This window comes from Providencia sp. UF-224, from assembly GCF_058245955.1.
In genome coordinates, this window is the sequence record NZ_JBSICC010000004.1 from 115,344 (window position 1) to 173,014 (window position 57,671).

Annotated in this window: 58 protein-coding genes and 1 pseudogene (2 of these 59 cut by a window edge); 29 read left to right on the plus strand and 30 right to left on the minus strand. The window is 38.8% G+C overall.

Annotated features, from left to right (window positions below):
* The 3 genes from AC4IFO_RS05860 to yajD all read left to right on the plus strand — a co-directional run.
* Positions 1–185: the final stretch of a DUF1852 domain-containing protein gene (locus AC4IFO_RS05860; RefSeq protein ID WP_490732600.1), read on the plus strand. 793 nt of this gene lie to the left of the window's left edge; the window shows 185 of its 978 coding nt (coding positions 794–978); its start codon lies off the left edge, out of view; the stop codon is at positions 183–185.
* Between the two features lie 29 nt (positions 186–214).
* The gene (locus tag AC4IFO_RS05865; protein ID WP_490732602.1) at positions 215–1,246 is read left to right on the plus strand and encodes a methionine synthase; all 1,032 of its coding nucleotides are present in this window, start codon (positions 215–217) and stop codon (positions 1,244–1,246) included.
* 142 nt (positions 1,247–1,388) lie between these two features.
* The gene (gene yajD / locus AC4IFO_RS05870) at positions 1,389–1,736 is read left to right on the plus strand and encodes an HNH nuclease YajD (RefSeq protein WP_219248137.1); all 348 of its coding nucleotides are present in this window, start codon (positions 1,389–1,391) and stop codon (positions 1,734–1,736) included.
* A gap of 79 nt (positions 1,737–1,815) precedes the next feature.
* Here yajD and AC4IFO_RS05875 read toward each other — a convergent pair whose 3' ends face one another.
* Both AC4IFO_RS05875 and pdxR read right to left on the minus strand, forming a co-directional pair.
* Positions 1,816–2,394, minus strand: coding sequence for a YebB family permuted papain-like enzyme (locus AC4IFO_RS05875; RefSeq protein ID WP_490732843.1), 579 nt, complete (start codon positions 2,392–2,394; stop codon positions 1,816–1,818).
* Between the two features lie 101 nt (positions 2,395–2,495).
* Positions 2,496–3,983, minus strand: coding sequence for a MocR-like pyridoxine biosynthesis transcription factor PdxR (gene pdxR / locus AC4IFO_RS05880; protein WP_490732604.1), 1,488 nt, complete (start codon positions 3,981–3,983; stop codon positions 2,496–2,498).
* A gap of 102 nt (positions 3,984–4,085) precedes the next feature.
* Here pdxR and AC4IFO_RS05885 point away from each other — a divergent pair, with 102 nt between their 5' ends.
* Positions 4,086–4,544 carry a GNAT family N-acetyltransferase gene (locus AC4IFO_RS05885; RefSeq protein WP_490732606.1) on the plus strand — a complete coding sequence of 153 codons (459 nt, stop codon included), beginning with the start codon at positions 4,086–4,088 and terminating at the stop codon, positions 4,542–4,544.
* 102 nt (positions 4,545–4,646) lie between these two features.
* Here AC4IFO_RS05885 and ybiA read toward each other — a convergent pair whose 3' ends face one another.
* The 4 genes from ybiA to AC4IFO_RS05905 form a co-directional block, all read right to left on the minus strand.
* Positions 4,647–5,186, minus strand: a complete 540-nt coding sequence (gene ybiA / locus AC4IFO_RS05890; protein ID WP_490732608.1) for a riboflavin biosynthesis intermediates N-glycosidase — start codon at positions 5,184–5,186, stop codon at positions 4,647–4,649.
* A 98-nt stretch (positions 5,187–5,284) separates the two neighbouring features.
* Positions 5,285–6,007 (minus strand): amino acid ABC transporter ATP-binding protein, encoded by a 723-nt coding sequence (locus AC4IFO_RS05895; RefSeq protein ID WP_490732610.1) that lies wholly within the window; start codon positions 6,005–6,007, stop codon positions 5,285–5,287.
* Positions 5,994–6,758 (minus strand): amino acid ABC transporter permease, encoded by a 765-nt coding sequence (locus tag AC4IFO_RS05900; RefSeq protein ID WP_219248123.1) that lies wholly within the window; start codon positions 6,756–6,758, stop codon positions 5,994–5,996. The genes AC4IFO_RS05895 and AC4IFO_RS05900 overlap by 14 nt, the downstream gene beginning before the upstream one ends.
* Positions 6,759–6,822: 64 nt before the next feature.
* Positions 6,823–7,590: a basic amino acid ABC transporter substrate-binding protein gene (locus tag AC4IFO_RS05905; RefSeq protein WP_490732613.1), complete on the minus strand. Its 768-nt coding sequence runs from the start codon at positions 7,588–7,590 to the stop codon at positions 6,823–6,825.
* A 315-nt stretch (positions 7,591–7,905) separates the two neighbouring features.
* Between AC4IFO_RS05905 and AC4IFO_RS05910 the strand changes: the two genes are divergently transcribed.
* From AC4IFO_RS05910 to AC4IFO_RS05935, 6 genes are all read left to right on the plus strand, one after another.
* Positions 7,906–8,814 (plus strand): AEC family transporter, encoded by a 909-nt coding sequence (locus tag AC4IFO_RS05910; RefSeq protein ID WP_490732615.1) that lies wholly within the window; start codon positions 7,906–7,908, stop codon positions 8,812–8,814.
* Positions 8,815–8,896: 82 nt separating this feature from the next.
* The gene (locus AC4IFO_RS05915) at positions 8,897–10,357 is read left to right on the plus strand and encodes an AMP nucleosidase (RefSeq protein WP_490732844.1); all 1,461 of its coding nucleotides are present in this window, start codon (positions 8,897–8,899) and stop codon (positions 10,355–10,357) included.
* Positions 10,338–10,910: a GNAT family N-acetyltransferase gene (locus tag AC4IFO_RS05920; protein ID WP_490732617.1), complete on the plus strand. Its 573-nt coding sequence runs from the start codon at positions 10,338–10,340 to the stop codon at positions 10,908–10,910. Before AC4IFO_RS05915 ends, AC4IFO_RS05920 begins: the two co-directional genes overlap by 20 nt.
* 23 nt (positions 10,911–10,933) lie before the next feature.
* Entirely contained in the window at positions 10,934–11,350 is a 417-nt protein-coding gene (locus AC4IFO_RS05925; protein ID WP_490732619.1) for a helix-turn-helix domain-containing protein, read from the plus strand.
* 109 nt (positions 11,351–11,459) lie between these two features.
* Positions 11,460–12,419, plus strand: a complete 960-nt coding sequence (gene accA, locus AC4IFO_RS05930) for an acetyl-CoA carboxylase carboxyl transferase subunit alpha (protein ID WP_490732621.1) — start codon at positions 11,460–11,462, stop codon at positions 12,417–12,419.
* 48 nt (positions 12,420–12,467) lie between these two features.
* Entirely contained in the window at positions 12,468–13,355 is an 888-nt protein-coding gene (locus AC4IFO_RS05935; protein WP_490732624.1) for a LysR family transcriptional regulator, read from the plus strand.
* A gap of 114 nt (positions 13,356–13,469) precedes the next feature.
* Here AC4IFO_RS05935 and AC4IFO_RS05940 read toward each other — a convergent pair whose 3' ends face one another.
* The 4 genes from AC4IFO_RS05940 to AC4IFO_RS05955 form a co-directional block, all read right to left on the minus strand.
* Positions 13,470–13,937, minus strand: a complete 468-nt coding sequence (locus AC4IFO_RS05940; RefSeq protein WP_490732626.1) for a YehS family protein — start codon at positions 13,935–13,937, stop codon at positions 13,470–13,472.
* A 181-nt stretch (positions 13,938–14,118) separates the two neighbouring features.
* Entirely contained in the window at positions 14,119–14,433 is a 315-nt protein-coding gene (locus tag AC4IFO_RS05945; protein ID WP_490732628.1) for an AzlD domain-containing protein, read from the minus strand.
* On the minus strand, positions 14,430–15,131 hold the full coding sequence (locus tag AC4IFO_RS05950; protein WP_490732630.1) for an AzlC family ABC transporter permease: 702 nt from the start codon (positions 15,129–15,131) through the stop codon (positions 14,430–14,432). The genes AC4IFO_RS05945 and AC4IFO_RS05950 overlap by 4 nt, the downstream gene beginning before the upstream one ends.
* Before the next feature lie 91 nt (positions 15,132–15,222).
* A complete protein-coding gene (locus AC4IFO_RS05955) occupies positions 15,223–16,044 on the minus strand; it encodes an AraC family ligand binding domain-containing protein (RefSeq protein WP_490732632.1) in 822 nt (273 codons plus the stop codon).
* 503 nt (positions 16,045–16,547) lie between these two features.
* Between AC4IFO_RS05955 and leuE the strand changes: the two genes are divergently transcribed.
* A complete protein-coding gene (leuE, locus tag AC4IFO_RS05960; RefSeq protein ID WP_490732634.1) occupies positions 16,548–17,189 on the plus strand; it encodes a leucine efflux protein LeuE in 642 nt (213 codons plus the stop codon).
* Between the two features lie 84 nt (positions 17,190–17,273).
* Here the strand turns inward: leuE and AC4IFO_RS05965 are convergent, their stop codons facing one another.
* From AC4IFO_RS05965 to AC4IFO_RS05975, 3 genes are all read right to left on the minus strand, one after another.
* On the minus strand, positions 17,274–17,732 hold the full coding sequence (locus AC4IFO_RS05965) for a GNAT family N-acetyltransferase (RefSeq protein ID WP_490732636.1): 459 nt from the start codon (positions 17,730–17,732) through the stop codon (positions 17,274–17,276).
* Positions 17,733–17,736: 4 nt separating this feature from the next.
* On the minus strand, positions 17,737–18,366 hold the full coding sequence (locus tag AC4IFO_RS05970) for a GrpB family protein (protein ID WP_490732638.1): 630 nt from the start codon (positions 18,364–18,366) through the stop codon (positions 17,737–17,739).
* A gap of 92 nt (positions 18,367–18,458) precedes the next feature.
* Positions 18,459–19,343: a DMT family transporter gene (locus tag AC4IFO_RS05975; RefSeq protein WP_490732640.1), complete on the minus strand. Its 885-nt coding sequence runs from the start codon at positions 19,341–19,343 to the stop codon at positions 18,459–18,461.
* Positions 19,344–19,437: 94 nt separating this feature from the next.
* Here AC4IFO_RS05975 and AC4IFO_RS05980 point away from each other — a divergent pair, with 94 nt between their 5' ends.
* The 3 genes from AC4IFO_RS05980 (at position 19,438) to AC4IFO_RS05990 (ending at position 21,741) form a co-directional block, all read left to right on the plus strand.
* On the plus strand, positions 19,438–20,778 hold the full coding sequence (locus tag AC4IFO_RS05980) for an aminotransferase-like domain-containing protein (RefSeq protein WP_490732642.1): 1,341 nt from the start codon (positions 19,438–19,440) through the stop codon (positions 20,776–20,778).
* A 76-nt stretch (positions 20,779–20,854) separates the two neighbouring features.
* Positions 20,855–21,241, plus strand: coding sequence for a cytidine deaminase family protein (locus AC4IFO_RS05985; RefSeq protein WP_490732644.1), 387 nt, complete (start codon positions 20,855–20,857; stop codon positions 21,239–21,241).
* A gap of 23 nt (positions 21,242–21,264) precedes the next feature.
* Positions 21,265–21,741, plus strand: coding sequence for an NUDIX hydrolase (locus AC4IFO_RS05990; RefSeq protein WP_490732646.1), 477 nt, complete (start codon positions 21,265–21,267; stop codon positions 21,739–21,741).
* On the opposite strand, the pseudogene AC4IFO_RS05995 reads toward AC4IFO_RS05990, so the two are convergent.
* Positions 21,738–22,353 (minus strand): annotated as a pseudogene (locus tag AC4IFO_RS05995) (LysE family translocator). The gene AC4IFO_RS05990 and the pseudogene AC4IFO_RS05995 overlap by 4 nt on opposite strands.
* A gap of 147 nt (positions 22,354–22,500) precedes the next feature.
* Between AC4IFO_RS05995 and AC4IFO_RS06000 the strand changes: the two are divergent.
* Entirely contained in the window at positions 22,501–23,370 is an 870-nt protein-coding gene (locus AC4IFO_RS06000; protein ID WP_490732648.1) for a LysR family transcriptional regulator, read from the plus strand.
* 134 nt (positions 23,371–23,504) lie between these two features.
* Positions 23,505–24,608: a D-alanine--D-alanine ligase gene (gene ddlA / locus AC4IFO_RS06005; protein WP_490732650.1), complete on the plus strand. Its 1,104-nt coding sequence runs from the start codon at positions 23,505–23,507 to the stop codon at positions 24,606–24,608.
* Between the two features lie 68 nt (positions 24,609–24,676).
* On the opposite strand, the gene AC4IFO_RS06010 is transcribed toward ddlA, so the two are convergent.
* Genes AC4IFO_RS06010 through AC4IFO_RS06025 form a run of 4 tightly spaced genes read right to left on the minus strand, consistent with a single transcriptional unit; the run spans position 24,677 to position 27,576 of the window.
* Positions 24,677–25,231, minus strand: coding sequence for a P-loop NTPase family protein (locus tag AC4IFO_RS06010; protein ID WP_490732652.1), 555 nt, complete (start codon positions 25,229–25,231; stop codon positions 24,677–24,679).
* A 10-nt stretch (positions 25,232–25,241) separates the two neighbouring features.
* Complete coding sequence (locus AC4IFO_RS06015) at positions 25,242–25,715, minus strand: GNAT family N-acetyltransferase (RefSeq protein ID WP_490732654.1); 474 nt, start codon at positions 25,713–25,715, stop codon at positions 25,242–25,244.
* Positions 25,699–26,472, minus strand: a complete 774-nt coding sequence (locus AC4IFO_RS06020; protein ID WP_490732656.1) for a GNAT family N-acetyltransferase — start codon at positions 26,470–26,472, stop codon at positions 25,699–25,701. Before AC4IFO_RS06020 ends, AC4IFO_RS06015 begins: the two co-directional genes overlap by 17 nt.
* 3 nt (positions 26,473–26,475) lie before the next feature.
* Positions 26,476–27,576, minus strand: a complete 1,101-nt coding sequence (locus tag AC4IFO_RS06025) for an NAD(P)/FAD-dependent oxidoreductase (RefSeq protein ID WP_490732658.1) — start codon at positions 27,574–27,576, stop codon at positions 26,476–26,478.
* A gap of 132 nt (positions 27,577–27,708) precedes the next feature.
* Here AC4IFO_RS06025 and AC4IFO_RS06030 point away from each other — a divergent pair, with 132 nt between their 5' ends.
* On the plus strand, positions 27,709–28,536 hold the full coding sequence (locus tag AC4IFO_RS06030) for a PhzF family phenazine biosynthesis protein (protein WP_490732660.1): 828 nt from the start codon (positions 27,709–27,711) through the stop codon (positions 28,534–28,536).
* Between the two features lie 55 nt (positions 28,537–28,591).
* Here the strand turns inward: AC4IFO_RS06030 and AC4IFO_RS06035 are convergent, their stop codons facing one another.
* Together AC4IFO_RS06035 and AC4IFO_RS06040 are read right to left on the minus strand one after the other, a co-directional pair.
* Positions 28,592–29,752: an MFS transporter gene (locus AC4IFO_RS06035; RefSeq protein WP_490732662.1), complete on the minus strand. Its 1,161-nt coding sequence runs from the start codon at positions 29,750–29,752 to the stop codon at positions 28,592–28,594.
* 28 nt (positions 29,753–29,780) lie between these two features.
* Positions 29,781–30,581: an inositol monophosphatase family protein gene (locus tag AC4IFO_RS06040; protein ID WP_490732664.1), complete on the minus strand. Its 801-nt coding sequence runs from the start codon at positions 30,579–30,581 to the stop codon at positions 29,781–29,783.
* An 87-nt stretch (positions 30,582–30,668) separates the two neighbouring features.
* Between AC4IFO_RS06040 and AC4IFO_RS06045 the strand changes: the two genes are divergently transcribed.
* The 3 genes from AC4IFO_RS06045 to AC4IFO_RS06055 all read left to right on the plus strand — a co-directional run bounded on the left by AC4IFO_RS06045 (position 30,669) and on the right by AC4IFO_RS06055 (position 33,066).
* Entirely contained in the window at positions 30,669–31,442 is a 774-nt protein-coding gene (locus tag AC4IFO_RS06045; protein ID WP_490732666.1) for a DeoR/GlpR family DNA-binding transcription regulator, read from the plus strand.
* A gap of 78 nt (positions 31,443–31,520) precedes the next feature.
* Complete coding sequence (locus AC4IFO_RS06050; RefSeq protein ID WP_490732668.1) at positions 31,521–32,444, plus strand: alpha/beta hydrolase family protein; 924 nt, start codon at positions 31,521–31,523, stop codon at positions 32,442–32,444.
* 25 nt (positions 32,445–32,469) lie between these two features.
* Positions 32,470–33,066, plus strand: coding sequence for a LysE family translocator (locus tag AC4IFO_RS06055; RefSeq protein ID WP_490732670.1), 597 nt, complete (start codon positions 32,470–32,472; stop codon positions 33,064–33,066).
* A gap of 38 nt (positions 33,067–33,104) precedes the next feature.
* Here AC4IFO_RS06055 and AC4IFO_RS06060 read toward each other — a convergent pair whose 3' ends face one another.
* Positions 33,105–33,887 (minus strand): GNAT family N-acetyltransferase, encoded by a 783-nt coding sequence (locus AC4IFO_RS06060; RefSeq protein WP_490732672.1) that lies wholly within the window; start codon positions 33,885–33,887, stop codon positions 33,105–33,107.
* Positions 33,888–34,062: 175 nt separating this feature from the next.
* Between AC4IFO_RS06060 and yqfB the strand changes: the two genes are divergently transcribed.
* A complete protein-coding gene (yqfB, locus tag AC4IFO_RS06065; RefSeq protein ID WP_490732674.1) occupies positions 34,063–34,383 on the plus strand; it encodes a N(4)-acetylcytidine aminohydrolase in 321 nt (106 codons plus the stop codon).
* Here the strand turns inward: yqfB and AC4IFO_RS06070 are convergent.
* On the minus strand, positions 34,380–35,246 hold the full coding sequence (locus AC4IFO_RS06070; RefSeq protein WP_490732676.1) for a LysR family transcriptional regulator: 867 nt from the start codon (positions 35,244–35,246) through the stop codon (positions 34,380–34,382). The two genes, yqfB and AC4IFO_RS06070, sit on opposite strands and share 4 nt — an antisense overlap.
* Before the next feature lie 97 nt (positions 35,247–35,343).
* On the opposite strand from AC4IFO_RS06070, the gene AC4IFO_RS06075 reads away from it, so the two are divergent.
* Positions 35,344–36,276 carry a DMT family transporter gene (locus tag AC4IFO_RS06075; RefSeq protein WP_490732678.1) on the plus strand — a complete coding sequence of 311 codons (933 nt, stop codon included), beginning with the start codon at positions 35,344–35,346 and terminating at the stop codon, positions 36,274–36,276.
* Positions 36,277–36,300: 24 nt separating this feature from the next.
* Here AC4IFO_RS06075 and AC4IFO_RS06080 read toward each other — a convergent pair whose 3' ends face one another.
* The 4 genes from AC4IFO_RS06080 to AC4IFO_RS06095 form a co-directional block, all read right to left on the minus strand.
* Positions 36,301–36,822 (minus strand): GNAT family N-acetyltransferase, encoded by a 522-nt coding sequence (locus tag AC4IFO_RS06080; protein ID WP_490732680.1) that lies wholly within the window; start codon positions 36,820–36,822, stop codon positions 36,301–36,303.
* A gap of 157 nt (positions 36,823–36,979) precedes the next feature.
* Entirely contained in the window at positions 36,980–37,966 is a 987-nt protein-coding gene (locus tag AC4IFO_RS06085; protein ID WP_490732682.1) for a D-cysteine desulfhydrase, read from the minus strand.
* 16 nt (positions 37,967–37,982) lie between these two features.
* Positions 37,983–39,410: a Na+/H+ antiporter NhaC family protein gene (locus AC4IFO_RS06090; RefSeq protein WP_490732684.1), complete on the minus strand. Its 1,428-nt coding sequence runs from the start codon at positions 39,408–39,410 to the stop codon at positions 37,983–37,985.
* A gap of 169 nt (positions 39,411–39,579) precedes the next feature.
* A complete protein-coding gene (locus AC4IFO_RS06095) occupies positions 39,580–40,122 on the minus strand; it encodes a GNAT family N-acetyltransferase (protein WP_490732686.1) in 543 nt (180 codons plus the stop codon).
* A 143-nt stretch (positions 40,123–40,265) separates the two neighbouring features.
* On the opposite strand from AC4IFO_RS06095, the gene AC4IFO_RS06100 reads away from it, so the two are divergent.
* The gene (locus AC4IFO_RS06100; protein WP_490732688.1) at positions 40,266–41,117 is read left to right on the plus strand and encodes an AraC family transcriptional regulator; all 852 of its coding nucleotides are present in this window, start codon (positions 40,266–40,268) and stop codon (positions 41,115–41,117) included.
* Here AC4IFO_RS06100 and AC4IFO_RS06105 read toward each other — a convergent pair.
* A complete protein-coding gene (locus AC4IFO_RS06105; protein WP_490732690.1) occupies positions 41,114–42,013 on the minus strand; it encodes a LysR substrate-binding domain-containing protein in 900 nt (299 codons plus the stop codon). The genes AC4IFO_RS06100 and AC4IFO_RS06105 overlap by 4 nt on opposite strands.
* A 116-nt stretch (positions 42,014–42,129) precedes the next feature.
* On the opposite strand from AC4IFO_RS06105, the gene AC4IFO_RS06110 reads away from it, so the two are divergent.
* The 4 genes from AC4IFO_RS06110 (at position 42,130) to AC4IFO_RS06125 (ending at position 47,718) form a co-directional block, all read left to right on the plus strand.
* The gene (locus tag AC4IFO_RS06110) at positions 42,130–43,308 is read left to right on the plus strand and encodes an MFS transporter (RefSeq protein ID WP_490732692.1); all 1,179 of its coding nucleotides are present in this window, start codon (positions 42,130–42,132) and stop codon (positions 43,306–43,308) included.
* Positions 43,309–43,392: 84 nt separating this feature from the next.
* Positions 43,393–44,607, plus strand: a complete 1,215-nt coding sequence (locus AC4IFO_RS06115; RefSeq protein ID WP_490732694.1) for an MFS transporter — start codon at positions 43,393–43,395, stop codon at positions 44,605–44,607.
* 86 nt (positions 44,608–44,693) lie between these two features.
* Positions 44,694–45,776, plus strand: coding sequence for a bifunctional DNA-binding transcriptional regulator/O6-methylguanine-DNA methyltransferase Ada (gene ada, locus AC4IFO_RS06120; protein ID WP_490732696.1), 1,083 nt, complete (start codon positions 44,694–44,696; stop codon positions 45,774–45,776).
* A gap of 535 nt (positions 45,777–46,311) precedes the next feature.
* A complete protein-coding gene (locus AC4IFO_RS06125; protein WP_490732698.1) occupies positions 46,312–47,718 on the plus strand; it encodes an aminotransferase-like domain-containing protein in 1,407 nt (468 codons plus the stop codon).
* Positions 47,719–47,776: 58 nt separating this feature from the next.
* Here AC4IFO_RS06125 and AC4IFO_RS06130 read toward each other — a convergent pair whose 3' ends face one another.
* Positions 47,777–49,018 (minus strand): MFS transporter, encoded by a 1,242-nt coding sequence (locus AC4IFO_RS06130; RefSeq protein ID WP_490732700.1) that lies wholly within the window; start codon positions 49,016–49,018, stop codon positions 47,777–47,779.
* A gap of 534 nt (positions 49,019–49,552) precedes the next feature.
* On the opposite strand from AC4IFO_RS06130, the gene AC4IFO_RS06135 reads away from it, so the two are divergent.
* On the plus strand, positions 49,553–50,686 hold the full coding sequence (locus tag AC4IFO_RS06135) for an MFS transporter (RefSeq protein WP_490732702.1): 1,134 nt from the start codon (positions 49,553–49,555) through the stop codon (positions 50,684–50,686).
* 51 nt (positions 50,687–50,737) lie between these two features.
* Here AC4IFO_RS06135 and ydeE read toward each other — a convergent pair whose 3' ends face one another.
* Positions 50,738–51,928, minus strand: coding sequence for an efflux MFS transporter YdeE (gene ydeE / locus AC4IFO_RS06140; protein WP_490732704.1), 1,191 nt, complete (start codon positions 51,926–51,928; stop codon positions 50,738–50,740).
* Between the two features lie 310 nt (positions 51,929–52,238).
* The gene (locus AC4IFO_RS06145) at positions 52,239–53,396 is read right to left on the minus strand and encodes an iron-containing alcohol dehydrogenase (protein ID WP_490732706.1); all 1,158 of its coding nucleotides are present in this window, start codon (positions 53,394–53,396) and stop codon (positions 52,239–52,241) included.
* A 282-nt stretch (positions 53,397–53,678) separates the two neighbouring features.
* On the opposite strand from AC4IFO_RS06145, the gene AC4IFO_RS06150 reads away from it, so the two are divergent.
* Positions 53,679–57,671 carry the 5' portion of a C80 family cysteine peptidase gene (locus tag AC4IFO_RS06150; RefSeq protein WP_490732708.1) on the plus strand. 3,312 nt of this gene lie beyond the right edge of the window, so 3,993 of the gene's 7,305 nt are visible here — the first part of the coding sequence; its start codon is at positions 53,679–53,681; its stop codon lies off the right edge, out of view.

Genomic DNA, 57,671 nt, shown 5'->3' on the forward strand with positions numbered 1-57,671 from the left:
ATTCTGTTGCAGGACAATGTTATCAACCAAGCTTAACGAATCAAGATTATTCGTTAACCAAAATTGTTTATGACCGCGAAGAACGTAGCCGATTGGCTATTGAGCAGGGGAAATATACAGAAGAGCATTTTATTGAGCCCTATAAACATATTCTAGAGCAATGGTCTGCTAGCTACGCACTCTAATTAATTATAAAAATTTAAGGTCAATTATTATGAAAACATTATTACCAACATCTACCGCTGGCAGTTTACCAAAGCCTTCTTGGCTGGCTCAGCCTGAGACCCTTTGGTCTCCTTGGAAGCTGCAAAATGAAGAATTAATTGAGGGAAAGCAAGATGCACTGCGTTTATCCCTCGAAGATCAGCTACGTGCTGGGATTGATATCGTGAGTGATGGCGAGCAAACCCGTCAACATTTTGTGACTACATTTATTGAACACCTCAGTGGTGTTGATTTTGAAAAACGTGAAGTGGTTAAAATCCGTGACCGTTATGATGCGAGCGTACCAACCGTCGTTGGAGCCGTTGAACGCCAACGACCTGTTTTTGTTGAAGATGCTAAATTTTTACGCAAGTTAACGAAACAGCCGATTAAATGGGCATTACCTGGCCCAATGACAATGATTGATACGCTGTATGATAACCATTATAAAAGCCGTGAAAAATTGGCATGGGAATTTGCGAAGATTTTGAATCAAGAAGCAAAAGAACTTGAAGCTGCCGGTGTTGATATCATTCAGTTTGATGAGCCGGCGTTTAATGTGTTTTTTGATGAAGTGAACGATTGGGGTGTGGCGGCTCTGGAAAGAGCGATTGAAGGCCTGAAATGTGAAACGGCAGTGCATATCTGTTATGGATACGGCATTAAAGCCAATACAGACTGGAAGAAGACGCTGGGTTCTGAGTGGCGCCAATATGAAGAAGCGTTCCCGAAACTGCAAACGTCGAATATCGATATTATTTCACTGGAATGTCATAATTCCCATGTTCCAATGGATTTGATTGAGCTTATCCGTGGCAAAAAAGTGATGGTTGGGGCGATTGATGTGGCAAGCAATATCATCGAAACGCCAGAAGAGGTCGCTAATACGTTACGTAAAGCACTACAATTTGTGGATGCAGATAAGCTGTACCCATCGACAAACTGTGGTATGGCACCATTGTCGCGCCAAGTTGCGACGGGCAAACTTAATGCCTTAAGTGCAGGGGCTGAGATTATTCGCAGAGAGTTGTTAAATAGGTAATATATCCAAATATTGGTAACCAAGAGAAACCCAGAATCAATATCTGGGTTTTTTATTGCCTTGAATTTCTTATTTCGTTCTAATGTGAGGTATATTAGGTGAATTATTATTAAATTACTTTTTTGAAATAGGAATGTCGGCAATGGCTCTGATCCCTAAAAACTATGCGCGCTTAGAAAGCGGCTATCGTGAAAAAGCCCTCAAAATTTATCCGTGGGTGTGTGGACGTTGCACTCGCGAGTTTGTGTATTCAAATTTACGCGAATTAACCGTTCACCATATCGACCATGATCATACCAATAACCCCGAAGATGGCAGCAATTGGGAACTATTATGTTTATTTTGCCATGACCATGAGCATTCAAAATACACAGAAGCAGACATGTATGGTACCAATGTAGTGGCAGGGGAAGATGCACAAGATGACATTGAAGCGGCAACGTATAACCCGTTTGCTGATTTGAAATCGATGTTAAACAAGAAAAAATAATCACAACATTAGCTTATCCAGAATACACTAAGCCACTTTGCGTATTAGTGGTGGCTCAGTGAATATTCTATTTCAGCGATTAATGAATATCTTCGTGGCTGCGGTAAATCAACGATAGTTCAGGGTGATTCCAAAGGCTTGCAGGCGTTACAGTGGTGCGCTCCCAAGGTATTTGTCCAATAAACCAGAGCTTCCAAAAATTTAACTTTGCATTCGGATTTTTTGTTAATAATTCTTCAAACGTTTCAATTTCGCCAATTTGAACTGATAAGGCAGATTGGTAGATATCAAAGACAAATTTAGAACAAAATTGCCTTGGTGAATCATAATTAAAGCCGGTGTGGTAAAACTTATTTAAACGCGCAGGGACTTGTGCAACTAAGGCATTTTTTTGATCTTGTGTTAATGTTTGAGCAAAACGGCGCACACTATAACGTTTATCTGCTGAACGAGCGATGAAACGCGAAAGTGTCGTGGTTGTCGATAAGGGCACACGGCTTTCAGCGATTAAATAATCGTCACCATCGTGCCCAATGATCATACCGACATGGTTGCTCCAACATAAAGAGGCTGAAGCAATTTGGCGAAATAATTCGGTACCAATACTAGTAAAAACAATATCACCCACTTCATATTCATAGGGGTAGTTTGTTTGCATCATTAAAATACCTCAACATAAATGAAAGAATGTCATTAAGGTATAGTTATAAAGCTTAACAAAAATCTGACTATCAGATAAAAGCGCAAAATCTTCTTTGTTTAGCTTGGGTATATCTTATTTATCTGCTCACTCAGTAACTTTACATTCTGCACAATATCGGTTTCTGTATGAGCGGCATAACCAAATAAAATGGCATTTTGTTTGTTGCTGTTAATGCAATATCGAGATAAAGGCTGGGCGCCAAAACCTAATAAGCGGCATTGTTCAAGTATGAGGTTAATATCGTATCCAGCTTTTATCCAACATACTGTGTGTATTCCCGAATCTGTCATTTGTACCTCAAATAAATGAGGAAGATACAGATTAACGGCATTGAAAAAAGCGTTCTGCCTATCATGGCATATTTTCCTGATTTTACGTACATGGCGAGCATAATGGCCTTCTTGAATAAATTGCGCTAAAGAGGCTTGCTCTAAGTATCCACAATGACTATCACTGTAATATTTCATCATGGTAAATGCCTCACTCAGAATTTCTGGCACAATTAAAAAACCTAAGCGAAACCCTGGGTACATCATTTTTGAAAATGTACCTGCATAAATGACACGTTGGTGATTATCTAACCCTTGCAAGGCTTGAATTGGCTTAGATAAAAAGCGAAATTCACTGTTATAGTCATCTTCAAAAATCCATGCGTTATTTTGCTGAGCCCAATCAAGTAATGCTAAACGACGCGCAAGGCTTAAGGTCGTACCAAGAGGAAATTGATGAGAAGGTGCTGTGTAGACTAATTTGGCATCTCCATGGTGTTTCGCACCATAGGCGATATCCATTCCTTCATGATCCGATGGAATTGGGGAAATTTCAGCACCTGCTGCGGTTAAAATAGCGCGAGCACTGTCATATCCAGGATCATCCAGCCAAACTTTATCTCCTTGTTGCAACAGCACCTTCGCTGCTAAGTTAATTGCCTGTTGGGTTCCATTGACAATAATAATTTGTTTTTCTTTGCAGTGAACGCCGCGGGTAGAATGTACATAATCTACCAGTAATTTTTTTAGAGGTGTAAAACCATCAGGGTGGTTGAAATAAGGAATAGTTTGTTTCGATTTCCGCCAAACTCGGCCTAATAATCTTCCCCAAAGTTCATGGGGAAACTGATCAACACAACCAATACCAATATTGAACATTTGGTGTGATTGTGTTTTTGGTCGTGATTGATCCCACAGCTTCGTCAATGTTGCGACCTTGGGATTAAGATTAAGTGCAGAATATTCAGGCTGCTCACTCAATTGCAATGGGCTGACTGAGCGAACTAATTCATCAGGGATATTAGCTGATACATAAGTGCCAGAACCTTTTTTTGAATACAGATATCCCTCATCAATTAACCTCTCAAAACCCGCAATGACTGAGTTACGCGAGATAGACATCATTTCAGCCAAAGCGCGTGAAGAGGGGAGTTTAACACCTGATGCAATGCGCCCATCTAAGATTGCATTGCGAATAGTATGATAAACATTTTCTTTTATATACCCCTCATCAAGTAGGAGCAGTGGAAACTGAGCCTGTTGTTTACGTCGCATAAGTGGATCCTAAATAAATAACAAAAGTGTCTCTTATACAGCACCAGATAGAACTGTACTATAACCTCATTATGTAATATGTCTACAAATGGAAGGGTTATTATGAATAAAGCTACATTACCAGTTACGGTTGAATTTGTTGCCTCAGAACATTATCCAGAATGGCTAGTTTATTGGTTGGAATACCAAAAGTTTTACCAAGTTGAATTAAGTGAAGATGTCACATTAAAAGCGTGGGAACGTTTTTTTGACGACAATGAACCTATGCATTGCGCTGTCGCACTCGAAGGTGGCAAAGTGGTTGGTTTCGTCAATTATTTATTCCACCGTTCGACATGGGCAAAAAATGATTTTTGCTATTTAGAAGACCTGTATGTCACACCAGAAATGAGAGGGCGCCACGTAGGGAAGCAACTTATCGAGTTTGTACAAGCACAGGCGCAAGATAAACAATGCGGCCGTTTATATTGGCATACACAAGAAACCAATTTACGTGGACAAAAATTGTATAACTGGGTGGCAGAAAAGCCGGGGGTGATTGAATATAGAATGCCTTTGTAATTAATGCAGTAGCATATCCTACATTTCAGTGAATGACTGGCTGGCCCGTTGTTTGGCAACAACGGGTTTTTAGCAAAATAGGATTAAATGCAAGAAATGCTTTTAACTTGCCAATTGGGTGCGAACTTCCATTAATGCAAAACCTAAAAGGTTTAATCCTTTCCATGTGAGTGGGTTTTCGATGTTTTCAGCCTCTTCAGCGAGACCAATGCCCCATATTTTATCGACTGGGCTGGCTTCAACTAATACGCGTTCATTAGTAGAAAGCAAAAAGGCTTTCAGTGATTCATTTTGGCTAAACTTCGCCATATTCGCGGCAACAACAATGTCGAAACGGTTATCGTCCCAAATATCTTGTTTAAACCCTCGTACTTCTCGACCAAAGGCTTTCGCCGCTCCTGGGTTAGGTGCGTGAATAATTTTGTCTAATATTTCGAAATCACCAAATAAACGTGCTTTTTCTGCCATCATAAAATGTTCAGCGCTTGCAAATCGGTGCCCATCGACAATAAATGGAGCAGGGTACCACTGACTAAAGCAGCTTTTAGTGACTTGATGTTGTTTAGTTTGATGCCCCCAGAAAAAAACATATTTGAATTTTTTCCCTGAGCGATATTGTTTACAAAGACTTTTAATATCCATCGATTAAGCTTAATTAAATAATAATATTCTTAGCATACGGATAAATAAGACATGGGGCTATCAGAAAAGCCTGCTTATGGTGATAAGCAGGCGAGCAATTAGAGAACTTTACTTAAAAACTCCGCAGTACGAGGGTTTTTAGGGGCAGAAAACAGCTGCTCAGGCGTACCTTCTTCTTGAATAATACCCTGGTCTATAAACATAACGCGATCAGCAACTTCGCGGGCAAAGCCCATTTCATGGGTTACGATAACCATCGTCATGCCTTCAGTGGCTAATGTTTTCATAACAGACAACACTTCGCCAACTAATTCAGGATCCAATGCGGAGGTAGGTTCATCAAATAATAAGATGGAAGGTTGCATTGCGAGTGCTCGGGCAATGGCAACACGTTGCTGTTGACCACCGGAAAGGCTGGCAGGCCAAGCATCAATTTTATCTAATAAACCAACCTTGGTTAATAGTTGTTCAGCTTGTTTTAAGGCGTCTTCCTTTTTTAATCCTTTAACTAAAGTTGGTGCCATCATTAAATTTTCAAGCACAGTCATATGTGGAAATAAATTAAAACGTTGAAAAACCATGCCGACATTTTCACGCATTTTATTTAAATCAGTTTTAGGGGCATGGACATCGAACCCGTTGACTTTGATTTCCCCACCATCAGGGCGTTCGAGAGCATTTAAGCAACGTAAAAATGTACTTTTACCTGAGCCAGAAGGGCCTATGACACAGATAACCTCTTGTGGATGAATTTCGCAAGAGATACCGCGCAAAACATGAGTTTCACCAAATTTTTTTTGTAAATCATTAACGTAAATCACTTCTGCCCAACCTTCTTTCCATATATTGCACTAACTGAGCGAGTATAAATGTCAGCATCCAATAGATAATTGATATTGTTAAGTAGGGTTCCCAATATGTGGCGTAGGCCCCTGAAACGGTGCGAGCTGCATAGGCGAGGTCGGCTAATCCAATCGCTGAGGCAAGTGATGAATCTTTAACAATTGCAATCGCGTTATTCCCCAAAGGAGGTAAGATTCGACGGAAAGCTTGAGGAAGGATCACTTTACGCATGGTTTTTGCCCAACTCATACCGAGTGCACGGGAGGCTTCCATTTGCCCTTTATCAATTGATTGAATACCAGCACGGAAAATTTCAGAAACATAAGCGCCTGAATTTAAAGTAATAGCAATGACGCAAGATAAAAAAGCACCATAGTCAGAGCGTAGCATTTTAGCGGTATCAACAGACATCAACCCAGAAGTCACGAATAAGCCATCTCGTGGGTTAATAAATAAGGGCACTAATGCAAAGTGAACAACCATTATTTGAACAAATAATGGCGTACCACGAAAAGCGCTGACGTAAAAACGCACCGGCCATTGCACGAAATAGTGCAAAATAGGCTTCCACACCCCTTGTTCCGCTTTGGCTGTTCTCCCCAGCCCTAGCGTAAGTCCCCATAAAGAGCCTAGAATCACGCAAATAATGGTGGCCTTGATGGTCATCAGTGCGCCTTCAGCGAAGAGCGGGGCGTATTCTTCAATTATTTCCCAACGAAAAGCAGACATCGTAATTTCACCCTGATTTAAAACGAGAAAAAGCCATCCAAAGATGGCTTTAAACTAAATAAAACTATTGTTTTGGTAATTGAGGAACGTTCGCATCAAACCATTTTTGATAAATTTGGTTATAAGTTCCGTTTTCAACAATGGTATTTAAACCATTATTAATTTTTTGTTGTAACTCGCTATTACCTTTAGCAACGGCAATACCAAAATATTGTTTTTCAAAATGGTTGTCGTAAATTAATTTAAATTTTTTCTCTGGATGAGTTTTGATGTAGAACTTAATGACGCCTACGTCACCGACAGCAGCATCAATACCATCTTCATACAGTTCTTGTAACAGCAACGGTGTATTGTCAAAACGTTTAATGGAAGTGCTGTTTTTACCAATGACATCGGAGACGACAATATCCCCTGTGCTGGAATTAACAACACCAACGTTTAAATCTTTTAAGCTATTTAAATCGGTGACGTTGGATGATTCACTGATCACGATAGCTTGTTCCGCAGGAAAATAAGGGTTTGAAAAATCGACCATATTTTTACGTTTATCGGTGATAGTGATACCTGAAATTAAAATATCTCTATCCCCAGAGGATAGCGTGGCAAAAATACCTTCCCACGGTGTGTTGACCAGTTTTACGTCAAACCCTTCAGCATCAGCAATTGCTTTAATAATATCAATATCAAAACCTTCAAGCTGCTTTTGGCTGTTTTCAAATTCAAATGGACGGTATGTTCCACCAGCACCTACGGTATAACTGTCTTTTGCGTAAACACTCCCTGAAAAAGCTGCCAGTGTTAAACAACCAGCAAAAACAAGTTTCTTCAACATTTTAAACCTCTTTAATTATGCATTTATAGTGAATAAAAATACATAAAATTAATCATGCAAGCAAATGATATTTTGAAATTGAGGTTAGATAATCATACTTGCTGGTTTAATAGGTCAGTACCGCAACAAAATTGATGAAAGTACAAGCGGAAAAAGTGTGAATAATTTTGTTGAGGTCAATTTTTTGTTAAACCAATCATAAAATTGGAAACATATAGAGGGTAAGAGCTTTTTTTACCTATCCGCTACAAAAAATTAACGTTAGACTCGTGATCATCAATATCTAATACACTGATAAAAATAGATTAAATTTTCATGGATAAAATTTTATTGGCGCTATGGCCATTATTTGCTCTGATTGCGATGGGTTTTGTATTGCGGCGAACTTCATTATTTTCCGCTGATTTTTGGCCGGGTGCGGAGAAATTAAACTACTTTATATTATTTCCTGCATTATTAATTAATAGCTTAGCCAGTGCGCCTTTAGATAATCCAAAATTATTCTACCTTGGCAGTGCGATATTCTGCATTTTAGCGGCAAGTTCATTATTAGTGCTGCTAAGTAAATATTTATTCAAAATAACCATCCCCCGTTTTGGCGCGTATATTCAAGGTATCACTCGTTTTAATACTTATCTCGGTTTGGCGATTGTGGTGGACTTGTTCGGTAAAGAAGGGATTGCTGTTGCCGCAGTCATTATGGCGATTTTAGTACCGAGCTGTAATGTCATTGCGGTGTTAGCGTTATCTTCAGGGAAACAAGTCTCGATAAAGCAGCTATTGCTACCAATCATTAAAAATCCATTGATTATTTCATGTGTTATCGGAATTTTATTAAACATATTACCCGTTGGCCTGCCTTTTGGTTCCGATCAATTATTAAAATTATTAGCCGCAGCAAGTTTACCGTTAGGGTTGATATGTATTGGTGGAGCACTGCAAACAGCGACATTGCGCAAAGAATTTAAGCCCATTATGGTGTCTACAATTTTGCGTTTACTTGCTATGCCTCTATTAGCGGTGCTTATCGCTAAGTTGTTTTCTTTACCTAATTTAGAAACGGTATTATTAGTCATATTTTTTGCTATTCCAACTGCACCAACCGCCTATATTTTGACTCGCCAACTGAATGGCGATAGTCAATTAATGGCAGGTATTATCACATTACAAACCATTATTGCTGTGGTCACATTACCCTTGGTATTGTCATTCGTAATGCATTAATAGTGATATGTTTTGCAACTGTCACATTGATACTCTATGTTATCAGGGGATTACTTCATCTGATGAGGAGTTGTGCGTGTCTTTGGAAAAATGCCAGAAAAATGAAAATTTATCTATTGAAGATGTGTTGGATAAACTGTCGTCTTTATATTCAAATGCAATTCAATCACTAAGAGATGCGATTGCTATTTATGTTACAGAAGGGCGTATACCGAATTCAGACGAAAGGGAAAATGGGTTATTTGCCTACCCTGAACTTTGTGTCACATGGGAAGGAAAAGTTGACCATTGTGAAAAAACACGCGCTTATGCACGGTTTGTGAAGAAAGGAAATTATTCCATCACAGTAACTCAACCCGAGTTATTTCGCAGCTATTTAACGGAACAGCTTTCTATTTTACAACAGGACTATGACGTATCTTTTGCCGTTCGTCCGTCTAAAACTGAAATTCCGTACCCGTTTGTCATTGATGGCTCTGATTTAGTGCTTGATAGAAGTATGAGTAGCAGCCTTGCCGCACATTTTCCTATCACGGATTTAGCCCATATTAGTGATGATATTACGGATGGCTTATACACGATTTCCGATGAAATGCCCTTGTCGCATTTCGATGCTTTACGCGTAGACTTTTCACTTGCACGCCTTAAACATTATACCGGCACGCCACCTGAACATGTGCAACCGTATATTTTATTTACCAATTATAACCGCTATGTGGATGAGTTTGTCAGCTGGGCTTGTGAACAAATTCGTGACCCAGATAGCCGTTATATCGCATTATCCTGTGTTGGTTATAATTACCTCACAGATGAAAATGCAGATCCGCAAATTGCTATTTCTGATATGACTTGGAAAAAATTCCAAATGCCTGCATATCATCTGATTGCCCGTGATGGTGCAGGAATAACATTAGTGAATATTGGTGTTGGGCCGTCAAATGCCAAAAATATTTGTGACCATCTAGCAGTATTAAGACCGCATGCTTGGTTAATGATTGGTCACTGTGGGGGTTTAAGGGAAAGCCAAAAAATAGGTGATTACGTGCTTGCTCATGCTTATTTGCGGGATGACCATATTTTGGATGATGTATTACCGCCAGATATTCCTATTCCAAGTATCGCAGAGGTTCAGCGGGCACTTTATGATGCCACTAAGCAAGTCAGTAATATGCCCGGGGAATTGGTTAAACAGCGTTTACGTACCGGAACTGTCGTCACAACGGATGATAGGAACTGGGAGCTGCGTTTCTTTGCTACTGCAAGGCGCTTTAGTTTAAGTCGTGCGGTTGCTGTTGATATGGAAAGCGCGACCATCGCTGCACAAGGTTACCGCTTTAGAGTGCCTTATGGCACACTTTTATGTGTATCAGATAAGCCATTACATGGGGAAATTAAATTACCAGGCCAAGCCAATAGCTTTTATGAGGGGGCTATCTCAGAACACCTACAAATAGGTATTCGTGCTATTGATTTATTACGCCAAGAAGGGGATAAATTACATTCTCGGAAGTTAAGAACCTTTGATGAACCCCCATTTAGATAGCAAGGAGAGGCAATCTATGGCTTTAATACCTGAAATAGAAACAGAAAGACTGATTTTATCCAAACATCAAGTGAGTGATTTTCCTGCGCTAACCAAATTGTGGGCAACAGAATCCATGGTGCGTCATATCGGTGGCATGCCATCGACAGAAAGAGAGTCGTGGATGAGAATGTTAGCTTATGGTGGGTTATGGCCATTACTCGGTTTTGGTTATTGGGCTGTGAGGGAAAAAGCAACGGGGCAATATGTTGGTGACCTTGGATTTGCTGATTTTCACCGAATGGTTGAACCGCAAGTGAAAGGAATTCCTGAGGCCGGCTGGGTCATTGCCCCTGAGTTTCAAGGGAAAGGGTATGCAACAGAGGCAATGCAAGCGGCATTAACTTGGTTGAAATCACAAAATAAATTTCAGCAAACAATCTGTTTTATTGAACCGAGGAATTTGCCGTCATTACGTGTTGCTGAAAAGCTCGGTTATGTCATTGACCGTGAGATTTTTATGAATGGCAATATTACCGTTTTGTTAAGGCAGAAACTAAAACCGACAGAGTGATAAGGCCAACGGGTTATTATTTTATGCATGATGAATTAGATATTTCACAAGTGAGTCAACTGTCAGGCTTAGCCGCCTCAACACTTCGTTTTTACGAAGAAAAGGGGTTAATAAAACCGATTGGCAGAAAAGGCTTAAAACGTATTTATCATGGTAAAGATGTAATAACCCGTTTGTCATTGATAAGCTTAGGGCAGCAAGCTAAGTTTACACTCGATGAAATTGCGCAAATGCTCAATCACCAAGATGGTCCAAATATAGAGCGATCTAGCCTGATGGCGAAAGCAGACGAAATTGAGCACACAATCCAAAATTTATTGGCGTTAAAAGATAGCATTATTCATATTGCTAACTGCCCTGAGGAAAATCATTTCTTGTGCCCAAACTTTCAAAAAATCTTGAATAACAGCCTAAAATTAAACCGCATTAGGAATAAATAGCCTGTTAATTATCCCATATTTGATATTAATAAATCCCATTTTCAACTATAGAGTGGGATAGCGTTGGTCGTTACACTCTTAAAATTGAATGAATAATTTTAAGGTTTATATGTCTACGCATTTTTTAGCTTTTGAAAAACCCATTGTTGAACTTAATGACAAAATTGAGGCGCTGGTTGCTTTCAAGCAGCAGGGGCACCCGAGTGAAATTAAGCTCGAAGAAGAAATCAAACTGTTAGAAAAAAAATCACATTCATTAACAAAAACAATTTTTTCCTCTCTTGGTGCATGGGAAATTGTACAGTTAGCAAGGCACCCACTAAGGCCATATCCCTTAGATTATATTCCTTTAATATTTACTGCGTTTCAGGAGCTAGCAGGAGATCGTGCATTTGCTGACGACAAAGCGCTGGTGGGGGGCTTGGCACGTCTTGCAGGGCGTCCAGTTATGGTGCTAGGACAACAAAAAGGACGAACAACCAAAGAAAAGGTGATGCGTAATTTTGGCATGCCATCACCCGAGGGTTACCGCAAGGCGTTACGCTTAATGCAAATGGCGGAGCGTTTTAAATTACCTGTCATTACACTGATTGACTCAGCAGGTGCCTACCCAGGCGTGGGCGCTGAAGAACGCGGACAGGCCGAGGCTATCGCAAAGAATATATTAGAAATGTCTCGACTCAAAACGCCGATTATTTGTGTTGTTACGGGGGAAGGCTGCTCTGGTGGTGCGTTAGGGATTGGTGTTGGTGACCGAATTAATATGCTTGAATACAGCACCTACGCAGCAATTTCCCCTGAAGGCTGTGCGTCAATTTTATGGAAAGATGCTCAAAAAGCGCAAATTGCCTCTGAAGTGATGGGGATGACTGCGCCTCGATTAAAAGAGCTAGGCATTATCGATACGATTATTCCTGAGCCATTAGGAGGAGCCCACCGAAATTATCAGTTAGCGGCCGAACATTTAAAACAACAGCTGATAACAGACTTAGCTGCATTAACGCAGCTCGATACGGACGCTTTATTATCAGAGCGTTACCAAAAAATTATGGCATTTGGTTACTGCTAGTGTTATTAGTTTAGCTCAATCATGTTGAATGAAAAGGAAACAGCCAAGGTGGTTGACCTAAATTTATTAAAGGTTTTTATTGCGGTTGCAACGCAAGGTAACTTTATTAATGCGGCAAAACAGCTTTCGATGCCATCATCCAATGTGAGCCGACAAATTAAGCAATTAGAAGAACAGCTAAATTGCCGTTTAATTGAAAGAACAACAAGGCAGATGCGCTTAACGGAAGCGGGTAATATTCTCTTTGAGCAAAGCCAAAAACGAGTCAGTGAATTGGAGGATATTGTCCAACAAATTAGTCACCCTCAATCTGTAACTGGCACATTACGCCTCACAATTCCCAGTGAAGCAGGGAGTGTATTGTTCGCTAATTTAATCGCAAAATTTGCGTTATTGCACCCACAGCTCAATATCCATTGTGATACACAGCTCACCCCCCTAGATGTTATCAGCGATGAAATTGATATATTGTTGACGTTTCACCGTGGAGAGCTTAAAGACAGCAGTTATCACTCAAGGCTGGTGAAATCATGGCAAAGTGTTGTGGTTGCTTCCCCTAAGCTCCTTAATCAAGTCGAAAAGCCAGAAGCCACAGCTGATTTAGCCAAGCTACCTTGCATATCAAGTCTGAGTGCCTTACAAGGTCAGCCATGGATTTTTATTGATAAGCAAGGTAAGCAACGCAATGTGATGATAAATAGCCGATATCGGGTAAATAGTGGCATGCTTGCCCATGCAGCCGCGGTTAATGGTGTGGGTTTTGCTATTTTGTCGTTAGAGGCTTGCCAGAAACAAATTATTTCAGGGGAACTTGAAGTTATTCAGTTGGTGGATGCAAACCCTGCACCGATAGAGTTAAGAGCAATTTATGCGAGTCGCAGTGCATTATCACCGAAAGTTGAGATCTTTTTAGACTATTTATTGCAAAATACTTAGTCAAGCTAGGTATTCAATTAACAAAATGAATATGAGCAATAACAAAGTACAGATGGTTATCCGGCACTCACCATTTATCTTTTAGTCAATGCCAGAACTGAGTAAAACGAGGTATTATTTGTCACCGCGTAAGCGTGTGGTTAGGCCTTTAAGGAAATAACGCAGAAGTTGATCCCCGCATTCACGGTAGTTTTTATGCCCTGGTTTACGGAAAACCGCATTGAGTTCAGGTTTTGATACACGGAAATCCGCCAATTGGAAAATTTCAATCATATCGGTATCTTTTAATTCAAAAGCGACACGCAGTTTTTTGAGAATAATATTGTTATTGAGGCGGCTTTCGATTTCTGGCGCAGGGCGGTCTTCATCTTTACCACGGCGATGATAAATTAAGCCATTTAAAAAATGCGCCGTTACGCTGTCGTTACATTCAACATATTCAGGTTCACTGTCTTTTTTGAGCCAGCATACCATCTCTTCTTTCGTCACATCTAAATCTGCAAGTTTTACGATTTTGACCATCTGAGCATCGCTCAAATCCAACATATAGCGAACACTGCGTAAAACATAATTATTAAGCATGTTTGTGTATTATCCATCATTTATAAAATTAGTGGCGCAATTTAAAAGCCAATGGATCACTGACTTTCAATAAGAAAGGGAGCAATTGAATAGGGTTGTATTGCGACGAAGTGCACTATTATGCGGGATTAGTGGGATAAAGCAAAGCGTTGTTACCTTACTTTATCCGATGTGTAGGGCATTAGCCGATGAAATAGATTAAAGAGTAGAAAAACACGAGGGTTAAACCTACAGTAAGCAGCATGTTTTTTAATAGTGAGGCGATGACAACACAGAATAATGCTCCCCACAAATATGGGTTATCGGGAAAATCCCTAACTTCGTGATTTTCTAGTAAAATAACAGGCGCACAAATGGCAGTTAATAAGCAAGGGGCGGAATAACCTAATGCTTGGCGAACAATCAAAGGTAGTCTAATCGGTAATTGTGGGATCAGAAATATATAGCGCAGTGTAAAAACAACAGCGGTTAGCGTGATAATCAAAAGCCAGATCATTTCCCCTCCTTCAATACACGTGAAACGATGACCGAGACAAACATTCCACCGACACCTGCGATAACAATGGCACTACTGATGGAATACATGGACAAGGTGATAGCCATGACAAGAGAAAAAATAACACCACATAACGTACTGATTTTTTTTGTTAAGGGAACAACGATGGCAAGCAAAGTCGCGACTACAGAAAAATCAAGGTGTAAGCGGCTTAAGTCGCCAACAATATTCGCCATAGCAATGCCACAGAGGCTAGTGATTAGCCAAACAAGATAAAAACTAAACCCTGCACCAAATAGGTATGGGAAGCTCAAGCTTTGGCGTTTTGCTGCACTGATAGCAAACAGTTCATCGGTGAGAAGAAAGCCAATACTAAGTCGCTGAGGAGTCGTAAAACCTTTAACTTCTGGTCGTAATGTTAGACCGTACAGTAAATGCTGGGACGTAATAAAGAACACTGAAATCACAATGGTCATAAAACCAGTGCCTGAATTGAGCAGCCCGAGCGTGACTAATTGGGCTGCACCAGCAAAGACCATCGCTGACATTGCTACACTTTGCCAAAAATCTAACCCTGTCTCAACGGCCATGGAGCCTGCCAAGACTCCCCAAGGGATCACGGCAAGGTTAAGTGGGGCGGAATGAGCTGCGCCATCCATCATGGCTTTTTGCCAGCTGCGATTTTGCTTTGAATCCATATTAACTAATACCTATTTAAATCATGAGTCTGTAACGTGTCATTCATATTAAAGATATGAACTGGCAGCAGATAGAATAAAATTGCTCTTTTTAAGTAATTAGATGACGCACAAAGTTACCCGGTGTGACGCCTAATGATTGTTTAAAATGGCGTGTAAAATGGCTTTGATCAGAAAAACCACATAAATTCGAAACATCAGCAGGGGAATTGCCTGCTAATAACAGTTTTTTGGCTTTATGCAAACGAGCTTGAACCAAAAAGACATGAGGTGTTGTACCTGTTTGCAGTTTAAATTGCCTTAGAAAGTGCCATTGACTAAAGCCCGCTATTTGCGCTAATTCCGCTAAAGAATGTTCTTGCTCGCAGGTATTTATCATCAACTCGCAAATTTGTTCTATACACTGCTTTGCAGGGGTAATTTTAGTTAACTCTGTTTTAGTGCGGTTGTAGCGCAGAGTTAACCAACTTAAGGTAGAGAGCAGTAAGGTTTCTTTGAACAAGAGGTTTCCGGGTTGTAATAACAAATCGAAAAGTAACCGTAATTGGGTTGCCAGCCCCGCATCCTGTACGACAGCGACAGGAAACCAAGGTACGAGTCCTTGATTTTCAATTTTTAAATCAGTGGTAAGCTGAGAAAACATGTCAGGTGTAGGGTAAATTGCTTGATATGACCAACCATTTTCCATTGCAGACGAACCTGTGTGTATTTCATCAGCATTAACCAAAATAATATCACCTTTCGGTGCGTAGTGATTTTCACCTGTCCGAAAGAATTGTTGGGCACCATCTTCGATGACGCCAATACAGAAACCTTCGTGGCTATGACGAGAAAATTTCTGTTGGTGATATCGAGCTTTTATCATCTCAAGGCCATTTAGCTCTTGTAAATGAAAGTAGTTAGCGCTTTCCATGAGTTCCCTAAAAATGATTAAAGATAAAGTACTTTTTGTTTTAATTATCTAAAGTTTGTTAATTAAATGTGAGTTTAATATATTCATTACAATTGCTAAAAAATATCTAAGCTAAATTATTATTGTTGTTTGTTACCCTGTTTGGGGCACTAATAAGCTCTTATGTTATAACGCGAAATGAGAATCAAATCACCATCAACCTTTTTAATTTAAAACCTCCGTGTAATGCTTGTTTTTGTGTTTTTGTTAGAATATAACTCTATTAGGTGTGGTGTTTTTAGTTTGCTACTGACTTAGTGGTTTCGAGTGAATTTTAATTCTGAAATTGCAACTCAAGACAAAGCGCATCAACTGGCACCTTATAAAAAATAAGAATATAAATCCATATATTGATATATTATCTAGTGATATCTTTTATAAAAAAATAAAACCTGTATCATAATCACTATCAGGAATTAATGTGAATTTTTTGTTATAACTTTTATTGAGTTAGCGGGTTTCCTATGCTTGAAAATCTCGGTATTACAAACTTATGGACTTATCTTATCGGTGTGATTTTTATTACACTGGTACCAGGCCCTAATTCTTTATTTGTTTTAACTAGCAGTGCAAAGTATGGTGTAAAAAATGGTTATAAAGCCGCATTAGGGGTGTTTACAGGGGATGCTATATTGATTTTCCTATCCTTTCTTGGTGTTGCTTCATTAGTCAAAACATCACCAATCTTTTTTAGTGTGATTAAATACGCAGGTGCGGCTTATTTATTTTATTTAGGAATAAAAACACTGTATAGCGTGTTGCACAAAAAAGAAGGTGCACATGATGTTGATAGTATAATTTTAGAAACCAAAGGGACTTATAAAAAAGCAGTCTTTTTGAGTCTTCTAAACCCTAAAATGATTATTTTTTATGTATCGTTTTTTATACAGTTTATCGACCCTGCATACCCAAGTGCAGGTGTACCATTCTTTATTCTTGGTGTGATTTTAGAAACGTGCAGCATGATTTATTTATCATTATTGATTTTCGGCGCAGTGGCAGTGACAAACATGGTAAAACACAACAAGAAACTGTCAAAATTATCCAATAGCTGTATTGGGGCAGTGTTCTTAATGTTTGGGGCAAAATTAGCGTTAACCGCCTAAAAGAAAAAACATTCAAATATTAAATAGCCAGTGAGTTACTGGCTATTTTTTTATCTGTCTCAATGCCTAATGAACAATACCATTTTAACGCTTCATCACTGTCACTAGCTCATCATTTACTTCGCGCGGCTCCACGTCTTGCCATCCCATTTTTCGATAAAGCGCCTGCATATCTGGAGTGTATAGGTAAAGGCTTTCGTTTGTGAATTGGCGATAGTGCTGATAAAGCACCTCTATAAGCTGGCTTCCTATCTTTTTTCCTCGAGCAGATGGTACCGTTAAGACTTCCCCTAACCACCAAGTCGTTTGTTGAACATCCGGGAGTTCATGGCGAATTGTGCTGGCAGTTGCCAGTAATTGACCATCGTTGTCGATAAAACAAGAGAGAATTTGCGGCTTCTCGGCCATGCTTCGTTCAAGCAATCTTTGTTTTATCAGACCTATGTCGGCCCATGGTGTTAAATCAGCCCACTCTTGGTTCAATGCATGGCTAATTTGTTCAATTAATTGAGTATCCTGCTCAGTTACAATGACAAAACGCATGTTTTTAGCTCTCTCGTAACAGTAAATTGGGTAGTAGAGTATCTAGTTGCGTAAAAATCCGATGATAAATATCTCTAATCACCGCATTTTTGTTATCGTTATATTCTTTGATATTGCTGGCATCTACTACAGCAGCTAATTTAGCATTTGCATATTTTTCTCTATCGCAGGGGTGCTCAATTAACCAATCACGAAACAGTGAATGGCGAAAATGTTCAGGGCAATTAGGAGCAAAAATGTGTAAATTCACTTGTGGATCGCGCAATTTAAGCATGCGATGCTGATACCAAGAGGGCTCACGTACAGTAAGCTCAAAGCCAAGCTCTTCAAGGATTGGAATATAGCTTTTTTCGTCTGCTGGATCTGCCACAATCAGGTCTATATCGATAATCGGTTTGGCCGCTAAGTTAGGAACAGCTGTCGACCCTACATGGGAAATTTTAAGTGCTTTATCTTGTAGTGCTGAACAAATATGTTTTTGTTGCTGTTGATAAAGTGCAGCCCATTTCGGGTCATAAGGTACAACCTGAATTTGACTAGGAGCGGACTTTCCTTTCACCCACGGGTTTTCATTTGGGTCACCCTCACTAAAGTGCATGATTTGTTGTTTATAATCCGCTAAAGAGGAGGGCATAGTTTGTTCCTATTTAATTCATTCGTAGCGATAAATAATAAAGTAATTTCCTATCGCGATCGCGCTTTGAGTGCTTGCTTTGAACTTCAATTCTAGCGGGCGAATTTTTTTGAGGCAGCGACACAAAAAATAACCCCACAGGTTGATGCAATCATAAATGCATTAACGGTTTCATTGAGCAACCAAGCAGAAAGGAGCAAAGCAATAAATGGTTGTAATAGTTGTAATTGACCTACACCGGCAATACCCCCTTCAGCAAGACCTCGATACCAAAAAAAGAAACCGATTAGCATACTAAAGAGCGAAACATACACTAAGCCTAACCATGCTTTTGTTGGTACGTTTGAGAGGTTGTCTGGCCATAAGAACGCACACAGCAGTAGCATAATGGGTAATGAGATCACTAAAGCCCAGCAAATAACCTGCCAACTACCTAATTTTTTGGATAAAACAGCACCTTCAGCATAACCAAGCCCACATAGAAGTATCGCGGCTATCATATATAAATCGCCAACAAGTGTGCTTTTGCCACCTTGAAACAATGCGAAGCCGATTACAAATAAACTTCCTATTACAGAAAATAACCAAAACAGTTTGCGAGGCCGCTCGCGAGCTCGTAAAACAGCAAAAAATGCAGTTGCGAGGGGAAGCAATCCTATGAATACAATGGAATGCGCGGAACTGACATATTGCAAAGCAAGGGCAGACAGAAGCGGAAAACCAATCACTCCGCCAATGGCGACAATGAGCAATGGGATAAAATGTGTTTTATGCGGTATCTTTTGGCGTAAAAAAAGAAAAATAATTAATGAAAGCATACCTGCAATTACGGCACGAGCAGCGGTTAAAAAATCCGGCGAAAACCCTTCAATGGCAATTTTTGTTGCAGGTAAAGAACCACTAAAGATGACAACACCAATAAAGCCATTGACCCACCCTCGTGTTGTATTAGGCAGTGTTGTAATTGTTTGTTCCATAGGTTTCCTTAAAATTGATAAATAAGCGCCTTGAGTAAGAGAAAATTAATGTAGATAATCATGACAATCAAAAAATTGTCATAGGTACAATTTCATGTCACAGCCTCGTTACCAAAAGTACGTTGATAAAATTGCTGAAAAAATAATCAGCAGTGAGCTAAAACCTGGTACTCGCTTAGCGCCACATAGAATCTTTGCCAAGCAAGAGGGGATTTCATTAGTCACGGCATCTCGGGTTTACCGTGAGCTGATTGATAAAGGTTTAGTGAGCGGGGAAACGGGGCGAGGGACGTTTGTTCGAGACATTCAATTATTACCCACATTAAGCATTCAACATGATGTTGTGCCGGAAATGTTAGATTTAAATTTCAGTTACCCCATCGCTAAGGAACAAACAAAAATACTGCGAGAGTCATTAAGGGAATTGGCGGTTGGGGGGGATTTAGAGGGAATTCTCTATTACCAGCAGCATACGGGTAGGCATCATGAGCGGGTAATAGCCGCTAACTATTTAATGCAACAAGGGTTTAGTAATGTATCACCTGAAACACTCACTTTTGTAAGCGGAGCGCAGCATGGTTTAGCAACGATTGTTTTAGGTATGTTTAGTCCGGGGGATATTGTGGCGGTAGATGCCTTAACCTATCCAGGGTTTAAAGCATTAGCCAAACTGTATCACATTGATCTAGTGGCTATTCCAGCATTAAATGACGGGCCCGATCTAAACGCGTTAGATTTACTTTGCCAGAATCGAAAAGTTCGCGCGTATTACACCATGCCGACTCTGCATAACCCGCTGGGCTGGGTCATGCCACTATCCTCGCGAAAAATATTGTCGGGCATGGCGAAAAAACATGATTTTTTGCTAATTGAAGATGGTTCGTATGCATTTTTACACCGACCTGTCATTACTCCGTTGGCCATGTTAGCCCCAGAAAGAACCTTTTACATTGCGGGTTTCTCCAAAAATGTGGCGACAGGGTTACGAGTAGGAATTGTTTTATCACCTAAGCAATATATTGATAATATTGAGAAAATAATACGTATAACCACATGGAATACACCAGCATTAACAACTGCAATTATTTGTGATTGGCTAGTGAAAGGCGAAGTGGCAAAAATAGAACGCAATAAACGTCAAGACGCAAAAAATAGGCAAAAAATAGTCAGGCAGATTTTTGGTGACTTTCCTTACATAGCACATCCAAATAGCTATTTTATTTGGGTTCCATTACCTGAAGGTTTACGTTCTGAAGCGGTTGTTAGTCAGCTCAGTAAACATAATGTTGCAGTCAGCAGCGCTGGGTCTTATTCCACTTCAATTGCTGTTCCCCAAGCGATACGTGTTGCGGTAAGTACGGTTCCATATGAGGACCTCGCGGCGGCGTTAGAAACCATAAAATCAGTCATATTGTATATGATAGATTTAGAGTAGAGCACAATAATATTAATAGTTTTTATTATGTTAGCGTTTAATTAAGGTATTCAATTAGCATGAAGAGAGGGTAATTATGTTAAAACATCTCGTTGATATTGCGAAACAATATGCAAAGCCAGCGACATTTAATGGATACGTAGAGAGCGGGCATGTTGCTGCAGCGTTAGAAACAGATGACGGCAAAATTTATAGCGGTGTGAGTATCGATTCCGCATGCTCGTTGGGGTTTTGTGCAGAGCACGCGGCGGTTGCTGACATGCTAAAAGAAGGGCGTTCAGTCATCAAGGCGATTGTCGCTGTTGATGCATCGGGTTGCATTGTACCGCCTTGTGGGCGTTGTCGTGAGCTATTGAGCCAGTTATCAGAGCAAAATAAAAAAACGCTCGTTGGTGTAGATGAGAATACCCAAGTGACACTTGCTGAGCTGATGCCATATGACTGGAAAGCATCGCGTTGTTAAATATTGAAAAGAGTTATTATTGTATGAGTCATGAGATAAAACACTTTACGGCTACCGCAATGATCCGTAATGAAAAAGGTGAGTTTCTGCTCCATGAACATCCCAAACTGGGTTTCTGGTTACCACCGGGTGGGCATATTGAAGAAAATGAAGAACCCCAAGAGGCGTTATACCGTGAGGTACTAGAGGAAACTGGGTTATCTTGCAAAATTCTTAGCTGTGGTTACCCCTTTAAGACCTTAGTTGCCAATTCATCTCATACTCAATCATTACCATTGCCCATGGCTATCCTCAAAGAATTCATTGCGGATAAGAAAAAAGGCGACCATTGGCATATTGATATGGTGTATTTATGCGAATTAACGGCACCAGAACAGCCACCTTTTTCGCCATTTAGTTGGGTGTCTTTTCAACAATTAACTGACTTAAATATTCCAAAAGATGTGATTGAATTGGCTCAAATGGTAAATGAATATTATCAGGTCATTGATAAGGTCTAATTCACATTAAAGAATAATAGGGATAGCCCCAATATTATGAGTAATGCTCCGATAATTTTATCCATTACGGCTTGATAACTCAGTACCTTATTGCGTACTGAGGGGGAGGCGAAAAATAACGCGATTAAGCTAAACCAAATTAAGTGCACCAATGAGATAAACACCCCATAGCCAAGGTTGAGCCAAGTTGAATTTCCAGCTTGAATAACTTGGCTGTAGACAGAAACGACGAAAAACATCGTTTTTGGGTTAAGCGCATTGGTTAAAAAGCCTATTTTGAATGCGTTAAAATGTGAAATTGGCTGCGAAGTTGTGCTATCAGTGCCTATTTTTAGTTTTATTAATAAATGACTTAATACCGATATAAACCAAATAAAAAACGCCCATTAACTTAACCGCTAAAAATAATGTACTTGAGCTCATAATTATTAGCGTGATACCAAAAATGGTGTAGAACACATGCACTTGGACGCCAATTGCAATGCCTAATGCGCATAATAAACCCGTTTTTATGCCATAGGTGTAGCTTTGCCGAGTCACCATCGCAAAGTCAGGCCCTGGGCTAATTACGGCAAGGATTGTAATCGTTGCTACCGCAAGAATTTCATTCATTTAAGCATCCTAAAGAGTTATAAAAACTGACAGTAATGGCTATGGTTATGATTATTCTGAACTATTTAATATTTTTATTATCAATAGATTGCATGAAGTTAAAAAGCGATTTATTCTGACTTAAACCTGTTACTTTTCGTTACCTATATGAAACTACCTCCGTTATCGACATTACGCTTCTTTGATATCGCAGCTAAAGCAGGCAGCTTTGTTAAAGCCGCACAAGAATTGAACGTCACGCACAGCGCAATCAGCCGGCAAATTCGCCTATTGGAAGAGCACCTTGGCGTGGAATTGTTTGAGCGGCGAAATCGTGCCGTTTTTTTAACACCAGAAGGCCAACTGCTTCTACAGACGACCCGTGGGATGTTTGAGCAGTTAAGCGAAGTGGTTGAGCAGATAAAAACAAACGCAGCACCCGATGTGGTGAGCTTGTCTTGTGAGCCAACGATTGCCATGAAGTGGTTAATCCCGCGTTTAACCGACTTTTATCAACGATATCCCCACATTACGGTTCATCTTGTTGCGGCTGGAGGTGTCATTGATTTTGCGAAGACACACGTTGATCTCGCACTAAGGCGTAATGATTTTTCATGGGGCGGGCAAATACATGCCATGAAGGTATGTTCAGAGCAAATGGGGGCAGTATCACTGCGTTCAGGTGGTTCGATGATGCTACCACTATTGGTAAGTGTATCGCGTCCTGATGCATGGAAAACATGGCAGCAGAAAAGCGGGGTGGATTTAACAGGCTGCAAATATGTGACTTATGAACACTTCTATTTATGTATTCAAGCGGCATTGGCGGGGCAAGGTACAGCGTTAGCATCATTTCTTATGGTAATCGATGAAATTCAATCTGGGCAGCTTCAGCCCTCGGGGGGCTTTATTCCCGATGGTTCAGCGTATTATTTACTTTCGCCAAAGCCCCTCGAAACACACCGTGCAGCCGCAATTTTTGCAGATTGGCTGATTGAGCAAATCAATATCAGTATTGATTACATTAATAACAGATAGGGTTTTCATCAAAAATCTAATGATTGTTCATTAATACAGCGAACTTCACTGTAATATAAAGATTTTATGACATAACTTTCTCCGTGCGTGCTATATTTCTCTGCTAGGTATGGTGTCTTACGTTGGAGCAGATAATGAGCAAAGTACGGGTAGGTGTAATTTTTGGTGGGAAATCGACAGAGCATGAAGTTTCTCTGCAATCAGCTAAAAATATTATAAATGGCCTCGATAGGCATAAGTTTGATGTATGCCTTTTCGGTATCAATAAAGAAGGTCAATGGCACGAATATAATGAAGCCGATTTTCTGATACATGGGGACGACCCATCTCGCATTGCACTCAATACACCCAAACGTAGTATTGCACTTGTTCCGGGAAGAACCCACGAACAATTTATCTCCCTAGAAGATGCAAAACCATTGCCACAAATTGATGTTATTTTCCCTATTGTTCACGGTAACTTAGGTGAGGATGGCTCATTACAAGGTTTATTGCGTATGGCGAATTTACCGTTTGTGGGTCCGGGAGTGTTAGGTTCGTCGGCCTGTATGGATAAAGACGTAACTAAACGATTACTTAGAGATGCAGGCTTAAATATTGCCCCATTTATTACCGTACTCAAGAATCAACGTGCGACAACAGAATATGAAGCAACAGTCGCTCTCCTAGGCTTACCACTGTTTATTAAACCTGCTAACCAAGGCTCGTCGGTTGGGATCAGCAAAGTTAATAATGCATCAGAATTTGAAGCTGCATTAGACTTTGCTTTCTTATTCGATACTAAAGTTCTGATTGAAAGCGCAGTAAAAGGGCGTGAGATTGAGTGTGCGGTATTGGGTAACGACGAGCCGCTTGCCAGCCCTTGTGGTGAAATCGTTCTGCACGATAGCTTTTATGCATACCACACCAAGTATATTGATGAAAATGGTGCTTCTGTTGTGGCACCAGCACAGTTAGATGAAGCGGTAAGTGACAAGATCCGTGAGATAGCATTATCTGCATACCGTGCATTAAATTGTAGCGGTATGTCCCGTGTTGATGTCTTTCTAACAGAAAATAATGATGTAGTTATTAACGAAATCAATACATTGCCTGGTTTCACGAATATCAGTATGTATCCAAAACTGTGGCAACAAGGCGGTATGACATACCAACAGCTAATCAGCCGCTTAATTGAATTAGGGATTGAAAAATACCAACAAACCGCCATGCTGAAAACGGCATGTGATGAAATTTAGTGACTAAGCCATTGTATCTCGGTAGCCTTTATGGCTACTGAGATTATCTTTCACCACCATAAATAAACTTATCCTTTAGCCGCAACCTGCGCTTTCATCTGCTGTAAAAATAAATGCATTTCTTTTGGTGATGTAAGTCGAACGAATTGAATATGGCGTAAGTTGATATTTGCCATATGTTTTAGGTTTCTTTCCTTATTTGGATAGTAAGTCTTCAGTAACCACAAAATAATCGAATTACGACTGAAAAAGGAATTTTTCCAGCTTTCTTTATTACCCGTATTTTCCCACAGCTCTTGCCCTGAACGAATGCGAGACACCGTACGCACAACAGATTGGTATAAGGTTCGAGGCAACGAATAATCCAACCAAATAACCATATCGACATCTTTCCATTTGATGGGTTGTGTCCGCGTGTAGTTTCCATCAAGCACCCACCCAGATACAGCATCAGTTAATGCTGTATTGAGCTTTTGGTTAAGCGCCTCATCAGTAGAACCTTGCCAATTTGCTAGCCAATATAGGCTATCCAACTCAATAGCTGGTACGTTTAGCAGTAATGCAAGTCGCCGACAGAGTGTGCTTTTACCACTGCCGCTGGTACCAATAATATTAATTTTCATATGCTAACTGTCAGATATATTTGTGATAAATACGCAGAGATGGTCGACTTAATGGCGCTGATAATTGCCACCCACAGCGGATGAGTAAACTATCCGCCACGGTAGTCGCACAGAAAATATGGGGGTATTGCCGTTTATCAATAATCAACTCAAGTTGTTCAAATAAATATTGTCCAAGACCTTGATTGCGTTTCTCAGGAATAACAAAAGCGGCACCAACCCATGGGAATGCGGGATTATTTGGTAAAAAACGTTCACTTTTCAGCGCAATAAAACCACAGGGTTGATTGTTTTCAAAGGCGACGATCCCCATACCAACCCCTGCGCGCTGGCGATATGCAGCAATATCTTGCCAAACATCGCCATTACCTGAATAGCCATAGTGAGAAGGCCACTCCTGCAGGAACCATTGTGCAATTAATGGTTCCAATTCAGGGATATCGTGCAAATAACGCCAGTGACGTAAATTATTTACACCAGACATAATTGATATAGCGGAATAAGGGTTCAAAACCAAATTTTTTGTATAAATCAAACCCAGCTTCAGATGCATCTAAGAAACAGTGCTCGACACCTTGCTGGCGGCAAAATGCTAGCGCATAATCAATGAGTTGCGAAGCATAGCCATGACCTTGGTGACGAGGTTCGGTACCAATATCATCAAAACGCGCAAGGGTTCCTTCAATTGTGACTGTCATGGAGGTTGCGGGTTCACCATTGACGAGTAACACAAGGTGAAACTGGGGAGCGCCTTGCTGTAGTGCATCTTCATGATAACGCACATATTCCTGGATAACCTGATCGTGTTCTTCAGACAGGTAGAATGCAGAAACCAGTGGCTTTGCCCACAATGACAAATCATGGTTGGCTAAAACAATATCCACTTGGTTATCAGGTAGTGCAACTTCATTTTGCTTCGCTAAAGTTAACGCCATAGCAGTCGTGACACTGTCACGTTTATACCCTAATGATTCAGCTTCATTAACCACCTGAGGGAGCATTTCTTCAGGGATCACTAACGTATGATTTTTCTTCTGCGAAACAAACAGGTTGTGAGCCTGCATAAATGCGTGGCTAGTAGAGTCAGGTTGCAAATAGATGAAGTTAAACGCCGGCGAGTTAAGTGGCGTTAAATAACAAATTGTATGTTGTGCAATCTGGATACTATGTTCACAAATAGATGTCCAAAACGTTTTTTCAATCGATTGATAATGTCTTAAATAGTACAACGGAATATTCATTTGTCAGTTACCTGATGCAAAACGAGTTAATCGATATGGGCTAAGTGTAGCTTGTTCTATTCCATGCAAAATTTCATCTTGAGCCAATTGGCATATCAACGGCGCTAGTGTAATCGCAGCGTGCATACTGATAATATATAAACCTTCGAAATCAGCAACTTTTCCGACAATTGGCATCTCATCTTTAGGCATAGGTCTCATTCCGATGAAAGCTTTTTCAAGATTTAACGTATCACTACCTATAAATGAATTTTTGATAACGGTAAGGGCGTTTTGTGCGATACAGTCTGCACTGTGTTCCGGTTTATCACTAATGTAATCTTCAGCACACAGTATTTTGCTTGCAGAAACAGGGCGTAGTTCCATTTCTGGGGTTGATATGATGTGTTGCACCAATTGTTCGCCATTTGGAGCATTAATGTGCACAATAATGGACGGTGAAGCGCTAACTGGGAGCTCGACACCAACTGAACCGATGAGTGTGGTGGCATCAACGCCAGCGGTAATCACTGTTTGATCGGCTAAAAATGTGCCGTGATTGGATATGACACCTAAAATTCGGCGACCTTCTTGGATGAGGGAAAGCACTTCGTGTTCGGGTAAGTAGGTAACGCCTTGCTCAATAGCCAGTTTCAGCAGCGTTTGTGTACCGTAAACAGGATCTATACTTCCCTCATCAGGGCAAAAAGCAGCAAGGGTTGGGAGCGACCGCAAATTTGGCTCCATTTCCTGTAATGCATCTTTATCTAACGCCTTGACATTAAAATTATTTTTCTGATGGTCATCAATAAATGATGCTGTCGCTGCTTCGCTATCTTGCCAACTAATTGCACCAGACCATTGGATATTTAACTGGCCTTGCGTGTATTCGTCGAGAGAACGCCATTCGGCGAGTGCTTGCTTACGAAGCAGGCTATACGCATCAGGGCGGCCGTAAGATACGTTTAGCCAAGCAAATGCGTGTTGGGTAACACCTTGGCCAGCATGGTTTTTGTCTAATAAAATAACGCGTTGATTTGTATGCTTGGATAAATACCACGCAAGAGTGGTGCCAACAAAACCTGCGCCCACGATAATAATCGTTTTTTTCGTTGTCAAATCCATGGGTTACCTGTCTAAGAATATCAATTACAATGACTATCTTAATGTGTTATGACATTTATATACACAAACATTATTGGTTAGCGCATTATTATTCCTATAGTAAATATATGAAGTCACAATTTAGAGGGAAAAATGAAGTATATTTTTGAGCAAGTGAATGTTTTTTCAGCAACAAAATTAGATGGCAACCCACTGGCTGTTGTCGTAGGGGCTGATAACCTGACGGATGCTCAAATGAGTAAATTCGCAAAATGGACCAATTTAAGCGAAACCGTTTTTCTACTACAGCCAACAACACCAGAAGCAGACTACCGAGTGCGAATTTTTACGGTGGAAGGTGAGTTACCTTTTGCAGGACACCCAACTTTGGGAAGTTGTTTTGTGTGGCAACAAACTTACGGGCAGCAGCAGAAAACATCGATAGTTCAAGAGTGTAAAGCAGGGTTAATTTCGCTTAAAAAGGTGAGTGACCGATTGGCATTTAAGGCGCCACCGCTTATTCGTAGTGGTGAAATTGAGCAAAGTGACAAACTAAAGGTGTTTAAAGGACTGGGTATTACGGAAAACGATGTTGTAGACAGTAATTGGGTCGCAAATGGCCCTAATTGGATGGGGATCCAGCTCAAATCGGTCGATAAATTATTGAGTATTAAACCCGACTATTTTCAACTTAAGGGCTATGATATTGGCCTGTGCGCAATTTATCCTGAGGGTAAAGATAAGCAGCTCGAAGTAAGGGTTTTTTGTGGCACAAGTGCAGTAGAAGACCCTGTGACAGGGAGCTTTAACGCAGGTGCAGCGCAGTGGTTGATCCCTCAAGGGAAGTTGCCAAAGCAATACATTGTTGGCCAAGGGCAGTGTGTATATGGCGAAGGGCGAGTGTATGTGAGTGCGGATGATGAGGGTATTTGGATTGCAGGAGATGTGATCAACTGCATTAGTGGGACTATTGAATTATAGCTATTCGATAATCATAAGGTTGCTAATAAAATGCAACCTTATGATGTTGATGAAATTAAACGCGAATAAAACGGGTAACGAATGCAATAAACACTAATAATACGGAAATCATTAAAAGTGCAGTCGCTAACGTTAATTGGAAAGCCACAAAGCCAATGACCGCAGGTCCCGCTAAGATCCCTAAGTAACCCAATGTTGAAATCGCAGGCACAGCCAAGGCTTCTGGCATTGTGTTCTGTTTGCCAACCGCAGAAAACATCACGGGAACGATATTCGATGAACCCGCACCCACTAATGCGAAACCAACAATGGCAAGGACTAGAGAAGGGGAAAGAACCGCGATGACAAAACCAAGGCAAGCCAGCAACGCGCCTAAAAAGACCACGCGAGCAGAGCCTACTCGCATCACAATTTTATCGCCTAATAATCGGCCAATGGTCATTGTTGTCGCGAAAGCCGCAAAGCCAAGACCACCTAGCGTTTCTTTGAGACCGTGGTGCTCGATTAAGAATACGGCACCCCAATCCAGCACGGCGCCTTCCGCTAGGAACACCGCAAAACAGACAATACCAATCACCAAAACAATCCCTTTGGGAATGGCAATCAGTGGGCCTGTTGGGGCATTTGCATAAGTAATTAAACCGTTATAGCAGATGGCTAATAAAACTAACGCAATAACGGACACAAAAATAGACGCTAAAGTGGCTGATACCCCTAAGAGCAGAACTAAGCTCATGGTGCCAGCACCGGCAATTCCCCCCACACTGTAGAACCCGTGAAAGCCTGACATAATGGGTTTGTCCGAGGACTTTTCGACAATCACGGCTTGCACATTCATTGCACAGTCAGTCAGACCAATAAAAATACCGAACAACAATAAGCCTGCAATCAAAAAACTGATGCTAGAAAGTGACGATAAAACAGGGAAAAGCAAGCAAAAACCAATGGTTGCAATAACCATCAAGCGACGACAACCATACTTGGCGGCTAACGCACCTGTCACTGGCATGGCTACAAGCGCACCACCACCAAAGCAAAGTAGTAACATACCAAGTGTTGCATCATTCGCCCCTGTATTGACTTTGACATAGGGAACGATAGCAGCCCAAGCTGCGGTAACAAAACCAGCAATAAAAAAGATAATGCGCGTAGATACTTGCTCCCTTTTTGCAGGCGCTAAGTGAATATTCGCATTGAGTTGTTGAGTAGATTGCATTTTTTATAATACTTTTTTAAATGATAAATTAACTACCTGAATTTAAGATAGCCAGAACGCGCTCATGAAGGATTGGGCAACCCGTTGCGACGACAGCTCCACCTGATTCTGCGCGCCTTCCTTCAAGTGTGGTGACCATTCCACCCGCTTGCTCTATAATAGGGATTAATGGAACAATATCATAAGGTTCCAGTGCGAATTCGACACAAATATCAATTCTTCCTGCTGCGAGCATGGCCATTCCATAACATTCTCCCCCATAACGCGTCATTAAAACACGTTCATCAAGTGCCTTAAAGTGAATATCAGGCCGAGCGGATATTGGCTCTGGAGATGTCGTATGTAATATAGCATGTTCTAATTTAACGTTTTTTCGAGTGGCTAAACGAAAATGCCCATGTGGACTACTCGTCCAACTGCCATGTTGATCTGCCCAAAAGCGTTCCCCAATAAAAGGTTGGCTCATGATACCCATCACCGCTTTTCCGTGTTCCGTTAGGCCAATTAAGTTAGCCCAAAGGGGGATGCCGCAGAGAAAAGGGCGAGTGCCATCTATCGGGTCGAGCACCCACTGAATATCGCCTTCCCCCGTAATGCCATACTCTTCACCCATAATAGAGTGAGTTGGATAGGTTTGGGTGATGTGTTCGCGCATTGCTTTCTCAGCCAGCTTGTCTGCTTGCGTGACGGGGTCAAAACGATAATTAGCCTTTGGCTTGTTTTCAACCACACTGAGCTCATTAGTGCGGTAATAATCGAGAGAGATTTTCCCCGCAATATTTGCGAGTTCATGTAAAAAGAAGCTGTCAGGTAGGGGTAAGTTGTTCATATCTTCTTCCTTATTACGTTATAACGAGGGTATTGACATAATATTGTGCTCGATTATGATCATTTAAAAATAATCATGAGGTACTATATGCTCGATTATGCCGCTTTTCCAGAGCAAAGACAAAATAAAATTCGCCAATTGCTACGTGAGCAAGGGCGAGTGATTTGCACTATTCTTGCCCGTGACATGCAGGTTTCTGAACATACAATTCGTAGGGATTTAAATGAATTAGCACAAGAGGGCATCTGCCGTCGAGTTCATGGCGGGGCAGTGAGTATGTTAGATGAGCTTGGCTCGTTCGAGCAAAGAATCGAGCAGAATCAAGCGGAAAAAATCAAAATCGCACAGGCCTGTAGTTTATTAATTAAACAAGGTGCATGTGTGTTTATTGATACAGGTTCGACGAATTTAGAAATTGCTCGCAATTTACCTGCACATATTGCGTTTACGGTGGTGACAAATTCCCCTTCCATTGCGCTTGAATCCATGAAGAGGCCTCTTTGCGAAGTGATTTTAATTGGTGGAAAGTTGAATCGTGAAATTGGAGCCAGTATTGATACGTCCGCTGCTAATCAAATTAACCATATTCATTTTGACCAATGTTTTATTGGTGGCTGCGCCTTAGATCCGCAAATGGGCGTGACTATCTTTGATTATGAAGAGGCGGAGTTTAAAAAAGTGCTTATTCAGCGCAGTAACCAAGTCATTATGGGGGTTACCGCAGATAAGCTACCGGGTGTTGCCCGTTACACAATTGCAAGCTGCGATCAAATATCTATTTTGGTGATGGATAAAAATTTGAATCCAAATATCGTTGAATTATTTGCAGATACTTCGCTAAAAATAGTGATGGCCAGCTAGCCAATGAAGCATTATACGCACCAACTTAATCACCTTGTTTAATATAATGACGAATAAAAATAACCCATGGCTTTCCCTATGACAATTAAACTGACTTCACTTTTAATTTCTTTATGTTCATTTGGTGTACTCGCTGAATCTACCCCATATAAAAAACAAACTCTGCTCAATGATGGTAAAGAAATTGATTATTATGTCATTCAAAAAGGTGACAAAAAATCGCAGGATTTGCTGGTCTTATTACAGGGCTCAGATTGCAAAAGTGTGGTCAATAACCCTAACATGGTGAAAAACTTTGGGGCTGTTTTTCCCAATAACGATATTTTGTTGGTTGAAAAAACAGGGATAAATAGCGAAGTCGGCGCAGATGGTGAAGAAGCGTCAGAGGAAGAATGCCCTGTGGCGTATATGTCACAAGATTCCCCAATTGAGCGAGCTGATAATTATGCTGCGGTTTTAAAACAACTCAAAAAAGATTACCAACATATTGTCTTATTAGGCGGCAGTGAAGGGGCATTAGTCACCCATTTAATTGCGGGCAAAGGTGATTTTATTTCTGCATCTATTGCGTTGAATGTGGGGGGGCAATATTTTATTGATGATGTACTTTATAGCATCAAAAATAATACCCCAACTGACGAAGTCGCTAATTCATTAGAGGGCTTTAATCAATTTGCACAAGTCGCGAAACAAAAACAATTAAATAATGACCAGTTTATCAGCGGACATGGGCCACGTTGGTGGTATGAAATGCTGACGATTGATAACTTGAAGTTGGTGCAGGCAATTAAAACGCCACATTTGGTTATTCAAACGATGGCTGATACGAATGTTGATGCTTACAGTACAGAAAGAATGATGAGCCAAGCGAATAACCCATCAGTGAGTTTTAAAAAATATGAAAATCTGGATCATTTCTTTAAAGATAATCAAGGGAAAATGCACACTGAGATGATTGTGAAAGATATTCAAAACTGGTACAGCAATGCGGAATTAAAATAGATAACTGAATACAAGGTTTTTGCCTGTGGATATACTGGGTTTTATGGTGACATTGCTTCCAATCATTGTTTCTCCAGGAGCAAGCTTTGCAATCGCCCTGAATAGTACGTTAACACAAGGAATGAAAGGGCTACTTATTCCAATTATTGGGACTGGGTTAGGGATAATGACGCATGGTTTATTAGTTGGTTTTGGCTTGACTAAAATCCTCGCCTCTTATCCATGGGTAATGCGTTCAATCGGCATTTTAGGAACTTTATATTTAGTCTATTTGTCTATCACATTAATCAATACAGGGTTAAAGGCGGGGAAAAGTACAGCAAATAACACGATGAGAACAGTTACGGTTAAAGATGCTTATTTAGCTAATTTGCTAAACCCTAAGGCAATTATTTTATATTTAGTGGTAGTCTCTAACTTTGTCGGTAAAGCTCCGTCCTTAATGAGCTTTCTTGCCTTATCCAGCATTCATGTATTAATGATGGCGGCTTGGTTGGCAATATCATGTGGAAGCCTTATCTTCTTTTCCTCATCTATTCAAATTAACACACTGAGAAAATATATTAATATTGGTGGGGGCATATTGCTGTTGATAATTACACTTGTGCCTTACTTGTTTTAGATAGCGTGTACCTTATGGCTTAGATACACGCTAAATATTTATTTAGCAATAAAACTAAAGAAGCTAAAAATAGGTTCAAACCCCAGTTTTTTGTAGATTGAAAGCCCATCAGATGAGGCTTCTAATACACACTGTTCAATACCTTGCTGATTGCAAACAGTTAATGCGTACCTGATAAGTTTTGTCGCAAATCCTTTTCCCTGAAACTGAATGTCTGTGCCAATATCATCCAGCCGCGCATTTTTATTATTTATTGTTAAAGTTAAGGTCGATACAGGTTGTTCATCGGTATATAAGACAAAATGCATCATATTGACGTGTTTATCCAAAGCTCTTTGATGGTAACGAACATATTCATTAATGACGGTGTTGTCTTCTTCCTCAATATCTGAATCTACAGGAAATGCGGTAATCAATGGTTGTGCCCAATCATTCAGCTGCTTATCACATTGTTTAATTTGATAGCCAACTTCAGGTGACAATGGTTCTTTAAATAAAGATAGCGCTGAGGTTGGTAAAATCATGGCCGTTGATTCACCGTCCGCAATTAAACCCCGTTTCTTGATTTCGCGTTCAAAATGGTTTAATTCGTGTTGATGAACAACTAATACATAAGGTTTAGATTGCTGCTTAAAGACAGTTTCCGCTTGTTCAAATTCGCTTAGACTAGCGCCCTGATGAAGATAAATAAAATTAAAAATAGGTAAGTTGAGTTCAGAAAAATAGGCGATAGTATTTTCACTCACCTTTAAAACCTCTGAACAAATAGCAGACCAAAAATGGCCTTCTTGTTGATAAAATAGGGCTTCGTTATTATTCATTATTGATATCCAATTGGGTTTTAATCATATCCAAGCATGATTGTATAGAAAAAATTTCTACAACAGTAGAATGGCGATAAATGACAGCACGAAAACAACCATTTGGTTGCATTTTGACGACGTTATAAGAAAATGTGTTTATAAATAGACGTTTTAACAAAACTAGGGACAAATTATGAACGATGCACCAGATACAATTACGTTTTTTGAGCGGTTACTGCCTTTAGTGGTGTCCGGGAAAAAAGTGATCACAATTCGTGATAAAAGCGAAAGTCACTACGTACCGGGTTCGACAGTTAAGGTCTATGCCCTTGAAACAGGGAAATATTACACCGAAATTGAAATACTTTCTGTGGAGCCTATTTTCTATGATGATATTTCTGAGTATCACGCAGAACAAGAAGCAATGACATTAGATACCTTGAAAAAGTTAATCAAAGAAATTTACCCGACTGAGCAATCTTTATATGTGATTACTTATCGGTTGGTAAATTAACCATACATTCTTTTAGCAATTTGAATAAATGCCTTTGTGGCAGGTGACAGCTGGCTTTCATCATTAACAGCAAAGGCAATATTTCTTTTAACGGGGGGATTTAGCGGTTTGACCACAATATTTTGAATGTAATCAGGAATAGCCAGTTGCGCGACAATTGAAACAGCGTCGCCTCGAGCGACTAAAGCAAATGTGCTCAGTAATTGCCGTGTTTTAAATTGTATTTTAGGCGTCAGCTTTTGTGCATGAAATAAATCTAACACTAATTTTCCTGATCCAGCCTGCGTTAAATTAAACGGGTATTCACATAATTCTTTCAATGAAATACTTGGCTGATTTGCCAATGGATGGTCTAGAGGGAGAATCGCTACCATTTGGTCATCTTTTACTTTAAAGGTATCAAACCGTTCATCAGGTAACACAACCACACCAATATCAATACGTTTTTCCTGTAACCACTGAGTCACCGTTTCGTCATCGCCCTCATCAACCACAATATTAATCAACGGATATTTTTCACGAAATTGAGCTAAAATGGGGGGCAACAAATTTAAAGATGACCCTGGGCCAAAAGAACCAATCCTTAAAATACCCGCTTTTAATCCATTCGATGCCAGAGCCTCTTGTTTCATAGATTCTTGGATATTCAACATATGGTGTGAACGCAACAACAATGTTTTGCCTATTTCAGTTAAGGTTGTTTGATTTTGTTCACGAGTAAATAACATGACGTTGAGGTCTTTTTCTAATGATTTTATTGCATGAGAAACCGCTGACTGGGAAATATTCAATTTCATCGCCGCTAATGTAAAGCTTCTTAATTCAGCCACGGTGGTAAAGACTTCAAGTTGTGTGAGTGTCATGAGTAAAAGCTCATTAGTGTATGATATTGAATTAGCCTTAGCTTATCAGTGAGACGGTAATTAACAAGGTTTTTATCTTTATCACTGAGAAAACAAAATGCAAAACACAGTAACAATAACCAAAAAGAGACCACTGAATATTATCATCATGCAAATGGTGCTTGTTTCCGTTATTTGGGGCGGTACATTTATTGCAGGCAGGGTCATTCAACCTGAAATTCCCCCCTTATTGTCAGCGACATTACGCTTTCTTTTTGCCAGCTTCTCATTAATTTTAGTGCTGTTTTTGGGGCGTATTGGCTGGAAATGTATTTCAATGAAGCAGTTATACCAAATTATGGTATTAGGTGGGAGTGGGGTATTTATTTATCAAATTTTATTTTTCTATGGTTTACAAATTATACCCGCGTCACGTGCAGCTTTATTAGTCGCGATTAACCCTGCGATGATTGCCTTAATTTCATTTATTTTATGGAAAGAGAAAATTTCAATTAAAAAAGGCTGTGGGATAAGTTTGTGTGTGATAGGTGCGGTTATTTTGCTATCAGATAAAGCGCCAAATACAGATGATTTTATGGTCAATAAAGGTGATTTAGCTATCTTAGGTTGTGTGATTAGCTGGGGGATATATACGGTCGCAGGTAAAAATGTGATCCAAGAAATAGGGGCATTACACACAGTAACGTATGCGGTTTTATTTGGCACTATATTGTTAATTTTCACTTCTATTTATGCAGAAGAAATCAATTTTGAGGCACTATCTTTGTTATCAGTGGGTGACTTAGTCAGTTTAAGTTATTTAGGTATCTTAGGGTCGGCTATTGCTTATGTATGGTATTACCAAGGTGTTTCGCAGTTAGGAGTTGCGGGAGCTGGATCATTTATTGCACTTAATCCGTTAAGTGCAGTTATTATTGGAACGATTTTTCTGAATGAAAAAATGAGCTCAATGATCATTTTGGGAGGGGGACTTATTATCCTAGGGATCATGATAACGAATAAGAAACAGACACAGCAAAATAGCGCTTAGTGATATATTATTTTATAAGCCACCCTAAAGGGTTTTGTACATAATGTATTCAATGGTTTGTTGTGACTCGGTTTTAAATAAAATCTCCTTGAGGATTTTTAACCCATTAGATTGATACAACTGGATAGCTCGCGAATTGCTGGCGAGCACGTCCAACCAGAGTATATCTGAGCTTTTATTGATGGCGATGTCTTCAATCAGTTTAAAGGTTAACTTCCCATAACCTTTTCCTGTCGCTGCAGGCAAGAAATAGAGCTTATTTAACAATGTGCCAGCCATCTGGGTATCGGGTATCTCTTCTTGGTGTGTCAATTTCACTAACCCGACAGGGAACTCTGATTCAATAACATACCACTCTATGTTTGGCTGACTTATATCATGGATGATTTTATCGGTACTATATTCCTGATTTAGGTATTCAAATAATTCATCTTTACTATTCCAAAGTGCAGCAAAGTGGTGCATATAACTCTGCATACCAATTTCATAAAGTGCTAATGCATCTTGTTCACGAGCTAATCTGAGAGTGATTGGTATTGATGTCATTATGTTATCGCCTCTTTGTGCCAATGTATCGATTCGGTGGGTTGATACCCATAATATAAAAATGCTATCAGCGTATTTTTGATACAACAAATATAATGAAAATAGTTGGCAAAAGAAAAGGGCAAAAATGCCCTTTATAGAAGATAAACGGGATTGATTAAATTGTTTGGCTAATATCTGAATAAGCAAATAAGGCTTGTGCGCCGCCCGTATGGATAAATAGCACTGGCGTTTTTTCAGCTGAGTTTTCTAAGTAGTCGATTAAGCCTGCCATTGCTTTTCCTGTATAAACGGGATCCAGTAAAATACCTTCTTGCTGAGCAAGAAGCTTTATGGCAGCAAGGCCTTGCTGGTTAGGCATACCATACATAGGCGCAAAAAAATTATCCCATAATATGACGTCAGGCACTTGATGCAATTTTAATAATTGGGCTAATTCATTCTGTAATTTTTCAACTTTAGGGGCTTGGTCTTGTTGTTTTCGTGAGACGGTTACGCCAATGAGCTGGCTTTGCGGTAACAATTCTTGCAAACCAATAGCCAGACCTGCATGAGTGCCTGCACTACCTGAAGCAACAATAATTTTATCAAACTCAATGTGTTCTGGTTTCTGCTCGGCAATTTCTACCGCGCATTGGATATACCCCAAAGCACCTAAAGCGTTTGATCCACCCACAGGGACGATATAGGCATCATGCAGTGACAGCGACTCAATCAGTGCTTCCATTTGGGCTTGCGGGTCGGTTAGTTCTTCACACATAACACAGCGCGCCCCAAATAAATCTGTCAGTAATTTATTACCATTATGCAGAAAATTTGTGTCATTGCTTTGGATTGGGTTTTCTAATAAAGCAACACATTCTAAGCCATACATGGCAGCAACGGCGGCAGTTTGCCTAACATGATTTGACTGGATTGCGCCAGCTGTAACAATAATCTTTACATTTTTTGCTAATGCATCAGCCATTAGAAATTCAAGTTTACGTAACTTATTCCCACCCATTGCCAGAGGTGTCATGTCATCGCGCTTAATATAAATTTCGCGGCCAAATTTTTTTGACAAGTTATTAAGCCGGTGAAGTGGTGTTGAGGTTTTTAATAAATCAACTTTTTCGAATTGGCGTAATGTTTGTTGAATTGACATTTAAACTCTCTTCTTATTAATAGGTAAAACCAAGATACAGGTAAATAGCAAGCACCACACTGGCGGTTACGAGTGCATATGGCATTTGCGTGCGAATATGTTCAATATGCTCACAATCGGTTGCCATTGAGGCCACAATAGCATCGGCAGATATAGGAGAGGTCATATCACCAAATATTGAGCCCGATATTGCAGCACCAATCATATACTCTACAGGCATTCCTACCGATAAACCTAATTGCACACCAATGGGGATCATAATTGCAAATGTTCCCCAAGATGTTCCCGTTGCTAAAGACATAATGGCGCTAATAATAAAGATAAAACCAATGGAAAAACCAGGGGCCATAACGCCTTGAGTAACTTCAGCAATATAAGCACCAGTATTGAGCTCCGCGGAAACGTCGCCCATTAAAAATGCCAAAATCATGATAGAGCTTATTTTTAGCATATTGGCATAACCGATAAATAGCTCTTTAAAAAAGCTATCGATATTTAGTAGGCGGCGACCAATAAACCAACAAAATGATACAGCAGTACCGAACATAACCCCCCAGTAAACAGAGGTTGAGCCGCTGCCTTTACTAAAATCACCGTCGCCAGTGATATAGAGTGCAACAGGAACCATTAAAACGGTAGATAAAATAGGAATAAAGAAGTTTAACGAAGAATGTGCATTCGGATGATCAATGACGTCTTCTTCATTGTCTTGAGTGTTTGATGTAGAAATATTTCCAGCAATAAACGCTTGTTGATATTTATCTTCCGCTTTTTTCATCGGCCCCCATGAAAAGTTAGTGAAGACGTAAATTAAAATCGTACCAAGGGATAACCAAGCCATCAGGTTATAACCAATCGAGGTAATTAAAATATCAAAAGGCTCACCAGTAATTAGCCCTTGGGATATTTGTACGCCAATTAACCCCATAATGACGGCTCCCCAACCATTAATAATGGCGGAAGAACAAACTGAAACGCATGCGGTTTGAATTAAATAGGACATTTTTTCAGGTGCGACGCCATATTGACGTGCCAAATTTTTGGTAGAAGCACCTGCAACTAATTGGTTAATAGAGCTTTCAATAAAAATAAGTGAGGTAATAACGATAGCCAATAATTGTGTCGCAGTACGGTTTTTAATTAACTGAGTTTTATTGGTTAATAATTGAACGAGAGCTCGAACCCCTCCAGTTACAACAACTAACCGCATAATTCCGCCAATCATCACCATAAAAACAATGGTGCGAGTATTCCCTGCGGATGAAAACGTATTAATAATGCCATCAACGGTGCCTTTCACACCTAATAGAACATTGTGATCATTAATAACCGTAAAACCCACAAGTATTCCTAACATGAGAGAAAGCATTACTTGGCGGGTAAGTATTGCCAATATAATCGTCACAATAGGGGTGATTATTGTCCAAATACCATAGTCGTGCATGTGTTTACCTGTTAATCCTATATAAAATTTTGATTTTTTGACTTTATAATTATCGAAAAATCATAGCATTAATTGGTAAGTGGTAGAATATGTTTGTTCGTATTAGAAATGCATTGTGACAAAAAAATGATTAAGACCATCAATGAGATGGCCTTAATTTTCTTCAGAATTACTGCAATGAAATCCATTCTTGCTTTGTGAGTCGGCTTATTTCTTCAGTTTTTGTCTCACCTATCAACTCAATGAATTGTGGTTCCAAAGTTTTGTAATATTTAAAACTACACTTTTCTTGTGCAATTTTTGATTGTTCATTACCTTGAAAATAGCCACACCATAAATTATCTAATTTTAGATCTACAAATCCATGACGAATAATTTCTTTAATAGATTCAGGAATTAATCCTTTGCCCCAAAATGGTACGCCTATCCAATAGCTGACTTCAGCATCATTATCACCAATCGGGAAATTACTTTCGTGGCATAAAGAGAGTCCGATTAGGCCAATTGCGCGATTGTCTTCTTTTAATGTCACGGCATAAATCTCGTCGCGCATGAAAATCTCCTTAATAATCATGCGACTTTCTTCAACGCTTTGGTGAGCAGGCCAGCCAGCAATTGGGCCTATTCTTTCGTCTTTTGCATAAAAATATAAATCCTCAGCATCTGTTTCTTGCCACGGGCGTAAAATTAATTGTTCTGTATAAAGTACCATCTGTTTTCCTCTCAATGATGGAAGCCATTAATGCGTGTATTTTAGGTATTAATGGGTAATGTTTAAGAGGTAAAATTGTCCATTTTAGGTACTTATGACAACTGTGGTAGACTAGGATGTGTTTATCAAGAAGGAAAAACGTGATGTTAAGCATACAAACACATTTGGTTGATATTCCAGAAGCGATCCGTATTGGAGTGACTAATATGGATAAAATACAGAAAAAACAATTGTCTTCATCATACGTAACGGTGTGTATATGTTTGCAAGGCTGCGCGATTTTCAATATTAATTTTAGGCAACATCGGGTACGAAAGAATGACCTGATTGTTTTATATGATGATACTTTTGCCATGCTGCAAGCAAAATCACGGTGTTTTAACCTTGAATATTTGTTAATTGATAAAAAACTCGCTACCTCTATTGCTTATTCATTACCTCAACAATTATTTGCATTTTTTAATGACCATCCCGTTATTGAAATCCCTACAGAAAAACATGAGCTATTTGATTATTGGAAAAAAATCATGTTCTCAATAGCGATTGAACGTGGGGAACATTGGCAGTTACAATTGAAAAACCATTTGCAAAATTTGTTTCTGGAAATCAGTAATGATGCTAAGAATATTTTAGCTAAACCTGAAAAACGCAACCGGCAAGAGCAACTTTGTTGGCGTTTTTGGGACTTGATCACACGGCATTGTAAACAGCATAAAGAGGTTAAATTTTACGCTGAAAAATTATCAATATCGTCATTTTACTTATCAAAAATTAGCCAAGGTTTTTTTAATGATCCACCAAAAGCATTAATTGATAGGCAAATTGTTTTAGAAATAAAAGCATTACTAGAGGTCGGTGAATTATCAATAAAAGAAATAGCTAATGAAGTGAATTTCGAGGATACCTCGTATTTATGCCGTTATTTTAAACGGCATACTGGAATAACACTGACAGAATTTAAGAAAGGAGTGAAATTAAAGGCAGGAAAAAGCTAGAGTAGCTCTATTTTGGTTGAATATTTTTTTATAAAATCGATAAAACATCGTAAGCGAGGTGATACCGTTTGGTTTCGGTAATAAACAGCATTAATGGGCTGACGAATAACGATAGTTTCTTTTTCTAAAACTTGCACTAATTGACCACTTGCAAATGCATCCATGGTGACAAAGTCGGCTGAGCATAAAATCCCAGCGCCTTGCACAGCGAGGTGAAATAAGACTTCGCCACTTGCTCCTGTAATATTGGGTTTGATTTTAAGTAAATCGTCACTCGTATTTTTTACGGGCCAAATATTTAGGGAGTCTGGTTGAGTAAAACCCAGTAAACAATGTTTTTTTAATTCGTTAATATTTTGTGGAGTTCCATATTTCGCTAAGTAAGCAGGGCTAGCCACTAATCGTTTTTGACTAAAACCTAATAAGGTGGCATTGAGTGATGAGTTTTTGAGTACGCCAATGCGAAAAGCCACATCAATTCTATTTTCTAATAAACTTGTCACTCCCTCATAATTATGAATTTCAAGTTCAACTTGCGGATAACGTTCATGAAATAATGGGATCAGTGGGGCAATAACGTGTGTCAAAAATGGGGTTGATGCATCAATACGCAACTTGCCAGAAGGAATGGCTTGGCGGGCAGATAGCATTTCTTCTGCTTCGTGAGCAAGATCAACAATCTCTCGCGCTTTTTGCAAAAATGCAGCACCTTCATCACTAAGCTTGATTGAACGTGTTGTTCGATAAAGCAATGTCGTGTCCATTTTTTCTTCAAGCCGAAGCAGTGCACGGCTTACCGTTGAAATGGTCATGTTTAATTGCTCTGCGGCTGAAGTTATAGAACCGCAGTCAACGACACTGATAAAAGCTTGAAGTTCTTCAAAAGTTATTTTCATTATTGCATTTCCAGCAAAAGTTATTTTCACCTTAACGTCTTTTTCATTGGCGTTCAATGTGGAAAAATTCAGGCCATTAAGAAATGTTAATAATTTATTTCAATAAGGCTGAAAAAATGAGAATTAACACTGCACTGCTGGCATTAGCGATCGGGGCTTTCGCCATTGGAGCAACTGAATTTTCCCCAATGGGCATGTTACCCTATATTGCTGATAATATTCAGGTTGATATTCCATCAGTGGGAACAATCGTTGTTATTTATGCACTTGGTGTGATGATTGGAGCGCCGATCATGACATTATTACTGGTAAAGAGAAAACCGAAGGTAGCATTGGTATTCTTAATGTCTATTTTTACGGTAGGAAATTTACTTTCCGCAATGTCGCCAGATTTAGTGACTTTATCAATTTCACGTTTTATTACCAGTTTAAACCATGGTGCATTTTTCGGTTTAGGTGCCATTGTGGCGGCCAGTGTTGTGCCACCTAGTAAGCAAGCAAGCGCAATTGCAGCCATGTTTATGGGATTAACTATTGCCAATATTGGTGGTGTTCCACTCATGACCAAATTAACTCAAGTCGTAGGATGGCGTGAAGCATTTTATTTAATTGCGGCACTTGGGTTATTAACCATTGTGAGTTTAATTTGGGCGTTGCCTAATAACCTGCAAGGGCGAGATGTTAATGTTAAAAATGAATTGCGTATTTTACGTCGCCCACAGGTCATGTTAGGCATGTTATCAACAGTATTAGGGGCAAGTGCCATGTTTACCCTATATACCTATATTACGCCGATGCTGATGAATTTCATCAATGCATCTGACCAAATGATTACCGTCATGTTAGTGATTATTGGCGTTGGTTTTACTATTGGTAATTATCTTGGTGGCTTATTTGCGGATAAATCATTATTTGGCACGTTAATCATCTTTTTCTCAATGCTAGCATTAAGTATGGCAATATTCCCATTTATAGCGACTAATGCAGTAGGTGCAGGGTTTGGTTTATTATTCTGGAGTATTTTTAGCTTTGGTATTGTTCCGCCAATACAAATTTTAGTGATGAATGCGGCAACAGGCGCGCAGGCACTGGCTTCTTCTGTCAATATTGGTGCTTTTAATTTAGGTAATGCTATCGGTGCGGCTATTGGTGGTGCGGTGTTATCTTATGGTTATAGCTATTCAATGATTAGCTTTATGGGTACGCTTGTTGCTGTTTTAGGTATTGCGGTCATTATGGTTATTTTCCGCAAAAAATCTGATACGAAAGTAGAGACTGAAATTGTTTGTGGCTAATTGAAAAGCAATAAACGGAAAGTCAAAATATAAGGCCTTTCTTTAATGTAGAAGGAAATCTTCAACAGGTAAGAAAGGCCAAACATGAATTCAGGTAAAATTTTTAGCAAAGTTGCGTATTCAAATTTATTTGCTCAAATGTCAGAGCAAATTGCCTTAGCTGTAACACCCCTCGTTGCTGTACTGATCCTCAATGCATCTGCCAGTGATACTGCTTGGCTGCAAATGTTGCAGACATTGCCTTTTCTTATCGTGTCGCCATTTATTGGGATTGTTGCGGATAGATATAGTGCTCGTAACCTAATGATATACTCTGAAGCGATACGTATCGCTGTTTTAGGTATAATTTTTTCACTGTTATTTACAGAGTTACTTTCATTCGGATTATTAATTTTATTTGGATTTATTGGCGCTGTTGGCACTGTAATCTACAGCGTTGCGACTTCAACCTATATTCCCGCAGTGATCTCCCGCGACCAATTAGTTAATGCAAATCGCTGGGTTGAACTTGCTCGAAGTTTATCTTATACGGCAGGACCTGCGTTAGGTGGTGTATTGGTTGGCTATATTGGAGCGTCATTTGCTTATAGCTTCGCCATTATTTTATCGATGATTGCTTTAGTTTTAATTTTTCAATTGCCTAAAGAGCAAAAGGGAACGCCAGTTTCCACATCTATATTAAAGCAATTGAAAGAAGGGGCTGACTATATTTTCCACAACCCATATTTGAAACCTATACTATTGACCGCGTTATTTTTTAATACAGCATGGTTTATTATTCAGGGTGTTTTTACGGCATATGCAGTGACGGTATTACAGCTTTCAGCTCAGCAAATCGGTATTTCGATTTCAGTTTATGGAATAGGAATGATTGTTGGCGCACTTGGTCTGCGTTACTTATCTTTGCAGTTTAGCTATGGGATTTTAGTGATATTTGGGCCGGTTTGCGGTTTATTGGGTGCGATAACGTTACTACTTACTCTCTGGAACGCATCATTTTATTTAGTTTGTGTAGCCTATTTTTTATTTGGTGCAGGGCCAATTATTTGGACTATTTCTACAGTTTCATTACGCCAGTCGGTGACTCCTAACGTACTGATTGGCCGTGTTTCCGCGCTAATGTTAACAACTTCGTTTGGCGCTAGGCCATTAGGCTCAGCCATAGCCGCAATTATTGCTGCATTATGTGGTGTAGAATATTGTTTATGGGCCGCCGTTTTTTTCTTTGCTATTCAATTAGGGGTTATTATCCAGTCACCCATCCGGGCATTAAAAGTGATGCCGACAATAATCAGTTGATGTCATAATTAAAAAGCAATCTGCAGAGATTCTTTACGTAACGTATTCGCGATAATGGTGTTATTAAATTTAAAAAGGGCTATATCATGACGACGAAAAACGTATGGAAAACAGCAGAGCAGCGTTGGCAAGCTGTTGTCGAAAGAAATAAAATGGCGGATGGTCATTTTGTTTATGGTGTAAAAACCTCACGCATTTATAACCACCCATCAACCGCTGGTCGTTTACCTAAACGTGAAAATATTGAATTTTTTGATAATGAAGCCCAAGCGATTGCACAAGGTTATCGTCAAGGGAAACGACATCGCACAGAGGCGGCCCAGTTAACACAATTTTATAAACAAAAAATAGAAAAAGCTTGCCGTTATATTGAGCAAAATAACCAAGCATTAACGCTGGTTGAATTGGCAGATCATGTTGGGATCAGCCGTTACCATTTTCATCGCTTATTTAAATCGCAAACGGGTTTAACACCAAAAGCGTATGCTGATGCTTTTCGGCATAAAAAATTGCAGGTACAACTGCAAGAGCAAGAACGTATTACAGATGCAATTTATGATGCGGGGTATCAATCAAATAGCCGTTTTTATGAAACATCAACACAGCGATTAGGAATGACGCCTAGAGCTTGGAAGTCAGGAGGAAATGGGAGCAAAATTTATTTCGCACTTGCTTTGTGCTCATTAGGGACGGTATTAGTTGCACAAAGTCCTATAGGTGTATGTGCAATTTTACTTGGGGACGATCCAGAAAAATTACTCAATGATTTGCAAGACAAGTTTCCAAATGCTGAGTTGATTGGTGGTGATGGTCATTTTGAGCAACTCATTGCTGATGTCGTTGGTTTTATTGAGGCACCTGAGATTGGCTTTAATTTACCGCTTGATATTCAAGGAACTGCATTTCAACAGCGTGTGTGGCAAGCCTTGCGTGATATTCCTGTCGGAAAAACGGTGAGTTATCGTGAAATAGCAGAAAAAATAGGTAACCCTAAAGCGGTTAGAGCGGTAGCAAGTGCATGTGGTGCAAATATGCTAGCGGTGGCTATCCCTTGCCACCGAGTGGTGAGAAATAATGGTGAGCTGTCTGGTTATCGCTGGGGTATAGACCGTAAGCAGGCCTTATTATTAAAAGAGGCACAAGGCTGCTTAGCCAAACCTAACGAATAATTGGGTTAAGATATAAAACTATTATGTGAATTTATTAAGGAATAACTTAATAAATCATTAATTAATATTTCCTCCTGATTTTTGGTTTTAAGTTTTACTTATTTATCTCATATGGTTGTTCATCAAAGATATAAAAACTGATAAAAGTTCAACAAAACTTTTATTTATTAATATGTGCAAATCCCATTACATACCCTTTAAAAATCAATGAAATGATAAGTTTTTTTATATGAGTAATGGTTGGGTTAGATTTTTTGTCCTTTATATTTTTCATACCGTTTTTTTTTGATAAACATATTGAGCTTTTTAAATAACCACAAGATTGGCTGTAAAAAGATAAATTTTGGGTATAGTTTACCCCTTACGTTTTTTTCATATTCCATAAGTCATCCTAATGTCATTCTCATTTTTATTAAGAATTGCATGGGAGAAATATATAAAAAAGTGACAGATATGTTTTTTTGCAAAATACAGATCAAAAGCACTAACTTTTGTATTACATTATCCTTACGGGGAAAATGAAAAGGGTTTTACTGTGTTACTGTACAAACAAATTGCGCAAATGTTGCAAGAAAAAATTAAGCAGGGAGAGTTTCTTAATGGTGAGAAGCTACCATCAGTGAGGGAGATTGGAAGGGCTCATGATGTCAGTATTACCACGGCGCAACTTGCTTATCGTGAACTTGAAAGGTTACAGCTCATTTATGCGGTACCTAAATCAGGGTACTTTGTCATCCCCGAAAAAACGGAAGCTTTATTGCCGAAAGTCGCGAATTATATTCAAAAACCCGTTCAAATCGCACAATGGAATCCAACTATGGATTTTTTGCGTGTTGCAGAGCGAGAAGGCGTGACATCTTTGTCTTGTGCTGTACCAAATATTGAAGATAAAAGTTTAGAGCCTTTATGGCAAGAAATGACAATGGTAACGCGCAGAAAACAATCATTGACACTTGAATATGATAGTTTACAAGGGCTTGCAGCTCTTCGAGAGCAAATTCATTTAATCTCGGATGATCGCCATCTTTTTACACCCGATGATATTGTCACGACAACGAGTGGTCATCAGTCTTTATCTATAGCCTTACAAGCTTGTACACATGGAAATGATGTTGTTGCGGTAGAATCGCCCACTTTTCCAGGGCTATTACAGACGTTGTATGGCTTAGGAAGAAAAATAATTGAGATTCCTATTGATCCTGAAACGGGTATAAATCTTGAAAGGCTTGAAGAGGCTTTCGAGTGTTGGAATGTTAAAGCCGTGGTGGTAACACCAACCTGTAATAACCCGATGGGTTGCATTATGCCCGATAATCATAAGCAACGTTTACTCGAAATTGTTGAAAAGTATCAAGGAACAGTCATTGAAAATGATTGTTTGGCGGGCTTGGCATATCAGTATCCTCGGCCATCCACAATCCAGTCCTTAGACAGAAACGGGCATGTAATTTTATGCAGTTCATTTTCCAAAACGGTCGCGCCAGGCACACGTACTGGGTGGATAATTCCAGGTAAATATAAAGAAAAAGTTTTACACTTAAAATATTTATCCCATTGCTCAGGTGAAATCTTCATGCAGCAAGTAATGGCTAATTTTCTAAAGGAAGGGCATTATTTTTTGCATTTGCGCCGAATGCGCCAACATTATAGTGAACTTCAGTGCCAGTATAAGGAATTAGTGGAAACGCATTTTCCTACAAATACTCGAATATCTAGGCCTCAAGGTGGTTTCTCTCTTTGGGTCGAGCATTTACCCGTGGATAACCGTAAATTACGAGATATTTTGCATCGCAATAAAGTTACGGTATTAACAGGGGAACATTTTTCTACAGGCGACTGTTTTTCCAACCATTTGAGGGTGAACTATGCGTTACCTTTAATTGCAAGAAGGCGTAATGCAATTAAAATTTTGGGAGAGGCATTAAAGGTCACAAGTGTGTAATCAGGCATTCCCCCTATGATTTAACTTTATGTAAAATAGGGGGACTAAAGATGATTAACTAGTTGGCGGCTTGTGCCTTACGGTTTTTAGCGATTAACATATAAATCAGATATAAAAGTGTAAAACCAGCCGTATATCCAGTAAAGACTATCCAGAAAGTTTTCCAGTCGACAACGCCATTAATGGTATTAAGCTCAATCACCCAACCACATAATACCGCACCTAAGAATGTCCCAAACCCATTAACAAGTGTAGTGAAAACGCCTTGAGCCGTAGAGCGAAACTCGGGGGCAATTTCTTTTTCCAAAAACAATGCACCCGCGATGTTAAAGAAATCAAATGCACAACCATAGACAATCATGGATAGGAATAGGGCAATTGTACCTATGGCAGTAAAATCACCATACGCAAATAAACCTAACCGCAAAATCCATGCAATCATACTAAGAAGTAATATAGTTTCGATTTTGAATTTTTTTAATAAAATAGGCAGTAATAAGATAAAGATAATTTCAGAAAATTGTGAGATAGATAAGAAGATAGTGGGGTACTCAGAGAAAATAGAGCCTTTGGCTTCAGGGGCTAATGCCATATCTTGTAAGAACGGAACGCCAAATGTGTTGGTTATTTGTAATACAGAGCCTAATAACATAGCAAAGAACAAAAATACTGCCACTCTTCCTTTTCTAAAAAGGAGAATGATATTTTGACAGCTAAAATTAGACTTTTCAGGTTTTGTAACCTTTATACTATTTGTAGTAATAAAGAATATAGAAAATAGGCCCAGAGCAACAGAGGCGGCAGCCCCTACGTATAACTGGTAATAACTCATTTCTAGTTTTAATAAACTAATTGTCCACATTGCGACAATAAAACCTACTGTTCCATAAACTCTAATTTTAGGAAAATGAATCTCGGAATCTAATTTTTGTGCACCTAACATTTCAAATACAATGCTATTGCAGATTGAAATGGTGGGCATGTAAAACATTAAGTGAATTAATGTAGCAATAAATAAAAGAGTGATGGAATCACTATGAGCCATGACGATTAAAAAAATTGCAGAAAGAAAATGAGTGGAAACATAAACTAACTTTCTGTTATTAATTTTATCTGCAATAAACCCAATTATAATGGGGGAACATAATGAGGATATGCCTAATGTACTGAATATTAAGCCTATTTCCCCACCTTTAAAGTGGAGCGTATTAAAAAGATATGAAGCAAATGTGACAAGCCATGAGCCCCAGATGAAGAATTGTAAGAAAGAAACTATTTTTAATCGAGTTATAATACTCATGTCTGTACACCTTGATTTAACTTAAAAACACTTAAATACAATTATTAATTTCACTGACGGATGTCGATTGTTTAATAATTAACCGTGAAAGCGTCTATCTTGTTATTGTTTTCGCATTATAAGGCAGGAAATAGCTCACTTTATTGATTTAAAGATGGCTATTTGTGAATTAGTAAAGCGGGTAACCTATTTTTAATCATTATTAATACTTAGCTTGTTATGTTTAAGCTAATTGATCACCAGTAAAAGGCTACGACATGATGGAGAAGATAAAAAATAGTTAATTAATATTTAAGTTTTAATACCCAATTGCAACAATATTCATTTTAGTGTTTAATTGGTAAACCTCCTGAAGTTTTCTATTTTTGCAATTCATCTGAGCATCCACCTAATCCCTCATATCCAAATACCTTTTGTTGCACAACCAGCTTATTAAATCGTTTTTCGTTCATTTGGTAACAATTAAATAATACTTCGATGGCTCGACTCTGTAGCCTTACTTAATACTTAACTAAAAACCTTAAAGGGAGTGTTATGACTTTATATCGTTTTTTACTCTTTGTACTCGCAATGGCGGTATATCTTGTTGGTGCTACTGAATTTATGCTCTCTGCAATTATGTTTCCGCTAGCGAATGTGTTTAATGTACAAACATCACAAATATCATGGTTAATATCGGCTTATGCACTATCGTATGCAGTGGCAGCACCTATTATCGGATTTTTTTCGGATAAAATGGACAAGCGGAAAATGTTACTCGCAGCTATGCTATTGATTTCAATCGATAGCATAGCAATAACATTTGCACCTAACTTATTGATGGCACTTATTTTACGAGTGTTTGGTGGCGTTGCTTCTGCTGCTTTAGTTCCTATTACGTTTGCGCTTATTTCAGATGTAATAGATGAAAATAAACAGGCGGTCGCAATGGGCTATGTCATGCTGGGAATGACACTGGGTATCATCACGGGGCCTATTATCGCGGGTGGACTGGCACAGTATTTTTCTTGGAAAATGCCATTTATCTTGATGGCGGTAGGTGGCCTTTTAGTACTGTTTATATCAATGAAGGTTTTACCATCCTCTAAATCATCAACGATAAAACAAGGTTCATTAAAGATTTATAAACAAAAAGCGATGAGCCAGTTTATTATTGCTAAGGGAATTTGGAATGGTATTACCGTCTGCGTATTTTTATTAGCAGGGGAAATTTTACGAAGTAGGTATCAACTTAATAGCGCAACTATCGGCAGCTTAATGGGGCTTTTTGGTATAGGACTAATATTAGGTAATAGTGCTGTCGCGAGAGTTGTATCATATAAAGTTTCAGAGCTATCACTGGTGTTAGCTATACTCGTTTTCTTGTTTATTACTATCATTTTGTTTATTAGTGGTTGGTTAGCGTTAATAGGTGATTGCTTTAGTTTATTTGGATTTGGCGTGTTATTAGGCCTAATTTCACCTATCAGTACTTCAGTACTTGCCAGATTAAGTGTTAACAATAAGGGGTTGGTGCTATCAATTTCCGAAAGCTTTAATAATCTAGTGTTGTTATTGGCGATCCCGCTCTTTTCTTGGCTGACCGCCAGTGGACGGTTTTTAGTCTCCGCAATATTGATTAGCCTATTATTTAGCATTGCGCTGTTGTTGATAAAAAAACAAAAGTAGCAATGAAATAGCAACATCCTTGTTGGTGATAAACAGGATGTTGCTAGGGAATTACCCTCGTTCAAGCAACTGATTTTGCCGTAATCTCATCCCATTAAGCATAGATAACCAAGCGAAGAACGTAATTATCATCAAAATAATAAATATAAAATAAGCAGGTAATTCAGTTAAGATCACACCGGTCATCATTGGGTTAAAAGCACCTCCCAATAAACCTAAAGATTGAGCTGAAAAATAGCTGGCTTTCATGCCTTCTGGTGCAATGCTATCAATCAACATATATTCGCCTGGAGCGTAAATAAGCTCTCCAAGCGTAAAAAGAAAAGCACCAAATGCCCATATATAAAGGTTTTCAGCCGCAAACATAAAGGTGGCTAAACCGAGTAAGAAAAATAAGCTTCCTAACGTCATTAGTTTTTTCAAATTGTCTGGAGTGATCCGTTTGCCAACAGCGTATTGCAGTGTTACAACCACAATTGCATTTACAGGGAGTATCACCCCGATGACGACTTGTGCAAAATCACTGTTTGCTACAGTAATTACATATTGAGAGATCCAGGTTGTAAAGGTACCAAAAACCAATGATCCTAAGAAAGTTGATAAGATAAACCAAGCAAGGACAGGGTCGCGTAGCATTAGCGCTGGGTTCCATGGGCGCTTATTGCCATCCAGTGATTGTGCGGGTTTTATGCTTTGCACAAATCGTTGAATAAAAAATATAGGAAAAGCAGCAGAGATTGCAGCTAAATAAAAGGGCAGATTGATGCTATACATTAACAGCCAAGTACCAATAGGCGGCCCAATCGTCCACCCTATGTTGATAAAAGTGTAATTTAAGGAAAATATTTTAGCTTTTAACGAGAGGGTCAGAGTATCTGCAAAGTAAGCTTTCAGTACTGTAGAGAAAACAGAATAGGAGCAATTGATCAAAGAGAAAAATATAATCACTAAGATGGCATTAGTGGAAAGAGGAATTGCAATAAAACCACCAATAAAAGCTGTGACAGCAAGTAGCATACATCTTTTTTTATCGACTCTATCAGCAAGCATGCCAAAAAGCATGCTAAATAACACCCCAACAACCATCGCTAATGACATTGCAATACCAACAATATCAATTGCCATTTGGTATTCTCGAGTGAGATAAATGGCCATGAAGGGGAGCGTTGCGCCTCGTCCAATGGTTAAGAGTAATGACGATGCAAGTAACGCGCTGTTAGATATACTAAATTTCACTGACATAACTCACAACCTAGGATTTTATTATTGTTAATTTTTTGTTTCGACTAAAAGATATTGTAATAAAATACATAAAATTAGCGTGGTGAGAAATGGGTAATAATGCGCTAAATTGAAAACAATATTTTGCGCAGATCAATCCGCCATTATCGATTGAATATATGGCAATATGAAAGCAGCTCAACAGTATTAAACGTTATATGCTGAGAATAAATCACCAAAAATTTTGTAGGGCGCTTAAGCTGTTTATTATTGTTTTTTAAAAAGAAAGATGCATCACTACACCTTTCTTTTTAAGTAAACCGCATTGAACTTATAGAGCAGCTGTATAGACACGGCGGCTGACTTCAAGGGTTATATCTTGGTGCTCACCAAGTGTAACCATATTGTGGGCTTCTAAGCTTTTTATTAGTGGTTCAATAACATCAGATGAAAGTTGGTAATCACTGAAATGCGTACCTACATTCATGCTTTCGAAAAATTCACGAGTTAGTTCAATGGCTTTTATTGACTTTTCCTGATCACTTCCCGTTGTTATTCCCCATACTCGTTCAGCATATTGCGCCAATTTTGCTTGTTTTTGTGGTAGTTTCTCAAGCAACATTGCTGGCAGTACAATTGCTAATGTTTGTGCGTGATCTAAACCATAAAGCACAGTAATTTCATGGCCTAACATGTGGGTAGACCAATCTTGTGGAACGCCTACGCCGATTAAGCCATTTAGCGCTAACGTTGCTGTCCACATTAAACTTGCTCGAATGTCATAATCTTTGGGCGTTTCGAGTGCTTTGGGACCAATTTCGATAAGGATTTTTAATAGACCTTCTGCAAATGCATCTTGCACGTAGGCATTAACTGGGTAAGTTAAGTATTGTTCAATAACATGAACGAAAGCATCAACGACGCCATTGCTGATCTGACGAGGTGGGAGAGTATAAGTTTTAACTGGATCAAGAATTGAAAATTGAGGGAAAACTTTGTCACTCATAAAAGCAAGTTTAGAGTGCAGCTCTTCGCGTGTAATCACTGAGCCTTTGTTCATTTCTGAACCCGTAGCTGGTAGCGTTAGCACAGTCCCAAAAGGTAATGCAGTTTGAATTGTTGCCCCACGCTTAGTCACGACCTCCCATTTGTCACCAGAGTAGTTAACCGCAGCGGCAACAAATTTGACGCCATCAATAACGGAGCCACCGCCAACAGCCAGTAAAAAATCAAAGCCTTCTTTTTCTATTTTATCAACAGCTTTGATCAGTGTTTCATAACGGGGATTGGCTTCTATCCCACCAAAAAGTGAGAATTGTCGTGAACCTAAAGCCTGTTCGACTTCATCTAGTGTGCCGGTTTTACGTGCGCTTTCACCGCCAAATAAGATAAGTACTTTCGCATTTTTAGGGATTAATTGATCAAGTTCACTAATTTTTCCATCACCAAAAACAATGCGTGTCGGGTTATAGAACTCAAAATTATTCATATATAAGCCTTTGTTGAAATGAAAGAAGCATGGACTAGATGCCCATCGTACTACTGTGGCAGTTAGCTTTAATCTGAATAGTATAGCTTTAAATATTTCTAAAATTTATCAATTTGATGGTTTTTTATTTAAATTTCCTGTTAGGTGGTAAAAGCAAATTAGTTATTTAAATAAATATTTAATAAGTAGTAAAACTTATTCCTAAAGTTTCAAAATAAAAACAGGAGTAAATTATTTTTTGTTAAAGTTAAATTTGCTTAATAAAACAAAAAAAGGATTTAAATGATGGGAAATAATATTTATTTGAATGAATTCAATAGCAATGATTTACGTACTCTAGAGCATATCTTAAGTGATAATTCCTTAGTAGGAGAACAATCAAAAATAACAATAAATATTGATTTTTGGACTAATCCAATGGATTTATTTAATTTATTAAAGGAAATAAATGGTGATGAGGTTGAAAATGAAAATAAATCTCAATATGAAAATAACATTATTATTCAAGTCGGTGAAGATAAAGCAGTCGCGACTTCAATCGCTAAATTAATTAAAAAATACAATAATAAAACCATCGTAATGCAATTTGATTTAAGTAGCCATCAATGGAAGGTTCTTCATGGTGATATTAATATCAAACCCGAAGGGAAAATACGCTGGATTACGGTAGGCCATGGTAAGTATCTAGGAAAAAACCAAGAAACACTTTTTGAAGGTTATGATTCAAAAGCGTTTGTTGATGCTGTTAAGTATTTAAAAAAAAATATATTAAAAAATCATCAGCCGGATAAAATTGTATTGGCAGGGTGTGAATTAGGGCGCGGGGGTCCGAGTGAAAATTTTGCGTTTCGTATGGGAGTTGAATTAGCTAAGCACGGAATATACGTGCCTATTGTTGGTTATAATCGAGAAATTTCCATAACGAAAATAGGTAAGAAGAAAGTTAGTACATCAGGTTTTTCTAGTGAAGTGGTTTCCACAAAGCTACATCGATTAGAAATACGAATAAATCCTGATGACCAACAAGTTTTTATTAATGATAAAATTGCAGCTTTATATTTTGTCGATGAGCTGAGAAATGGCGAATTAGAGATATGGCAGCTTATAAAAGATAGTAAGTCAACTGCGTTAGATATATTTAGAGAGAATGTGAATGATATTGATATTGAGCTAGTAAAAACAGTTGCATACAATGAGAGAGCATATGGCGTTTTCAATTCAAAACTTGTTGGTGACCTGACTAACTTTAAAAAGGAGCTTGTGGCAGAGCTCACTCATTTGGGGATTGTAGAGGCTCCTTTATGGCCAATGATAAATGTGAGTAAAAAAAATAATACAAATACCCAACAAGCTGGAGATTTAACTATTATTTTCCGGTCAGGCAATGGGTTAACGGGGAAAATATATGCTGAAAAGTTAGCATCTGCAGACCCTAATAATACCGTCGTGTTTCAGATAAACCCCAATACAATGCAGTTTTTTATTGAGTATGGAGACATAGAAAGTCTTGATACATTATCACCTCAGCAATGGGTTATCATTGATAACATTCGTTCTGAAGCTTCCTTCATGCAGAATCTAGCTAACTCAATTGATGTTGCTAAGCAGAGGTATCTACTTAAAAAACCTGAAAATATATCCATTTATTTAACAGATAAAAAAGCATTTTTAGATTTAAAGGATAAGTTTGAGTTTACAAAGCAGCTGGGAATAAGATTAAAAGAAAAGGGAATAAGTTCAAATGTTAATTTAGAAGTGTATTTTGATGATGTACGCAAGGTTATGTTTCTATTGGAAAACATAGCATTAAATAATGTTAAAAAAGAAGATATTAGTTTAGCTCGCTATACTTATTTAAAGGGTTATTTTACGTTAGAAGATGGCAGCATTGATTATGGGAAAATTAATATTGCAATTTATGACCCAATAGTGAGTAAAAAAATAAATCAATATTTTAGGGAGTCAACTGGACAGGAGGGCTTTGAAAGGTGGAATGCTAATTTTGAAGATGAGCCAAATGTTAGTGTTAAGCAACAAGCAAAAGAGCTAAAAGAAATTTTAAAATTTTTAAGCTTACAACCTGAAAGGATTAATTATTTAAGTAAACCTTCTGTTAATCGCTTGTCTGAATTATTTCCTGCAGAGGGAGGATTCAATCACTCCGATGTTCTTAAGCTAATTAACGATCCAGTTAATTTGGAGGATTATAACAGAGATATAGAAAACTTCTTAATGAGTTATGTTGAAATAAAAATGCCATACGGTGGTGGGAAATCACTAGGTGGGGAATTTAAATACATTTCTGATTTGAAAAATAAACAAAATATCAACTTCATAAAATTATTGGAAATAACAAAGGAAAACGAATCAAAAGCGACAGTGAAAAAAGTAGAACCGCCTATTATTTATGATGATAGTATTAATTTTTTATATATTCTAAGTGATTATGATTCATTGGACGAAGAGGGGAATAGTATAAAAAAACACTTGGAGTCATTAAAAAATTTAGTGCGAAAAGATGCTATAAATGAAGTGACGTTAGACGAGAAGTTTATACTTGACCAATATCGGGCGTTATACGAAAAACAAAGTGTTTTTTTAGAGTCGATGACAGAAAACACTGATAGTCAAACGCATACTGTAATGATAAATAATATAAAAAACGGTCAATTCATTTATTTTCAAGCTGATAATGAAGTTTATACAATAGTAAGTTATACCCGTAATGGGCAATTTTATATTTCATTATCTGATACGGCAGGTGTTGAAATTACAGTTAGTCATGCTGATTTAGCCATTGCGAAGGAAAGGTTATTAGACATATTTACACGATTTATTAGTAATGAGATAGAGTTGGATAATGAAAAATCGATTACAAAGGGAGATGTGACAGAGTTTAACCATAAAGTAGGCGATCAACTCTATGGTGAGGTGCAAATTATAAACACTAAAAATGCTCAATTTAAAAGCGCACGAGATACAATAGCTACAGAACTAGACTCCCTATTTAAGCCTGTTGAAATTTCGGTTATCGATGATTTTGAAATTATATTTGGTGAGCAACGCACAACACTAAAAAAGCTTAGAGATATAGGGGCAAATATAAATGGTGCCCCCTTAAATGCAAAGCATACCCAACAAAAAAATTGGCAAGATTATATCAATTTCGATGAGCAAAAGCTCAGTGTTAAGCTCGCAATGGTAAAGAATGAGACAGAATGTATTGAATTAACATCAATATTAGCAAATAGCTTAAGCGAATCAGATTATGAAAATTATATTTCTAATGGGACGACGATACAAAATCAAGCGCTGTTGAGAGAGCAACTTTCGATTATTAATAATGTGAAAATAAATGAATCTGCTATTTCTAAGGAGACAATTCATAAACTACAAAAAACAGGAATGAAGTTACCTATTTACAATAGAGTTGCTAACTCCGTCGGTCAAGGTATTGGGGGAACAGGAATATTTCTCACCATTAATAATGTATATCAACTAATCGATGAGTTAGACAACCCAAATCTGACAGAGCGAGAAAGGGCCGAGTTACAAAGGAACCTTGATTTAGCTTGTGCAAATGCCTTCTTTAATTATGGCGATATGGTGTTACAGCCAATTTTACTTAAGTTAGCTTATAAGCAGGCAGGGGCATTTAATGCATCAGGTAAAATTACAGCACGCATTACATTAATATTTAACTTAATAGGTATGGGATTGGATGTTTACCAAGCCTGTGAAGCATTTCGGCAGCTCGATAACATTACTAACTCAAAGGATCGGCAAGATCTTATTGTAAATGGGTCGCTATCAATAGCTAATATCGTTGTTGGTGGTATTACAGTGCTTGGAATATTGATAGGTTCATCTGCATTGCCTGTTGTTGGCTTAATTGTTGCAGGCGCTCTACTTATAGGGGGAATGATTTATACGGGGATACGCGCTGTTGAGAAAATAGAAGAAGAGCTGGGAGAGTCACTTCAATGGGATGAAAAAGCAAAAGAAGGGATCCGAGCTGCTCTAGGCTTCAAACCTTCAGATGATATTCTTAACCGATTTAGTCAGAAACAGCATATTGAATTTTATAAGAATGTAGATTGGCAACGTGATCTGGTTCTTTTTAAAAGTGCACTATTACATCAAGAGTTTGAGGAGCATTTACAGCTTATTTCAGTACCCATTCTCGATGTTAATGATAAATACTATATTAAATATTGGGCGAATAAAAATGTGATTCAGTCACAAGTTTTTGTTGGTGATAGTGCAGGTTCTATA

Coding starts and splice junctions, on each gene's coding strand:
- AC4IFO_RS05875 (WP_490732843.1), bottom strand. CDS start 2,394: ATGCAAACAAACTACCCCTATGAATATGAAGTGGGTGATATTGTTTTT.
- AC4IFO_RS05965 (WP_490732636.1), bottom strand. CDS start 17,732: ATGCGTTTTGTCATTGTAACTGAGCAGGATACTCAATTAATTGAACAA.
- AC4IFO_RS05980 (WP_490732642.1), top strand. CDS start 19,438: ATGTCACAGCCTCGTTACCAAAAGTACGTTGATAAAATTGCTGAAAAA.
- AC4IFO_RS06025 (WP_490732658.1), bottom strand. CDS start 27,576: ATGGATTTGACAACGAAAAAAACGATTATTATCGTGGGCGCAGGTTTT.
- AC4IFO_RS05945 (WP_490732628.1), bottom strand. CDS start 14,433: ATGATCTGGCTTTTGATTATCACGCTAACCGCTGTTGTTTTTACACTG.
- AC4IFO_RS06060 (WP_490732672.1), bottom strand. CDS start 33,887: ATGAATAATAACGAAGCCCTATTTTATCAACAAGAAGGCCATTTTTGG.
- AC4IFO_RS06110 (WP_490732692.1), top strand. CDS start 42,130: ATGAGAATTAACACTGCACTGCTGGCATTAGCGATCGGGGCTTTCGCC.
- leuE (WP_490732634.1), top strand. CDS start 16,548: ATGCTTGAAAATCTCGGTATTACAAACTTATGGACTTATCTTATCGGT.
- AC4IFO_RS05900 (WP_219248123.1), bottom strand. CDS start 6,758: ATGTCTGCTTTTCGTTGGGAAATAATTGAAGAATACGCCCCGCTCTTC.
- pdxR (WP_490732604.1), bottom strand. CDS start 3,983: ATGCGACGTAAACAACAGGCTCAGTTTCCACTGCTCCTACTTGATGAG.
- AC4IFO_RS06080 (WP_490732680.1), bottom strand. CDS start 36,822: ATGACATCAATACCAATCACTCTCAGATTAGCTCGTGAACAAGATGCA.
- AC4IFO_RS06085 (WP_490732682.1), bottom strand. CDS start 37,966: ATGTCAATTCAACAAACATTACGCCAATTCGAAAAAGTTGATTTATTA.
- AC4IFO_RS05910 (WP_490732615.1), top strand. CDS start 7,906: ATGGATAAAATTTTATTGGCGCTATGGCCATTATTTGCTCTGATTGCG.
- AC4IFO_RS06100 (WP_490732688.1), top strand. CDS start 40,266: ATGTTAAGCATACAAACACATTTGGTTGATATTCCAGAAGCGATCCGT.
- AC4IFO_RS06070 (WP_490732676.1), bottom strand. CDS start 35,246: ATGACACTCACACAACTTGAAGTCTTTACCACCGTGGCTGAATTAAGA.
- AC4IFO_RS06090 (WP_490732684.1), bottom strand. CDS start 39,410: ATGCACGACTATGGTATTTGGACAATAATCACCCCTATTGTGACGATT.
- AC4IFO_RS05925 (WP_490732619.1), top strand. CDS start 10,934: ATGCATGATGAATTAGATATTTCACAAGTGAGTCAACTGTCAGGCTTA.
- ybiA (WP_490732608.1), bottom strand. CDS start 5,186: ATGGATATTAAAAGTCTTTGTAAACAATATCGCTCAGGGAAAAAATTC.
- AC4IFO_RS06000 (WP_490732648.1), top strand. CDS start 22,501: ATGAAACTACCTCCGTTATCGACATTACGCTTCTTTGATATCGCAGCT.
- AC4IFO_RS05985 (WP_490732644.1), top strand. CDS start 20,855: ATGTTAAAACATCTCGTTGATATTGCGAAACAATATGCAAAGCCAGCG.
- AC4IFO_RS06130 (WP_490732700.1), bottom strand. CDS start 49,018: ATGAGTATTATAACTCGATTAAAAATAGTTTCTTTCTTACAATTCTTC.
- AC4IFO_RS06010 (WP_490732652.1), bottom strand. CDS start 25,231: ATGAAAATTAATATTATTGGTACCAGCGGCAGTGGTAAAAGCACACTC.
- yajD (WP_219248137.1), top strand. CDS start 1,389: ATGGCTCTGATCCCTAAAAACTATGCGCGCTTAGAAAGCGGCTATCGT.
- ada (WP_490732696.1), top strand. CDS start 44,694: ATGACGACGAAAAACGTATGGAAAACAGCAGAGCAGCGTTGGCAAGCT.
- AC4IFO_RS06135 (WP_490732702.1), top strand. CDS start 49,553: ATGACTTTATATCGTTTTTTACTCTTTGTACTCGCAATGGCGGTATAT.
- AC4IFO_RS06050 (WP_490732668.1), top strand. CDS start 31,521: ATGACAATTAAACTGACTTCACTTTTAATTTCTTTATGTTCATTTGGT.
- AC4IFO_RS05865 (WP_490732602.1), top strand. CDS start 215: ATGAAAACATTATTACCAACATCTACCGCTGGCAGTTTACCAAAGCCT.
- yqfB (WP_490732674.1), top strand. CDS start 34,063: ATGAACGATGCACCAGATACAATTACGTTTTTTGAGCGGTTACTGCCT.
- accA (WP_490732621.1), top strand. CDS start 11,460: ATGTCTACGCATTTTTTAGCTTTTGAAAAACCCATTGTTGAACTTAAT.
- AC4IFO_RS06035 (WP_490732662.1), bottom strand. CDS start 29,752: ATGCAATCTACTCAACAACTCAATGCGAATATTCACTTAGCGCCTGCA.
- AC4IFO_RS06045 (WP_490732666.1), top strand. CDS start 30,669: ATGCTCGATTATGCCGCTTTTCCAGAGCAAAGACAAAATAAAATTCGC.
- AC4IFO_RS06145 (WP_490732706.1), bottom strand. CDS start 53,396: ATGAATAATTTTGAGTTCTATAACCCGACACGCATTGTTTTTGGTGAT.
- AC4IFO_RS05975 (WP_490732640.1), bottom strand. CDS start 19,343: ATGGAACAAACAATTACAACACTGCCTAATACAACACGAGGGTGGGTC.
- AC4IFO_RS05940 (WP_490732626.1), bottom strand. CDS start 13,937: ATGCTTAATAATTATGTTTTACGCAGTGTTCGCTATATGTTGGATTTG.
- AC4IFO_RS05970 (WP_490732638.1), bottom strand. CDS start 18,366: ATGCCCTCCTCTTTAGCGGATTATAAACAACAAATCATGCACTTTAGT.
- AC4IFO_RS05950 (WP_490732630.1), bottom strand. CDS start 15,131: ATGGATTCAAAGCAAAATCGCAGCTGGCAAAAAGCCATGATGGATGGC.
- AC4IFO_RS05955 (WP_490732632.1), bottom strand. CDS start 16,044: ATGGAAAGCGCTAACTACTTTCATTTACAAGAGCTAAATGGCCTTGAG.
- ydeE (WP_490732704.1), bottom strand. CDS start 51,928: ATGTCAGTGAAATTTAGTATATCTAACAGCGCGTTACTTGCATCGTCA.
- AC4IFO_RS06105 (WP_490732690.1), bottom strand. CDS start 42,013: ATGAAAATAACTTTTGAAGAACTTCAAGCTTTTATCAGTGTCGTTGAC.
- ddlA (WP_490732650.1), top strand. CDS start 23,505: ATGAGCAAAGTACGGGTAGGTGTAATTTTTGGTGGGAAATCGACAGAG.
- AC4IFO_RS06075 (WP_490732678.1), top strand. CDS start 35,344: ATGCAAAACACAGTAACAATAACCAAAAAGAGACCACTGAATATTATC.
- AC4IFO_RS06015 (WP_490732654.1), bottom strand. CDS start 25,715: ATGTCTGGTGTAAATAATTTACGTCACTGGCGTTATTTGCACGATATC.
- AC4IFO_RS05920 (WP_490732617.1), top strand. CDS start 10,338: ATGAACCCCCATTTAGATAGCAAGGAGAGGCAATCTATGGCTTTAATA.
- AC4IFO_RS06040 (WP_490732664.1), bottom strand. CDS start 30,581: ATGAACAACTTACCCCTACCTGACAGCTTCTTTTTACATGAACTCGCA.
- AC4IFO_RS06115 (WP_490732694.1), top strand. CDS start 43,393: ATGAATTCAGGTAAAATTTTTAGCAAAGTTGCGTATTCAAATTTATTT.
- AC4IFO_RS05905 (WP_490732613.1), bottom strand. CDS start 7,590: ATGTTGAAGAAACTTGTTTTTGCTGGTTGTTTAACACTGGCAGCTTTT.
- AC4IFO_RS05885 (WP_490732606.1), top strand. CDS start 4,086: ATGAATAAAGCTACATTACCAGTTACGGTTGAATTTGTTGCCTCAGAA.
- AC4IFO_RS06030 (WP_490732660.1), top strand. CDS start 27,709: ATGAAGTATATTTTTGAGCAAGTGAATGTTTTTTCAGCAACAAAATTA.
- AC4IFO_RS06095 (WP_490732686.1), bottom strand. CDS start 40,122: ATGGTACTTTATACAGAACAATTAATTTTACGCCCGTGGCAAGAAACA.
- AC4IFO_RS06020 (WP_490732656.1), bottom strand. CDS start 26,472: ATGAATATTCCGTTGTACTATTTAAGACATTATCAATCGATTGAAAAA.
- AC4IFO_RS05990 (WP_490732646.1), top strand. CDS start 21,265: ATGAGTCATGAGATAAAACACTTTACGGCTACCGCAATGATCCGTAAT.